Annotated in this window: 57 protein-coding genes and 1 riboswitch (1 of these 58 running past the window's edge); of the genes, 7 read left to right on the top strand and 50 right to left on the bottom strand. The window is 45.8% G+C overall.

All coding sequences use genetic code 11. The features are described from left to right. The 13 genes from ACJ28U_RS12110 to ACJ28U_RS12050 all read right to left on the bottom strand — a co-directional run. Positions 1-2,230, bottom strand: the 5' portion of a protein-coding gene (locus ACJ28U_RS12110; protein WP_407619445.1) for an ATP-binding protein. Its footprint begins 95 nt before the window's first position; only the first 2,230 of its 2,325 coding nucleotides appear in the window; the start codon lies at positions 2,228-2,230; the stop codon falls past the left edge of the window. Beyond that, on the bottom strand, positions 2,220-3,413 hold the full coding sequence (locus tag ACJ28U_RS12105; protein ID WP_407619444.1) for an exonuclease SbcCD subunit D: 1,194 nt from the start codon (positions 3,411-3,413) through the stop codon (positions 2,220-2,222). The genes ACJ28U_RS12110 and ACJ28U_RS12105 overlap by 11 nt, the downstream gene beginning before the upstream one ends. A 134-nt stretch (positions 3,414-3,547) precedes the next feature. After that, entirely contained in the window at positions 3,548-3,892 is a 345-nt protein-coding gene (locus tag ACJ28U_RS12100; RefSeq protein WP_010370449.1) for a YlbF family regulator, read from the bottom strand. Between the two features lie 53 nt (positions 3,893-3,945). Further along, the gene (locus tag ACJ28U_RS12095) at positions 3,946-6,036 is read right to left on the bottom strand and encodes a transglycosylase domain-containing protein (protein ID WP_407619481.1); all 2,091 of its coding nucleotides are present in this window, start codon (positions 6,034-6,036) and stop codon (positions 3,946-3,948) included. A 5-nt stretch (positions 6,037-6,041) separates the two neighbouring features. Continuing rightward, positions 6,042-6,500, bottom strand: coding sequence for an arginine repressor (locus ACJ28U_RS12090; protein WP_063083106.1), 459 nt, complete (start codon positions 6,498-6,500; stop codon positions 6,042-6,044). A gap of 110 nt (positions 6,501-6,610) precedes the next feature. After that, complete coding sequence (locus tag ACJ28U_RS12085) at positions 6,611-7,525, bottom strand: NAD-dependent epimerase/dehydratase family protein (protein WP_407619443.1); 915 nt, start codon at positions 7,523-7,525, stop codon at positions 6,611-6,613. 130 nt (positions 7,526-7,655) lie between these two features. Beyond that, positions 7,656-9,488 (bottom strand): ABC transporter ATP-binding protein, encoded by a 1,833-nt coding sequence (locus ACJ28U_RS12080; RefSeq protein ID WP_407619442.1) that lies wholly within the window; start codon positions 9,486-9,488, stop codon positions 7,656-7,658. After that, the gene (locus tag ACJ28U_RS12075; protein WP_407619441.1) at positions 9,481-11,226 is read right to left on the bottom strand and encodes an ABC transporter ATP-binding protein; all 1,746 of its coding nucleotides are present in this window, start codon (positions 11,224-11,226) and stop codon (positions 9,481-9,483) included. The genes ACJ28U_RS12080 and ACJ28U_RS12075 overlap by 8 nt, the downstream gene beginning before the upstream one ends. Positions 11,227-11,377: 151 nt before the next feature. Further along, on the bottom strand, positions 11,378-13,063 hold the full coding sequence (argS, locus tag ACJ28U_RS12070) for an arginine--tRNA ligase (RefSeq protein ID WP_407619440.1): 1,686 nt from the start codon (positions 13,061-13,063) through the stop codon (positions 11,378-11,380). A 2-nt stretch (positions 13,064-13,065) separates the two neighbouring features. Continuing rightward, entirely contained in the window at positions 13,066-13,410 is a 345-nt protein-coding gene (locus ACJ28U_RS12065) for a hypothetical protein (protein WP_010370407.1), read from the bottom strand. Between the two features lie 117 nt (positions 13,411-13,527). Then, positions 13,528-15,054: a UDP-N-acetylmuramyl-tripeptide synthetase gene (gene murE, locus ACJ28U_RS12060; RefSeq protein ID WP_407619480.1), complete on the bottom strand. Its 1,527-nt coding sequence runs from the start codon at positions 15,052-15,054 to the stop codon at positions 13,528-13,530. Between the two features lie 28 nt (positions 15,055-15,082). Then, entirely contained in the window at positions 15,083-15,691 is a 609-nt protein-coding gene (locus ACJ28U_RS12055) for a non-canonical purine NTP pyrophosphatase (protein WP_407619439.1), read from the bottom strand. Next, on the bottom strand, positions 15,691-16,989 hold the full coding sequence (locus tag ACJ28U_RS12050; protein ID WP_407619438.1) for a bifunctional folylpolyglutamate synthase/dihydrofolate synthase: 1,299 nt from the start codon (positions 16,987-16,989) through the stop codon (positions 15,691-15,693). Before ACJ28U_RS12050 ends, ACJ28U_RS12055 begins: the two co-directional genes overlap by 1 nt. A 328-nt stretch (positions 16,990-17,317) precedes the next feature. On the opposite strand from ACJ28U_RS12050, the gene ACJ28U_RS12045 reads away from it, so the two are divergent. Genes ACJ28U_RS12045 through ACJ28U_RS12035 form a run of 3 tightly spaced genes read left to right on the top strand, consistent with a single transcriptional unit; the run spans position 17,318 to position 19,883 of the window. Beyond that, complete coding sequence (locus ACJ28U_RS12045; protein ID WP_407619437.1) at positions 17,318-18,067, top strand: metal ABC transporter ATP-binding protein; 750 nt, start codon at positions 17,318-17,320, stop codon at positions 18,065-18,067. A gap of 1 nt (position 18,068) precedes the next feature. Further along, positions 18,069-18,908, top strand: a complete 840-nt coding sequence (locus ACJ28U_RS12040) for a metal ABC transporter permease (protein WP_407619436.1) — start codon at positions 18,069-18,071, stop codon at positions 18,906-18,908. A 30-nt stretch (positions 18,909-18,938) separates the two neighbouring features. Next, positions 18,939-19,883, top strand: a complete 945-nt coding sequence (locus ACJ28U_RS12035; RefSeq protein WP_407619435.1) for a metal ABC transporter solute-binding protein, Zn/Mn family — start codon at positions 18,939-18,941, stop codon at positions 19,881-19,883. Between the two features lie 172 nt (positions 19,884-20,055). Here ACJ28U_RS12035 and ACJ28U_RS12030 read toward each other — a convergent pair whose 3' ends face one another. The 18 genes from ACJ28U_RS12030 to ACJ28U_RS11945 all read right to left on the bottom strand — a co-directional run bounded on the left by ACJ28U_RS12030 (position 20,056) and on the right by ACJ28U_RS11945 (position 38,304). After that, positions 20,056-20,499, bottom strand: a complete 444-nt coding sequence (locus tag ACJ28U_RS12030) for a hypothetical protein (RefSeq protein ID WP_407619434.1) — start codon at positions 20,497-20,499, stop codon at positions 20,056-20,058. A gap of 51 nt (positions 20,500-20,550) precedes the next feature. Beyond that, positions 20,551-21,507, bottom strand: a complete 957-nt coding sequence (locus ACJ28U_RS12025; RefSeq protein WP_407619433.1) for a diacylglycerol kinase — start codon at positions 21,505-21,507, stop codon at positions 20,551-20,553. Between the two features lie 101 nt (positions 21,508-21,608). Then, a complete protein-coding gene (gene gatB, locus ACJ28U_RS12020; RefSeq protein ID WP_407619432.1) occupies positions 21,609-23,054 on the bottom strand; it encodes an Asp-tRNA(Asn)/Glu-tRNA(Gln) amidotransferase subunit GatB in 1,446 nt (481 codons plus the stop codon). Continuing rightward, complete coding sequence (gatA, locus tag ACJ28U_RS12015; RefSeq protein ID WP_407619431.1) at positions 23,054-24,511, bottom strand: Asp-tRNA(Asn)/Glu-tRNA(Gln) amidotransferase subunit GatA; 1,458 nt, start codon at positions 24,509-24,511, stop codon at positions 23,054-23,056. The genes gatB and gatA overlap by 1 nt, the downstream gene beginning before the upstream one ends. Then, positions 24,511-24,822 carry an Asp-tRNA(Asn)/Glu-tRNA(Gln) amidotransferase subunit GatC gene (gene gatC, locus ACJ28U_RS12010; protein WP_407619430.1) on the bottom strand — a complete coding sequence of 104 codons (312 nt, stop codon included), beginning with the start codon at positions 24,820-24,822 and terminating at the stop codon, positions 24,511-24,513. Before gatC ends, gatA begins: the two co-directional genes overlap by 1 nt. Before the next feature lie 53 nt (positions 24,823-24,875). Then, a complete protein-coding gene (locus ACJ28U_RS12005; RefSeq protein ID WP_010370374.1) occupies positions 24,876-26,276 on the bottom strand; it encodes an RsmF rRNA methyltransferase first C-terminal domain-containing protein in 1,401 nt (466 codons plus the stop codon). A gap of 104 nt (positions 26,277-26,380) precedes the next feature. After that, positions 26,381-27,211: a Cof-type HAD-IIB family hydrolase gene (locus ACJ28U_RS12000; protein ID WP_010370371.1), complete on the bottom strand. Its 831-nt coding sequence runs from the start codon at positions 27,209-27,211 to the stop codon at positions 26,381-26,383. 74 nt (positions 27,212-27,285) lie between these two features. Then, entirely contained in the window at positions 27,286-29,661 is a 2,376-nt protein-coding gene (locus tag ACJ28U_RS11995) for a Xaa-Pro dipeptidyl-peptidase (protein WP_407619429.1), read from the bottom strand. 111 nt (positions 29,662-29,772) lie between these two features. Continuing rightward, positions 29,773-30,585 (bottom strand): DUF4097 family beta strand repeat-containing protein, encoded by an 813-nt coding sequence (locus ACJ28U_RS11990; protein WP_407619428.1) that lies wholly within the window; start codon positions 30,583-30,585, stop codon positions 29,773-29,775. Positions 30,586-30,589: 4 nt separating this feature from the next. Then, positions 30,590-31,210: a DUF1700 domain-containing protein gene (locus ACJ28U_RS11985; RefSeq protein ID WP_407619427.1), complete on the bottom strand. Its 621-nt coding sequence runs from the start codon at positions 31,208-31,210 to the stop codon at positions 30,590-30,592. 5 nt (positions 31,211-31,215) lie between these two features. Then, entirely contained in the window at positions 31,216-31,524 is a 309-nt protein-coding gene (locus tag ACJ28U_RS11980) for a PadR family transcriptional regulator (protein WP_407619426.1), read from the bottom strand. Between the two features lie 158 nt (positions 31,525-31,682). Continuing rightward, entirely contained in the window at positions 31,683-32,273 is a 591-nt protein-coding gene (locus ACJ28U_RS11975; protein WP_407619425.1) for a hypothetical protein, read from the bottom strand. A gap of 129 nt (positions 32,274-32,402) precedes the next feature. Beyond that, a complete protein-coding gene (locus ACJ28U_RS11970) occupies positions 32,403-33,791 on the bottom strand; it encodes an Nramp family divalent metal transporter (protein ID WP_010370351.1) in 1,389 nt (462 codons plus the stop codon). 317 nt (positions 33,792-34,108) lie between these two features. Further along, a complete protein-coding gene (locus tag ACJ28U_RS11965) occupies positions 34,109-34,594 on the bottom strand; it encodes a universal stress protein (protein WP_407619424.1) in 486 nt (161 codons plus the stop codon). Between the two features lie 112 nt (positions 34,595-34,706). Next, positions 34,707-35,219, bottom strand: a complete 513-nt coding sequence (locus tag ACJ28U_RS11960; RefSeq protein WP_407619423.1) for a DUF1456 family protein — start codon at positions 35,217-35,219, stop codon at positions 34,707-34,709. A gap of 55 nt (positions 35,220-35,274) precedes the next feature. Next, a complete protein-coding gene (gene rbsK / locus ACJ28U_RS11955; protein WP_407619422.1) occupies positions 35,275-36,195 on the bottom strand; it encodes a ribokinase in 921 nt (306 codons plus the stop codon). 83 nt (positions 36,196-36,278) lie between these two features. Further along, entirely contained in the window at positions 36,279-37,271 is a 993-nt protein-coding gene (locus tag ACJ28U_RS11950) for an aldo/keto reductase (protein ID WP_195318127.1), read from the bottom strand. 58 nt (positions 37,272-37,329) lie between these two features. Further along, complete coding sequence (locus ACJ28U_RS11945; protein ID WP_010370339.1) at positions 37,330-38,304, bottom strand: ribose-phosphate pyrophosphokinase; 975 nt, start codon at positions 38,302-38,304, stop codon at positions 37,330-37,332. Positions 38,305-38,427: 123 nt separating this feature from the next. After that, a riboswitch (TPP riboswitch) is annotated at positions 38,428-38,516 on the top strand. Positions 38,517-38,623: 107 nt separating this feature from the next. On the opposite strand from ACJ28U_RS11945, the gene ACJ28U_RS11940 reads away from it, so the two are divergent. From ACJ28U_RS11940 to ACJ28U_RS11930, 3 genes are read left to right on the top strand one after another with little or no spacing between them, the layout of a single operon-like run. Continuing rightward, positions 38,624-39,190, top strand: coding sequence for an ECF transporter S component (locus ACJ28U_RS11940; RefSeq protein WP_108730204.1), 567 nt, complete (start codon positions 38,624-38,626; stop codon positions 39,188-39,190). Position 39,191: 1 nt separating this feature from the next. Continuing rightward, positions 39,192-40,604: an ABC transporter ATP-binding protein gene (locus ACJ28U_RS11935; protein ID WP_407619421.1), complete on the top strand. Its 1,413-nt coding sequence runs from the start codon at positions 39,192-39,194 to the stop codon at positions 40,602-40,604. After that, positions 40,597-41,265 carry an energy-coupling factor transporter transmembrane component T family protein gene (locus ACJ28U_RS11930; RefSeq protein ID WP_407619420.1) on the top strand — a complete coding sequence of 223 codons (669 nt, stop codon included), beginning with the start codon at positions 40,597-40,599 and terminating at the stop codon, positions 41,263-41,265. The genes ACJ28U_RS11935 and ACJ28U_RS11930 overlap by 8 nt, the downstream gene beginning before the upstream one ends. A 60-nt stretch (positions 41,266-41,325) precedes the next feature. On the opposite strand, the gene ACJ28U_RS11925 is transcribed toward ACJ28U_RS11930, so the two are convergent. The 12 genes from ACJ28U_RS11925 to ACJ28U_RS11870 form a co-directional block, all read right to left on the bottom strand. After that, positions 41,326-42,030, bottom strand: a complete 705-nt coding sequence (locus ACJ28U_RS11925) for a hypothetical protein (RefSeq protein ID WP_407619419.1) — start codon at positions 42,028-42,030, stop codon at positions 41,326-41,328. A 2-nt stretch (positions 42,031-42,032) separates the two neighbouring features. Then, entirely contained in the window at positions 42,033-42,752 is a 720-nt protein-coding gene (gene aroD / locus ACJ28U_RS11920; RefSeq protein WP_407619418.1) for a type I 3-dehydroquinate dehydratase, read from the bottom strand. Positions 42,753-42,755: 3 nt separating this feature from the next. Continuing rightward, on the bottom strand, positions 42,756-43,259 hold the full coding sequence (locus tag ACJ28U_RS11915) for a shikimate kinase (RefSeq protein WP_216811974.1): 504 nt from the start codon (positions 43,257-43,259) through the stop codon (positions 42,756-42,758). Continuing rightward, complete coding sequence (aroA, locus tag ACJ28U_RS11910) at positions 43,256-44,554, bottom strand: 3-phosphoshikimate 1-carboxyvinyltransferase (protein ID WP_099087855.1); 1,299 nt, start codon at positions 44,552-44,554, stop codon at positions 43,256-43,258. The genes ACJ28U_RS11915 and aroA overlap by 4 nt, the downstream gene beginning before the upstream one ends. Positions 44,555-44,590: 36 nt before the next feature. Beyond that, the gene (aroC, locus tag ACJ28U_RS11905) at positions 44,591-45,769 is read right to left on the bottom strand and encodes a chorismate synthase (protein WP_407619417.1); all 1,179 of its coding nucleotides are present in this window, start codon (positions 45,767-45,769) and stop codon (positions 44,591-44,593) included. A gap of 5 nt (positions 45,770-45,774) precedes the next feature. After that, a complete protein-coding gene (gene aroB / locus ACJ28U_RS11900) occupies positions 45,775-46,836 on the bottom strand; it encodes a 3-dehydroquinate synthase (RefSeq protein WP_407619416.1) in 1,062 nt (353 codons plus the stop codon). Next, complete coding sequence (gene aroF, locus ACJ28U_RS11895; RefSeq protein WP_407619415.1) at positions 46,833-47,825, bottom strand: 3-deoxy-7-phosphoheptulonate synthase; 993 nt, start codon at positions 47,823-47,825, stop codon at positions 46,833-46,835. Before aroF ends, aroB begins: the two co-directional genes overlap by 4 nt. Positions 47,826-47,839: 14 nt before the next feature. Next, a complete protein-coding gene (gene aroE / locus ACJ28U_RS11890; protein WP_407619414.1) occupies positions 47,840-48,646 on the bottom strand; it encodes a shikimate dehydrogenase in 807 nt (268 codons plus the stop codon). Positions 48,647-48,766: 120 nt separating this feature from the next. Then, positions 48,767-49,447: a VIT family protein gene (locus ACJ28U_RS11885; protein WP_407619413.1), complete on the bottom strand. Its 681-nt coding sequence runs from the start codon at positions 49,445-49,447 to the stop codon at positions 48,767-48,769. A 13-nt stretch (positions 49,448-49,460) separates the two neighbouring features. Beyond that, the gene (locus ACJ28U_RS11880) at positions 49,461-50,141 is read right to left on the bottom strand and encodes a VIT family protein (protein ID WP_259712246.1); all 681 of its coding nucleotides are present in this window, start codon (positions 50,139-50,141) and stop codon (positions 49,461-49,463) included. 188 nt (positions 50,142-50,329) lie between these two features. After that, the gene (locus ACJ28U_RS11875) at positions 50,330-50,950 is read right to left on the bottom strand and encodes an ECF transporter S component (RefSeq protein ID WP_407619412.1); all 621 of its coding nucleotides are present in this window, start codon (positions 50,948-50,950) and stop codon (positions 50,330-50,332) included. A 137-nt stretch (positions 50,951-51,087) separates the two neighbouring features. Next, on the bottom strand, positions 51,088-52,272 hold the full coding sequence (locus ACJ28U_RS11870) for an aminotransferase class I/II-fold pyridoxal phosphate-dependent enzyme (RefSeq protein WP_407619411.1): 1,185 nt from the start codon (positions 52,270-52,272) through the stop codon (positions 51,088-51,090). A gap of 124 nt (positions 52,273-52,396) precedes the next feature. On the opposite strand from ACJ28U_RS11870, the gene ACJ28U_RS11865 reads away from it, so the two are divergent. Then, a complete protein-coding gene (locus ACJ28U_RS11865; RefSeq protein WP_407619410.1) occupies positions 52,397-53,125 on the top strand; it encodes a M15 family metallopeptidase in 729 nt (242 codons plus the stop codon). 122 nt (positions 53,126-53,247) lie between these two features. Here the strand turns inward: ACJ28U_RS11865 and ACJ28U_RS11860 are convergent, their stop codons facing one another. The 7 genes from ACJ28U_RS11860 to ACJ28U_RS11830 all read right to left on the bottom strand — a co-directional run bounded on the left by ACJ28U_RS11860 (position 53,248) and on the right by ACJ28U_RS11830 (position 57,574). Then, a complete protein-coding gene (locus ACJ28U_RS11860; RefSeq protein WP_407619409.1) occupies positions 53,248-53,625 on the bottom strand; it encodes a hypothetical protein in 378 nt (125 codons plus the stop codon). A 439-nt stretch (positions 53,626-54,064) separates the two neighbouring features. After that, positions 54,065-55,159 carry a hypothetical protein gene (locus tag ACJ28U_RS11855; protein WP_407619408.1) on the bottom strand — a complete coding sequence of 365 codons (1,095 nt, stop codon included), beginning with the start codon at positions 55,157-55,159 and terminating at the stop codon, positions 54,065-54,067. 6 nt (positions 55,160-55,165) lie between these two features. Then, complete coding sequence (locus ACJ28U_RS11850) at positions 55,166-55,597, bottom strand: Panacea domain-containing protein (protein ID WP_407619407.1); 432 nt, start codon at positions 55,595-55,597, stop codon at positions 55,166-55,168. Between the two features lie 157 nt (positions 55,598-55,754). Then, a complete protein-coding gene (locus tag ACJ28U_RS11845; RefSeq protein WP_407619406.1) occupies positions 55,755-56,774 on the bottom strand; it encodes a GH25 family lysozyme in 1,020 nt (339 codons plus the stop codon). Between the two features lies 1 nt (position 56,775). Continuing rightward, a complete protein-coding gene (locus tag ACJ28U_RS11840; protein ID WP_407619405.1) occupies positions 56,776-57,096 on the bottom strand; it encodes a hypothetical protein in 321 nt (106 codons plus the stop codon). Further along, positions 57,083-57,313, bottom strand: coding sequence for a hypothetical protein (locus tag ACJ28U_RS11835; protein ID WP_407619404.1), 231 nt, complete (start codon positions 57,311-57,313; stop codon positions 57,083-57,085). The genes ACJ28U_RS11840 and ACJ28U_RS11835 overlap by 14 nt, the downstream gene beginning before the upstream one ends. A 12-nt stretch (positions 57,314-57,325) precedes the next feature. Further along, positions 57,326-57,574 carry a hypothetical protein gene (locus tag ACJ28U_RS11830; protein WP_407619403.1) on the bottom strand — a complete coding sequence of 83 codons (249 nt, stop codon included), beginning with the start codon at positions 57,572-57,574 and terminating at the stop codon, positions 57,326-57,328. Between the last annotated feature and the right edge of the window lie 97 nt (positions 57,575-57,671).

Raw genomic sequence — 57,671 nt, 5'->3', positions numbered from 1 at the left:
TTTCAGCTAGTACCTGCAACATGGTTTCCTGTCGCGGTGTATCAAAGTCTACAAATGCATCATCAATCATAATTGGCAAGGCTAACGTAGATGTAACTACCTTAACGAACGCCAAGCGCATCGCGACATAAACTTGTTCAGCCGTTCCCTTTGACAATTGCGTCACGGTAAACATCACCCCATCTTGGCGTGTTACTTTAATTAAAGTCTTCGTCTGTGAAATTTGCGTGTAGTTCCCTTGCGTTAAGCGTGCTAATAACGCACTTGCTGACGACAATAACTGCGGTAGTCGATCACCAATCGCTAAGTTAAACACCCGGTTCACCCACTCACTCGCTAAACGATTCGTGAAGTACGTTTGCAACTCAGCAATCACGGCGGCCTCTTGGTTTGCTAACGCTTGTTGTTGGGCTTCGATTGTCGTATCAGTTGCCAATCGCCGGCGTTGCACGTCTAAACGAGCAAGCTGTTGTTGCGCGTCCGCTAATTCCGTCTGCAACCGCATCGCCAATGCTGATGGTGCAACGTCGTCAACTGATTCACTCGCCGCTGCCAAAACAGTTAAATCCGCATCCCCCAGTTGTTCACGCAACAAATCTGCCTCATGCTGCTTGGCAATAATCGTCTGTTGCTCTTGACGACGAGCTTGCAAAGCAGCAGCGCCAGCCACATCAAGGGCTTGGTAAATTTCTAATAGACGTTGTTGATACTGTGCCCGAGTAACTGCCTGCTGACCCGCTGTTGTCATTTGGGCTTGTTCATCCGCTAACCGTTGGCGATATTCAGATTCCGTCAAATGATACCCCAACCAATTCAAGCGTTCTTCCGCCCGTTGCATGTCTGGCATCACCGTTTGTTGCATCGTCATCAATTCTTGAATACGCGCAATCAAACCATGGAGCCTTTGGACGTCCGGTTGCGCTGTAATTATTTGTTCGTTAGTCATGCCCTCGTAGCCCGCTGGCAAGATAACATCCGGTGCCACCCGCTTCGGCATCACCCGGTAAAGCACGTGGCCAGCGCCGGCCAATAGGACAAACAAGACAATTCCCGCTAACAATTGCCCCGCAATCGCCAAGCCAATCAGCAATATAACGCCAAAGGCTAACGCCCCAATGCCCGCCCGACGATATTGGGCCGCAACAGCCGTTCCCGTGCCAGTCTGCAAAGCTTTTACTTGAAACGGTGTTAATTCAGCTGGCACAGCTTGCCAACGATGTGTCTGCAACAGCGAATCGCGTTCATCTTGGAATTGCGCTTGTTGCGTCGCTGCTTGTCGTTGCTGTTGCTGCAACGTTGCAAATTCATCAAGCGCGACACGGGTTTGATTAAGTTGCTCTTGGGTAACTGTTGTGGTCGTTGGCACATCCGGCATAACCCGCAATTGCGCTTCGAGACGGTCAGCCTCATCCGCCAACGCCGTATCCAACGGTTCGTCCGCATGTGCTAGTTGTTGTTGTAATTGCTGCCACCGTTGATACACCGGCACTAGCTGCTGACGCGCAGCCTGTTCAGAGGCATCAGCCGTCAACCGACTTTGTCGCTCAGTTAAGGTGGCAACTTGTTGCCGAGCTGCTTCATAGGCGGATTCTAAGTTGTTGACGGACGGACGATTTGCAATTGTTGCTTGCAAATCTGCTCGCTGATTAGCCAACGCCGTTAACGACTCATTGATTGGTCGGTGTGCCGTCTTAGTGGCGCCAAATTCATTCGTAGCCTCTTTATCCCAATGGTTAGCCAACGCGAGCCATTGTTCTGACCCAGGCGTTGCTAGTGTACGCAGGTGTTCCGCAAACTCGTCTGGACGCAAAGCAAAAATTTGGGCCAAGGCTTCTTGATCAAAACTAAAGACCGCTAAGTATAAGTCACGATCAACAGGTCCCAGCAATTCCGCTAACGTCTGTTCCGCATCCGCAAATTGTTGTCCCGTCGCAACCGTTCGTAACGTTACCGTCGTCTGCGTCCGTCCCAATCGTGTCAATTCGTAATCCGTTCCCGCTACGTCGAACGTGATGGTACCACCATAAGGGCCCTGTTCAAGGGGTTCATACGTGTTAATGCGGCGACCCTTAGCCTGTGGGAAACCAAACAGCATCCCCAATAAGAACTGATGTAACGTCGTCTTACCGGATTCATTCAATCCTTGAATAATTTGCAACTGTGTCACAAAATCGAACGTCTGATCGCGCCACTGGCCGAAACCGATAATGTGTGCTTGCTTAATCTCCATCAGTCGCAACCCCCATTTCAGTTAAACGTAATTTTTCGATGACGGCTTGCTTTAGTTCCGCCAACATCGCTGGCGTCAAAAACGCCTGCAATACTGCCGCATCCTGCACTTGTTTTAAACCAAGCTGTTGCAACATATCATAGTTAAATACGTCATCAGCCGTCTGCCCCCAGTACTGTTGGTCAACAGCCGGTAATGACACTTCCTCGTTGGCTGCCACAAGTTTAATGTTATAGACAAAGAAATTATCGGTTGGCGATGATGCAGCGGTTAACTGGGCTAACAACTGATTGTTCATGATCAACGACAACAGCGCACTATCCTCGCTTGTCACTGATAATTCAACCAATTGAAAATCATCATCATTCTGCAGCGTTTGTCGAATATGCTGGATTGCCATCGGTGCATCTGGTGCTAAATGGACATTAGCTGTTTGCCAAACCACTGGGGCCACTGGCGTAAACGTCGGCACCAATTCGCCTTGCTCCGACGTTACCAAATAATAGCCTTTGGGACCCGATTCGTTTTTATTTAAGCCTTGAATACTACCGGAATAACCGATGAATGGCTTGTCTTGCAATGTTTGCCGCACGTGAATGTGACCAAGGGCCCAGTAGTCATAGTGCTTAACTTGCATGTCACTTAACGTAAACGGTGCATAGTCACCCTGGCCATCTTCACCAAGTGCCCCGTGATACAGACCAATGTGATAATCCACATCAGCCTGCTTTACTGGGTAAAGACGGGCACGGTTATCGTTAATATGCCGTTGCGTATACGAAAAACCCGTGATGGCCACACGTTCTTGCGCTTTCGTCACTAAAGTTGCAGTTGTTGTTTCAGCTGGGAAAACTGTTACATTATCTGGCCAGGTAGGCAAACTTTGCCAATTAGCCACAAAGTCGTGGTTACCAAACCCGAGATAGACGGGAATTCCCGCTGATTGTAGCGTTTCGAACGCCTGCCGCAATGTCAATTGAGCCCGTGCGTCAGGTGTCGTTGTATCAAACAAATCACCTGGCAATAATACAAAATCAACCATTTCAGCAATCGCATCGTCAACCAATCGTTGTAATGCTGTTTCAGTCGCTTGCTGCAATGTTCCCTTCAGCCAAGCTGGAACCTGCGTTAAACCCGTAAATGGATTGCCAAGGTGCAAATCACCAGCATGTATAAACTTCATTGTTCCACGATCCTTTTCACGTTATATGTTATTTCATTATCCCATGTTAGGTATATCCTAACAAGCATCTATCAGTAGTTTGTGGACAGAAAAAGAGCAGTTGTCATAAGTGAACAACTGCTCTTTTTAAAGATTTAGTCTTGACCGTACAATTCAGCGATTGGCTTCGTGATGATATTGTTAATTTCCATCAACAATTGGTTAACGGCTTGTTCTGCTTCCATCATCGTCTTCAACGCATCGTGCTTGTCCATCTCACCAGCAATTTCTTGCCAGGCAGCAACTTGCTCAGGCGCAGGCTCTTGACCAGCTTGCATTGATTGGTTAATTTCCATTTGTGCTTGTTGGAAGCGTTGGAAAACCGCCTTTGCTTCGGCGTTACCGTTCAAAGCTTCAACCGCATCGCGCAAAGTCTTGTATTGTGCTGTTTCGCGCAAGTCAGCGGCAACAGCGTTTACGTTATCGTAAATGTTAATCATATTAAGTAAATATCCAATCTTTTATTGTTAGTTCTATTATCGCATACTGTGCTTTAATTGCCCAGAATGTTCCGGATGCCTGACCAAGCTGCCTTTGCCCCATCCTTCACATTATTCCAAGCCTTCTCAGCACCTTGCTTCACTTCATCCCCGATACCATTAATCGTATTGGATACCCCATCAGAACTATTTGAGGCACCGTCATCGGCTGCCGAAATCTTTTGACGCACACTCTTCACATCAAATTGGGTTTGCTCAGTATTCGGAATGACTTGCTCCAGTGTCGTCTTCATCAACGGACCAGCCGTTGCCGACAAGTAAGCTGGAATTGATTCACCATTTGCATTCGAATCATAACCCGTCCAAGTCGTCACAACAACATCCGGCGTGTAAGCAATTGCCCATGAATCAGTCGCATTCATCGCTGTTGAACCATCACCAGTCACCTCAGTTGTCCCCGTCTTACCAGCAACATCGTAACCGTATGGATCAGCTGACTTACCGGTACCATTGGTGTATGTACCAAACATCATCGACGTCATTTCATTAGCAACCTTCTTTGACCAGAGACGGGTATGCTTTTGCTTGGCTTGGACAATCACCTTGCCAGAAGCATCAACAATCTTCGTAATGAAGTGTGCCTGACTCATTTCACCACCATTAGCGAAACTGGTATACGCCTGCGTCATTTGCAAAGGAGTAACCCCCTTCTTCACACCACCAATAGCCAAGGCTAGGTTCTTATCTGACTTGGTCAATGGCAAACCAGCCTTCAAGCCGGCATTATAACCAACCGATACACCCAGTTGGTCTAGTAACCAAACGGCAGGAATGTTATAAGAATTTTCCAAAGCCACGTACATTGGTACATCCGCGCTGGTGTAGTTGTTGTAATTCGAAGGCGAATAGCCGTTCGTTCCAAAACTCATCTGCTCATTCTTTAACTCAGAATCATAAGAGAAACCACGTGACAACGATGGCGCATAATCTACAATCGGCTTAATCGTCGAACCTGGCGAGCGATACATCTGGGTAGCACGGTTCAAATCACGGAAGTTGTGTTCACCACGTCCCCCAACGACCGCGCGTACGCCACCGGTTTTCGCATCCATGACAACTGAAGCCGCTTGCGAATCACCACCAACAGGATTCAAACTCTCGTCTTCATAATCATCTTGTAAGTTAGTTTGGTCCGTCTGATCCAACGTGGTATAAATTTTATACCCATCATTCAGGATGTCATCTTCCTTCAAGTCATACTTGCTAATCGCTTCATTAATCACGGCATCAAAGAAGTACGGATAATTATAGTTTGAATTATTAACATCATGATCCGATGCACCGATTTCATAAGACGCATACGTATCGGCTTGTGCTTGGGTCAGCTTTTTATCATTAACCAAATTTTGTAACACTTGATTACGGCGGTTAATCGCGTTCTTGGGATACGTCAGTGGGTCGTACCCATTTGGTGATTGTAACATGCCGGCCAACATAGCACCTTGGTTCACAGACAACTGCGAGGCATCCACACCGAAATACTTTTCAGCCGCATCTTCCACACCCCACACACCATGTCCGAAGTACGCGTTATTCAAGTACATCGCCAAAATATCATGCTTTGAGTATTCCTTTTCAACTTGTACGGCTAAAAATAATTCGCGGATTTTACGGGTAATGGTTTGATTTTGCGTCAAAAAAGCATTCTTAACCAACTGCTGGGTCAACGTCGATCCACCAGCCGAGGCATTAATCCCGCGAATGCGGTACCAAATTGTCGTTAACGCACCACGTGCCATCCCCGTCACCGAAAAGCCGGGCTCGTGATAAAAATTACGATCTTCCGTAGCCAGAACCGCATTCACCACGTTTGACGAAATATTATCAAACTGTACATAGGTTCCCTTTTGACCAGCAATCGAGCCCGCTTTTTTATCATCCACATCATAAATTTCAGTTGATGATTGTAATCGCGCCTTTAAGTCTGAGACATCTGTTGTTTTAGCTTCAAATGTCCCTACCGCACTAATCACAAAAATCAATGCCAAAAAGGCCACGATTAGCCATCTAGTTAGCTGGAATCGTGTCCAAAATGGGCCGATTTTTCGATTAATCCAGGCTAACGCACTTTTTATTCGTTCCATCATATTTATTGCATCCAATTATTAAAATCTGCTGCTAATTTTTCGGCAGCTGCGACTGACGGGCTCGTCACGTAAATCGTGTTGTGGCCCGCTAATGTCGCAACGACTTCAGGAATGTTCGCGTCATCAATAATCGCGGCTAGTCGATTGCCATTCCCCTGCGTCGTCTTGACAATCGTCATAAATTCAACGCGAGTAATTGAAACCGCCGTTTCGGCAAACACCTCCTGAACATGGGCGGTGTCCACAACCGGCGCGTCTGACATTACTTGATAGCGTGGCCGTCCAGTGGCGTCAGCCCGCCGAACAATGCGCATTTCTTTAATATCTCGTGAAACAGTTGCTTGTGTCACATCAATACCAGCATTTTGCAGATGGTGCATTAGCCCTTCTTGTGAATCAACGACCTCACGCGCCAAAATATCTAAAATCAACGCTTGTCGTTCTTGCTTTTTTAAAGCCATGGTTTTTAGTCCTCTTTTTTTGCATATATAATTTTATTATACAGGCTTTTGGGCCATTTGCCTTAAATTACACCAAGCAAAAAGTCTGTGCAATCGACACAGACCGGCGTTTAATGCAAGATTGTCTGAACACCTGTGGTAAAACTAGTCACGTGAAAATCAGGAAACCGTTGCATGAATTTATCGGTAATAAACACATTGTCAAACTGGTACCGAACCAAAATTTCTAATTGTTCGGCCCGCCTACGATTCGTGGTTGATTCATTTTGAAACACTGTCAACGGTATCACATCATAAGGAATTGGCCGCCCGACGACTTTTTCAGCTAATGCCAGTAATGTTTGGTAACTAATCCCTGGGGTTACCGGCAAATGCCATGTTTGGCCGTAAGTGTCTGGGGTATTCCCGAGCAACGCCAATGCGCGGCTCGCATCCGGTGTCCAAATAAAAGTTCGTAAAGTCGTATCACTAACCGGAATCTGTGGACGTTCACCTGCTTTAATCCGGTCAAACACCATCCCGTTGGTAATGCCCTGGGTCCGATCAGGCCCATAAAATTCCGGTGCGCGACCAATAACCGCTTGCAACCCCTCGTTCGCCATCGCCTCTAAAAGCCGGGTTGCCATTTTTGCCCTGATGACTGATTTGCGACCAACCGGTAAAAATGGACTCGTTTCTGTTTGTGGTGTTGCATCTTTTTGATACATGTAAGTGTTATCAAAGAATGCCAACTTGGCATTTGCTTTAATGGCCGCTTGAATGACATTTTCCGTTATTTGTAAAAATTGCGCTTCCCAAACGGTAGTATCCATCGGCAAGCCAACTGTGAAATACACCACATCACTGCCCTGAATCGCCCGGAACGCTTGGTCAGCATCTGTTAAATCTGCAACAATGACTTGATCAGTGTCGTGAATTTTTCGCGGATGCCGACCGACCAATCGGAGTTCCTTTGTATAATTTTGATACAACTCATTGGCCAATTCGTAACCGATTTGCCCGTTGCTACCTAATATTGTTTGCATCGTTAATTACCGCCTTCCCTGTCCGAAATATAACACACTTCAGTGACTCACTTGAAAAACCAGAAGAAAACTTAATTTTTGCCAATAAAAAAACACTAATCTACATCGCTGTTGATTAGTGTTTTGGGTGTTAACCGACTTTCGTAAATTGCGAGTTATACAGTTTCGCATACTCACCGCCAGCCGCCAAAAGCTCGTCGTGACGGCCGCGTTCCACAATATTACCTTTTTCCATGACCAAAATTTGGTCCGCATAACGAATCGTTGACAAGCGGTGCGCCACTACGAAACTTGTTCGACCCGCCAACAATTTGGCCATGGCATCCTGAATCATGCGCTCAGTTCGTGTATCGACAGAACTCGTGGCTTCATCCAAAATTAAGATTTCGGGATCCGCAATAAAGGCACGCGCAATCGTTAACAATTGTCGTTGTCCTTGCGAAATATTCGTGGCATCTTGATTTAGGATTGTGTCGTACCCTGCTGGTAGTGTGCGAATAAATTCATCTGCATGGGCCATTTTCGCAGCTGCGATGACTTCATCGTCCGTCGCTTCAAGGCGTCCGTAACGCAAATTGTCCATAATACTGCCTTCAAAGAGCCAAGTCTCTTGGAGTACCATTGCGAAATGCTGGCGCAAGTCTTCACGTGTCATACCGCGCGTATCAGCACCACGCAACCGAATCACCCCGCTGGTCGTGTCATAAAAGCGTTCCAACAAGTTAATCATCGTTGACTTACCGGCTCCAGTTGGACCAACAATCGCAATCATCTGTCCCGGCTTAACTGACATACTGTAGTCGGTCATCAATGGTTGGTCAGACTGATAACTAAAGGCAACGTGTTCAAACGTCACGATGTCATCAGTGGTAATTGGAGCAACCGGTGTTAATTCTGTCATTTCTGGTTCATCCAGTACCTGAAAGATACGTTCGGCTGACGCAACTGTTGCTTGAATTGTATTTGTTAAATTAGCAATTTGTGTAATCGGCTGACTAAATTGATTTGTGTATTGCAACATAGCCTGCACATCACCTAAGCTAACTGAACCACTGGCAACTTTAATGCCGCCAATCACCGCCATGGCTAAATAATCCAAATTATTAACAAACCGCATCGATGGAAAAATAACGGTCGATACAAATTGCGCTTTCCAAGCGGCCTTGTAATAGTCGTCATTTTGCGCATCAAACTTCATAATCATTGGTTGCTCTTGGTTAAATGTTTTCACCACAGTGTGACCAGCAAACGTTTCCTCAACTTGGTCATTCAGTAACCCCAAGGCCGCCTGTTGTCGGGCAAAATAGCGTTGTGAGCGTGGCGCGATAATCCGAACAATTAACAAAGACAATGGCACCGTTAAGAATGCCACTAACGATAATTGCCAGCTAATTGTTAGCATGAAATAGATAACGCCAGCAAACGTCAGCACGGAATTGACCAATTGAATGAGCGATTGGTTCAACGTTCCTTGGATATTGTCCATATCGTTAACCATACGGGACATAATATCCCCGTTTTGATGCGAATCATAATAAGAAACTGGCAGGCGCGCCATTTTCTCCTTGAAATCCTTACGTAACTGGTAAACCGTTCCTTGGGCAACCCGTGTCATGATGTACTGCTGGATCACCGAGAAAACCGCGGCAATTAAATAGAAGGCCGAAACAAGCATTAAAATTTGCACGACTTTATCCATCTCAATATGCAAGCCCGTGTGCTGACGCATCGACTTGGTGACATCATCAAAAATGACCGTTGTTGCTTCGCCTAAAACTTTAGGTGCTCGTACTGATAAAACCACGGAAACGGCCGTGATAACTAACGAAACAATGACGCCTGCCCGATAATTACCGAGATAGGCAAACAGTCGGCCGATGGTTTGCCAGAAATGAACCGGCTTTTCAACCGGTTGATTCATGCCCCCACCGCGGCCACGACCGCCACTTTGAAAACTACGCATTGACGCCCACCTCCTTCAAATCTGCATCCGACAACTGACTTCGCATAACTTCTTGGTAGGCAGGGCACGTTTGCGCAAGTTCTGCGTGTCGGCCAGCGCCAACCATTTTACCGTTGTCCAACACAACAATCACATCGGCATTCATGACTGTTGCAATACGTTGGGCGACGATAATCTTAATAGCCGGTTGCAAACGTGGCGAATCATTAATTGCCCCCCGCACCCGACTATCCGTCTCAAAATCCAAAGCAGAAAACGAATCATCAAAGACATACACTTGTGCCTCTTTGATAAGCGTTCGCGCAATTGCGAGTCGTTGGCGCTGACCACCTGAAAAGTTCGCGCCGTCTTGTTGGACAACCATATCCAAACCACCACCAGCTTCAATAAAATCCGTCGCCTGTGCAATCCGAAGAGCCTCCCACATCTGATCATCCGTTGCCAATGGTAATCCAAATTGCAAATTTGATCGAATGGTGCCGGCAAACAAAACCGCCTTTTGCTGCGTAATTGAAATTGCAGCATGTAAGTCTATCTGAGACAACTGGCGAATGTCCACACCATTCAACGTAATGGTACCGGATGTCGCATCAAGCAATCTTGGTATCAAATTCAGAATTGTTGACTTACCTGAACCCGTGCCACCAATCACCGCCATGGTTTGGCCAGAGGAAACCTTCGCTGTCAAACCAGACAGTGCTGGCTTCTCAGCTCCCGGAAAGCAATACAGGACATTATCAAATGCCAACTCAGGCGCCGTTGCGGGCAACTTTTGTGGTGTGGCAACATCCACAATTGTATCTTCAGTATCCAAAACCTCATTAATACGATCAGCTGAGGCTTGCGCCCGTGGTACCATCACAATCACCATTGATAACTGCATAAAGCTCATCAAAATTTGTGTGGCATACGTCAAGAACGCGACCAAATTTCCCATTGGCATTAAGTTAGCACCAATCAGCTTGGCCCCTAACCACACAATACCCACGTTCGTAAATGACAAAATAATTGTCATTACCGGCATCATCATCGCAACCGTCGTAAACACAACCCGAGCTGTATGCGTTAAATCACGGTTAGCCGTGTCAAATTTCTCACGTTCAAACTCATCGCGACCAAACGCCCGAATCACGCGCACCCCAGTCAAGCCCTGTTGGAACACTAAATTAATTCGATCAACCTTTGTTTGCATTGTCTTAAAACGCGGTACAGCAATTTTAACAATCACAAAGACCGCGATTGCCAAGATTGGCAGTGAAAAAGCGAAGACCGTTGTGAGACGCGTATTTAAACGCAACGCCATAATCATGGCCCCGATGAATAGGAACGGCGACATCAACATCATACGCAATGCGGTCTGAAACACATTCTGCAGTTGCGTCACATCATTCGTCGTACGCGTAATCAGCGTGGCATCCCCAAATTTTGACACATTACTAGCGTCCATGTAGGTCACTTTTTTAAACAAGCTACTTCGTAATTTCGACCCTAACTTCTGACTTTGGGTGGCTGCAAAAAACACATTCAACACGGCACCCGTCCAACCAAGAATGGCGATAATCAACATTACCCCACCCATTTGCCAAATATATCCAATGTTTTGTTTTGCAATGCCCTTATTAATGATGTCGGAGGTAATCGTCGGCAGTGATAAATCTGCTGACACTTGAACAATCAAGAATATAACTGCTAACAAGACAGGTATTGGCTCAAGATACTTTTTCCCAATTCGTATCATTTGCGATGGCCTCTTTTTCGTTATAGTTAAGCCTTATTAAACCACATATCTGCTAATATGATTAGAATTTTTTGTTGTCCTTGTGTTATTCATGGATAAATAAAAAGCACTAACCAAACTATCGGTTAGTGCTTTAATCATGATTTCTAAATTACATTTCCTTAGGCGCCTTAACACCCAACAAACGTAGTGATTCTGTCAAAACTTGTGACACAGCTGTTACCAATGCCAAACGGGCGTTCAATTGCTCGTCTTCTGCCAAAATCTTTGAGTTTGCGTAGTACTTGTTGAACGTGCGAGACAAGTTCAATGCGTACTTGGCAATAACTGATGGTTCGCGATCACGCCATGCGCGACGAACAACATCACCAAAGTCAGCCAACAACTTCTCAGTTTCCCAAACGTTCTCATCATCGATAACCAAGTTAGACATATCTAGCTCTGGGTTACCAGCCTTGCGCAAAATTGATTGTGCACGGGCGTTTGCGTATTGTACGTATGGACCAGTATCACCTTCGAAGCGAACCACTTCTTCCAACTTAAAGTCGAAGTTTCCGATACGCTCATTCATCAAGTCGTGGAAGACAACGGCACCCGTTCCAACTTCATGCGCAACCAATTCCTTGTTACCCAAAGTTGGGTTCTTTTCGTTGATTTGTTGCAAAGCCAACTCAACAGAGTCCTGCAACACATCCTTCAACAAGATGATACGACCTGAACGCGTTGACAACTTCTTACCATCAACCGTAATCAAACCAAATGGAATGTGTTCAACATCGTCTGACCACTCGTAGCCCATTTCCTTCAAAACGGCCTTCAATTGCATGAAGTGTTCACGTTGTTCGCCACCAACCACGTACAATGACTTGACGAAGTTGTAGTTCTTCTTACGGAAAATAGCCGCCGCCAAATCACGTGTCATGTACAATGTGGCACCGTCAGTACGTTGAATCATTGCAACGTTCAAGTTGTACTTTTCCAAGTCAACCACTTGGGCACCTTGCGATTCGACCAACAAACCCTTTTCCTTCAACGTGTCGATAACGCCATCCATCTTATCGTTATAGAAAGCTTCACCGTTAAATGAATCAAACTCGATGTCCAACGTCTCATAAAGCTCCATGAATTCCTTCAATGACTCTTCACGGAACCATGACCACAATTGACGCGCTTCTTCGTCACCATCTTCAAGCTTCTTAAACCATGCACGACCTTCATCGTCCAAGGCTGGATTTTCCTTTGCTTCTTCGTGGAAACGCACATAGTACTTAACCAGCGTGTTGATTGGATCAGCCTTAACTTCAGCTTCTGAACCCCAACGCTTGTAAGCTGACATCAACTTACCAAATTGTGTTCCCCAGTCACCCAAGTGGTTAATCTTGATTGGTTGGTAACCATTGGCCTTTGAAATTTCAGCCAATGAATTTCCAATAACCGTTGAACGCAAGTGACCCATTGACATTGGCTTAGCAATGTTAGGTGATGACATATCAATTGTCACGTGCCCTGCTTCACCATCCGTGTTGTGACCAAATTCTTGGTCCATCAAAACACTTTGCAAAACATCCGTTCCAAATGTCAATTGGTTCAAGAAGAAGTTAACATATGGGCCCGCAGCCTGAACGGCCTTGAAATTAGTTGCGTCAATTGCCTCCGCTACTGTCGCAGCAATTTGGTTGGGCGCCATGTGACGTTCCTTAGCCAACAAGAAAGTTGGAAAGGCGAAATCACCCATCGTTGAATCCTTTGGCACTTCAATCTTTGACAAAATTGTCGCTTCATCTAGTTCTGGCACAACCGCCGCAACGGCTTGGGCCACTTGATTCTTGTAGTCCATTGTTATTCCTCTTCTTCGTCCTCTTCCTCAGCATCATCGTCTTCCAACTTGATGTCTTCTGGAATTTCTTCTTCGTCCTCTTCCTCTTCGTCACTCTTACGTGGCGCAGGGTTGTCAGTCTTCACCAAAATCTTAGTTTCTGACATACGAACGACAGCACGGTGATTGTATTCGTTAACCGTTGCCGTATCTTCTGGGTCGTTCTCCGTAATCAAGACCAACAATGAGTGCTCGTAAATCTTTTCCACGATACCCTTAAAGTCGTGTTCGAAGTTAGCAAACTTCTTACCTTCAACGAAGTCGCCCAAGTCGAACTCTGACGTGTTTTCTGCAGGTTCCTTAGCCATGGCACTATCCCCTTTTAATTCTCTGCACATTTAATGCATTTATTTATTAATAGTAACACAAAAAATCGCCGTAACAACGGCAATTCTGTTTATTATAGCAAAAATTTGCTTCAAAAACTAGGCTTCCAATTCGGAAACGACGCGTTGGGCAACTGCCCAGTCGTTTTCATACGGTGTATCAACACCGCCAATCTTTTGATACTCATCCAATCCCTTCGCTGCCAAAACGACAACATCATTGGGACCAGCTGCCTTAATGGCCTCAGTAATCGCAATCGTGCGGTCCATTTCACGGTTAATCACCACGTGATCATTGGTAATTGCCGCTTGAATTTCATCAGCAATGGCGTTTGGGTCCTCGAATTGCGGATCATCACTCGTTAAGTAAACAACATCCGCACCCTCGCTGACCGCTTGCCCAATGCCTGGCCGACGCGAAACACCCTTGTTTCCAGGTGCACCAACCACAATCGTTAATTTTTCGACGGTCTCATTCGTGCGGACAAAATTAAGCAAAGCCGCGATTGAGGCATAGTTGTGTGCATAGTCAACGTAAATTGTCCCGTGGTTTTGGGTCGTTAACACTTGCATACGACCAGGGATTTTAACAACTTCGAGTCCTTCATGCATTGCTTCTGTGTCAGCACCAACCAGTCGCGTCGCAATCATAGCAGCCACAGCATTTCCCTGGTTAAAATCACCCGGCATATCCAAATGATAGTCACCTGCAATGCCGAGGCGTGCAGCTTGCTGACCGGCTTCACGTACAGCGAAGGTGCTACCCTGCAAGTCCGCTTCGACAGTATCGTAATAGACATCTGCCTTGGGTGAATCTTCATCCTCACGGCCATATAGCCAAATGCCATCACGTGGTACCGCTAACTCCGCATGCTCAATCAACTCACTGAAATGATCTGAATCAGCGTTCAGAATGATTTGCTCTGAGTGATCAAACAGCATCATTTTGTGTTCCAAATAATCTTCAAACGTTGGGTGCTCATTTTCCCCGACGTGATCGGGACTGATGTTCAAGAAAATGCCGACGTTAAAGCGCAGTCCGTACACTCGTTCCATCTTATAGGCCTGCGATGAGACTTCCATCACCATGTGCGTCATCCCATTTGTGACGGCTTCTGCCATCCAACGGAACAAATCCAGTGATTCTGGTGTCGTCAAATGCGCGCGATAATGGAACTTCGGGTTGGCGCCTGTGATAACTTGTAACGTCGATGACAAAGCTACCTTGTCGTCAGTGGCCACTCGGAGCATTTCATATGCCATATAAGTGGCCGACGTCTTTCCTTTGGTACCCGTGATACCAATCAACGCCAATTTATTTTGTGGATAATCATAGAAGGCCATACTCAAAACACTCATCGCTGCTGGCACGTCATCAACCACCCAAGTTGGCAATCCAGTGTCGTGCGTGAACGACGTAGGTGCAACAATGGCCTTAACCCCTTTTGCAATCGCGTTTGTTAAATATTCAGCCTTGAAACGTCCTTTAATAAACAACAACGTTTCAGGTTCTACATCATTTGAATTATAAGCTAAATGCTTGATCTCACCTTTGAATTCTGGCGTGCTGATCAATAAATCCTGATCAGCCAAAATTTCTGTAATTTGTTGTGCTGTGAGTGCCATCATTTAACTCTCCTATATCTACTTGTTCTTAATTTGCCAATTCACCAGCTGACCGTAATTGCGCCAACATATCAATGGCAGCACGACCCCGGTGAGCGTAATTGACCCGGTCCGGCATGTCAATTTCAGCCAATGTCTGACCGGTTTCCGTAACCATGAGTTCGTCTAGTCCATTGCGACCGCCACGTGGCGCCGTTGCTAACGTGACGCCACCGCGCGCCTGGCTAAAATAGTGCTGGCCGGTTGGTGTAATCACGACAAAATCTGCTTGCAAATACGCCGTACGATCCGCGCCGTCTGGTAATTGTGCCAACACATAAGCATTAATTTCCGCATCCCCACGTAGCTGATGGGCTTGGAATTCACGCATGGTTGTGACACCAAAATGATCCGGAATGGCTGGAATAAACATCGCTGAATCGTCCGCCAAAATGTATTCATCGGGTAACAACGCATGAATGGTTGCCGCTTTAACTTGCGCATTTTCCGCCATGTCATCCGTGGTTTCTGCTGGAAAAGCAATCTGATCATGTAACTCACGATAATTGATAGCTGTTACCCCTAACGTTTGCAAGTAATCTACCATTTCAGCGGTTTTATGTGAATTATTCGACGCAATTACGAGTCGTGTCAGCATTACATCTCCTCCGTTTCAATCGCGCGCAAGGTATAAAATGACCCCGTGACAACAATCAACGCTTCTGATGATTCACGCACCCGACGGGCCAATGTAATCGCCGCACTCGGGTCATCCGCGATTTCCACATCGACGTTGCTCATCATCACAATCTTAGCTGCCAGTTCGTCCGCAGACATCGCACGATCTGAATCCGGCGTCACCGCAATGACTGTATCAACGTGTGGTAACAATTCCTCCAGCATGTCATGGTATTGCTTACCTTGTAATAACCCTAAGACCACAACTGGCTTAAATGGTAAATGCCAAGAACGAATGGCTGCCACCAAACTGATAATGCCATCTGGGTTGTGGGCCCCGTCGAACAAAATATTACGCTTTTCATCAAATTCCATCCGGCCTTTAATTTTGACGTGTGCCAAAGCTTCAGCGACTGCTACGTCTTCAATCGTATAACCACGTTCCTTTAAGGCCGTCACAATTTGCAAAACTGTACTCAAATTATTAGCCTGATAGGCACCAGTTAATGACAGTTTCAGTCCTTCAAATTGATCGGCATTTAGCTCCAAACCGCGTGGTGATGACTTAACAATCGTAATTGCCGGCTTGGGATGCGTGTTCCATTTCGCACCAACAGCAATCGCTTTTTCTTTCAACAAGCGATACACTTCGATATCCTGACCAGGATAATTCACGATGGTTGCACCTGCTTTAATCGCGCCGGCTTTATCAGCCGCGATTTCAAGTAGATCATTTCCCAACAAACCGATGTGATCGTACGAAATCTTCGTAAATGCAACAACCAATGGGTTATCAACTACATTCGTGGCATCGCGTAAGCCACCCACACCGGCCTCTAAAATCACAAAATCCATTTCAGTGCGGGCGAAGTGCTCCAACGCAATCAATGTCCACCATTCAAACTTGGTCAACGTATCCTCATCACCACCGTGCGCTTTAATCTCTTCTAAGACATGTTGATAGCTTTTAACGAAGGCTTCTTCACTAATCATCTCACCATTCGTTGTAATCGCTTCGCGATCATTCAAAATTGCCGGCGTTGAAAAGTGCCCAACCCGGTAACCAGCCGTCTCTAAAATACTAGCCAGCATCACCCCGGTTGAACCTTTACCATTGGTACCGACGATATGAATAACTTTTAATTGTCGCTCAGGATTACCCATCCACCGCAAAATTTCTTGCAACATGCCGACACGATTACCGTGTTCATCAGGTCTTACTCGCCAAGCACCACCCATTTTTGATGTAATTTGTCGATAAGTTTCAGCCGCACCCATGATTTACCTGTCCTTATAATAATGAAGAAGTCGTGATCGAGTGACCATTCACCCGTTCCGTGTTGGCATTCGATATAATATGGCCAACAAAACTGTTTTTCTAACGGTTAATTTTACCATAGATAGGCAGTATCGGAACGCTTGGACTTATCATTTACCAGCTAATTAACCAATTTCAATTGTATTGTTCGGTTATATAAAACATGACGGTTTTTTCATATATAAAATATTAACTTTTTCGTTTGTCAACCCGGACAAAAACTGGTAGATTGTTAAGCGTCATTCTTTTTTACTTTTGAAAAGTAAGTATATATGAAGGGATTTGCATATGTTAACCATCTCAAATCTGACTGTCGGGTACGAATATGGCCCGATTTTTACAGATTTATCCATTTCATTTAACGATAACGAATTGATTGGGATTATTGGTCCAAATGGGGCCGGTAAATCAACATTAATTAAATCAATCTTGGGTATTATTCAGCCAAGTGCTGGTGATATCACATTAAACGCCGTGCCTGTTACCAATCGTCTTCGTCGCGACAAGTTTGCTTATGTACCGCAACGTAGCGATTTGGATTTAGACTTCCCTGTCAACGTCTTCGATTTAGTGATGATGGGCGTTTTATCCCAAATATCACGTTGGCATAGTGTCGGTAAAGCTGAAGAAGCAATGGTACAACAGGCACTTGAACGCATGGACATTGCCCATTTGGCAAATCGTTCTTTAAATGAACTGTCAGGTGGCCAACGTCAACGCGCACTAGTTGCCCGAGCATTAGTGCAAGATGCCGATATTTACTTGCTCGATGAGCCGTTTGTCGGTATCGATGTGGCCTCTGAAGCTCAAATTATGGACGCCTTGCGCGAACTTCGCGATGCCGGCAAGACCATCATCATTGTCCACCACGATTTGAGTAAGGTCGCCAACTATTTCGATTCAGTTGTCCTACTCAATCATGGCGTTCTAAAGCAAGGTACGCCTGACCAGGTAATGGACGCAACCAGTTTGTCGCAAGCCTACGGTGATCATTTGATCATCATGGATCGTCACAATCACATTGTGCAAGGAGGCTAAAATGACAGCACTATTGAATTTTTTCCACGCTTTCGGACAATACACTTTTTTGCAGAACGCTTTGCTCGCTGGTGTTATCGTTGGTTTGGTTTCCGGCGTGATTGGCGCGTTTAGTATTTTGCAAGGTACGGCCCTAATCGGCGATGCCATGTCACACGCGGTTTTGCCAGGTATCGCCATCGCGGCGTTACTCGGTATTCCCTACTACTGGGGCGCTGGAGTGTTTGGCTTGTTAGCCGCCCTCATCATCAACTTTATCGCGGAACATACCCCGTTAAAGACTGATGCGGCGATTGGCCTCACGTTTAGTAGCTTCTTTGCATTAGGCACAATTATTATGACGGCAGGTCACTCAACCACTAAGTTGACTGATATTTTATTTGGAAATATCCTCGCCGTTTCTGGTGGTGACCTCATTTCAAGCCTTGTGATTGGCTTAATCGTTATCTTAGCTGTTGCCATTTTCTACCGTGAGCTATACCTCACGACTTTTGATCGATCATATGCCCAAGCGCAAGGTATTCGAGCAAATCTGTTCCGAAACCTATTGGTCGTCATGATTACATTGGTTATCATTGTGGCATTACGCGCCGTCGGGGTCATTTTGGTAACGGCCCTGCTCATCACACCAGCAGCAAGCGCCCGCTTATTAGTTAAGCGGTTCCAACCAATGATTTGGTTATCTGCGACATTTGGTGTGTTGAGTGCTTTTGTTGGTCTGTTTCTCAGTTACACGTTCGACTGGCCATCTGGTCCAGCCATCGTTGTAACTGGTGCGGTTATTTTTATTTTATCGTTTATTGCTCATACAGGTTTGCGATTGCAAAATCGCCACGCCTAGTCTTTTTTAAACAATTAGGAGTTTAGTTTTATGAAGCGCATTATTGGGATTATTGTTGCCCTTGTTGTAGTCGTTGCGGTTGCATTTGGTTTGATGCACCGCAACGATCAGTCAGATGGTCGCGCAGCTGATGGCCGTTTGAACGTTGTCTCAGCATTCTCAATTATCAATCAAATTTCTGAAGAAGTTGGTGGTAAGTACGTTAACGCCCACACGATTACTGCTATCGGTGCTGACCAACACGATTATGACCCTACTCCAACCGATGTGAAGCGTACGCAAGATGCGGCTATCGTTTTCGCAAATGGCTTGAACTTGGAAAAGGGTGGTTCTGGTTGGTTTGATAAGTTGATGAAGACCACCGACAAGCATGCCGGTAAGGAAATCTTCAACGTGACGGACGGCATTAAGACGATTAAGTTAACAACAGCTGGCGTGGCTGGTCAAGATAACCCTCACGCTTGGAATGGTGTGCTAGAAGGTAAGACTTACGCAGCTAACATTGCTAAGGTCCTTGAAAAGAAGGATCCTGCCCACAAGGCTTATTATGCTAAGCGCGCAACAGCTTATGAAGCAAAGTTGCAAAAGTTGTATGACAAGTGGCACGCTAAGTTTGCCGCTTTGCCTGCTGACGATAAGAAGTTGGTTACGCAAGAAGGTGCAATGGCCTACTTCGCCCGCGACTTTGGTTTGAAGCCATACTTCATCTGGGAAATCGATACAGAATCAAACGGTACCCCTTCACAAATCCGCACGTTGGTTGAAGCTTTGCAAGGCGAAAAGGTTCGCGCAACCTTCGTTGAGCAAGGTGAATCAGACAAGCCAATGCAAACAGTTATCTCACAAATCAACTCACACATTGCTGGTGAATTGTGGACGGACTCTGTTTCAAAGAAGTCTGGCGTTGTCCCAACGTACTATGATTTGTTGAATCACAACGCACAAACAATCTATGATGGTTTGACGTCAAAGTAATGCATTACAAAAGCACCCGCTTAGGTTTTAGGCCTAAACGGGTGCTTTTTACGTCTCTAAAAAAAACGCCGTCCCTGGTGCAGGACGACGTCTAAGATTACGCTGTACCTTTATAATAGTCTAAATTCGTGAAAAAACAACTATTTGCGTGCGATGAAACCATGCCTCGCCATCAGTTTATATCACGTCGTGTGATGACATTATGACTTAACAATGTTTTCAATATTAAATCATATGCCTGGTTTTGCTGCATATCACGTAGCGTCGCCGCCAAATCACGGTCACGCGTCGTTAAATCTGGGCTAAGTAGCAACGACTCAAGATATTCCGCTGCGATCGAGGCTTGTTCATCGCGCTTCGCCATAAACACGGGTCGCATCTCTTCAGGATCAATATAAAATGATACTGATGTCAGTCCCTCGCCGCGACGACCATCTGGTTGTGACACATCAACATGCAAGCTCTGTCGCTGCGTGGCATCAGTTGGCAAAGCATCTAATTGCGCCAATGCAATTGCCATATCCCATGCTCGCTTAGTATGGTGGGCTAATTGTTGGTAGAAAGCGTGCTTTGTATTCGCCGGCTGTGCGACGGGTGTTTTCTTTTTTCCAAACATATCCATTCCTCACAAAAGAGCCCACCAGAACACATCTGGCAGGCTCTTTTTTTATTTGTGCTCATTCAATAAAATTGGGGCCTTAATCAAGTTATCACTTGGCATATCATCAACATTCGCAACCATTGCGATGTGTGCGTGATAGTTCTTAAAGACGACCGGTGCATCCCCACCGTACTCACCGTCCAAATTAATCATAATCTTGGCATTTTCATCTAACGGTGTAATTTCAACAGTTTCTGATTTTACATACAGCAAGTTTGGGTCATCGACGTGCTTGCCAGTTAGCACTTCTGAAATTAAGCCCAGAATCTCAGCGAACTTCGTGGTCTTAACCACCAACAACGTAAACTTACCATCATCCAACTTAGCATATGGCACAATTTGTTCGAAACCGCCAACTGAATTAGTTAAAGCCAGGAAAAACATTGATGAAGTGCCTTCAAATTCACCATCATCATACTTAACGCGTAGATTCATTGGTGCCACACGGGTCAACATTTCAGCACCCTTCACAACATAGGCAAGGTACCCATACATTGACTTGAGCTTTGATGGTACTGAATACGTCAATTCAGACAATGAACCGCCAGCTGCGATGTTGATGAAATACGTGTCATTGGCACGTCCGACATCCATCTTAGCAGCTTTGCCCTTTAGGATAACCTTTGCAGCAGCCAACGGGTCCTCACGTGGAATACGCAAGGCACGTGCATAGTCATTGGTTGTACCAGCCGGAATAATCGCCAACATTGGTCGCTTATCCAATGGCGCAATGCCGTTAACAACTTCATTGATTGTACCGTCACCACCGGCCGCAATCAGCAAATCAAACCCATCCTCCGCAGCTCGACGCGCCTCATTTAACGCCGAATTAGGCTCCGGCGTTGTAGCAAACGCACTGGTTTCGTAACCAGCTTGTTCATAAACATTTAAAATATCAACCAAATCACGACGAATCGCCTCACGCCCAGAGGTTGGGTTATAAATGATACGTGCACGCTTCATAGCTGTGTTTCTCCTCTTAGAAATAATTATATGTACTGCTCGGTATAGTTTCCTACACCGAGCCTAAAGTTAGCTTTACAACAGCTTGTTGTTTACGCTATTTATTCAGGCTTACGAGCTTGCAACCCAGCCATCAACAATTCGTTAACAACATTTGGATTTGCGTTACCCTTAGTTTCCTTCATGATCTTACCAACCAAGAAGCCAACCGCACGGTCCTTACCATTGTGGAAGTCAATAATTGATTGCTCATTGTCATCCAAAATACCGTCAATAATTGGCGTCAAAACAGCCGGATCAGACAACTGCTTCAAACCATTGGCCTCAACATATTCGACAGGGTCTTCACCTTGCGTAATGGCTGCAAAGACCTTCTTAGCCATCTTCGTTGAAATCGTACCGTCATCAATCAACTTAATCATGCCGGCCAAGTGTGCTGGCGTCAAAGCAGTCTCTTCCAAATCAACTTGCTTCTCGTTCAAGTACGCGTTAACATCACCCATCAAGTAGTTAGCTGAACGCTTTGGATCGGCCCCTTCTGCAACAGTTGCATCGAAGAAGTTTGCCATCGCCAACGTTTGCGTCAAAACTTCTGAGTCATAGACTTCCAAACCAAGTTCATCAACATAGCGTGCCTTACGTTCCGTTGCAGATTCTGGCAACTTCGCACGGACTTCTTCAACCCATTCGTCAGTCACGTGGACTGGTGTCAAATCTGGCTCTGGGAAGTAACGGTAATCATCGGCCGTTTCCTTCTCACGCATCAAAACCGTCTCCCCGGTTGCTTCATCAAAGCGACGTGTTTGTTGCTTAATTGTGCCACCAGCCATGTAAATCTTAGCATGACGATCTTCTTCAAACGCCAATGCCTTACGCACATAGTTGAATGAGTTCAAATTCTTCAATTCGACCTTTGTACCGTATTCCTTAGAACCGACTGGGCGAATTGAGATGTTGGCGTCGACACGCATTGACCCTTCTTGCATCTTAACGTCTGAGATACCCGTAAACTGGATGGCTTGACGCAAAGCTTCAAGGTAGGCGTAGGCCTCGTCTGGTGATGAAATGTCAGGGGCCCCAACGATTTCGATCAATGGTGTGCCTTGACGGTTCAAGTCAACATATGAGTACCCATCCGTCCCGTGGGTGTTCTTACCAGCATCTTCTTCAACGTGCAGTTCAGTAATACCCACACGCTTCTTCTCACCCTCAAACTCGATCTCCAACCAACCATTACGGCCGATTGGGTCTTGTTGCTGTGTAATTTGGTACGCCTTGGGGTTATCTGGATAGAAGTAATTCTTACGGTCCCAGTGCAAGTCACGTGTAACCTCAGCATTCAAAGCCAAAGCGGCCATCATACCGTATTCCAACGCACCCTTGTTCGCTTGTGGCAAAACACCAGGGTAACCCCAATCAATGACATTTGTATTTGCGTTAGGCTCAGCACCATATTGTACAGGTGATGGTGACATTGCCTTTGAGTTTGTCTTCAACTCAACGTGGACTTCAAGACCAATCGTCGTTTCAAAATTCGGCACAGCCATTACTTGTTACCCCCCGGTACTTGTTCGAACAAACGTGTTGCTTGCTCATAAGCGTAGGCAGCACGGTAAATTGTCTCTTCTTGGAAGCGGTTTGCAATAAATTGCATGCCAACTGGCAAACCGTTAACAAAACCAGCTGGTACTGACATTCCTGGCAAACCAGCCATGTTAACTGGAATTGTCAAAACGTCATTCATGTAAGTGACTTCAGGATCATCCTCATTGGCCCCAAAGTTGTAAGCAACGTTTGGCGTCGTTGGCGCAATAATCAAATCATACTTTGCAAACACATTTTGGAAGTCTTCGTTCATCAACGTACGCACTTGCGCAGCCTTCTTAAAGAAAGCGTCGTAAGTACCAGCTGACAATGAATACGTTCCCAACATGATACGACGCTTCACTTCGTCACCGAAACCTTGTGAACGCGTTTGGACGTACAAGTCATCCAAGTTCTTTACACCTTCTGGACGGAAGCCGTAGCGAATACCATCAAAACGTTGCAAGTTTGATGATGCTTCAGCTGAACCCAAAATGTAGTAAGCCGCCACGCCATACTTTGTGTGTGGCAATGACACTTCTTCTACTTCTGCACCGAGCTCTTGCAACTTAGCAATACCAGCCTTGATTGTGGCCTTAACCTCGGCATTGATACCAGCCCCGAAGTATTCCGTTGGCACCGCAATCTTCAAGCCCTTGATGTCACCCGTCAAGTTCGCTGTGAAATCAGGCACCGCAATATCTGATGATGTTTGATCCTTCTCATCTTGACCAGCCATCGCTGCCAAAACGCGAGCGTTGTCCTTAACCGTGCGGGTGAAGACCCCTACTTGGTCCAATGATGACGCAAAGGCGATAACACCCCAACGTGATACACGACCGTAAGTTGGCTTCATACCAACGATACCGTTAAAGGCCGCTGGTTGACGGATTGAACCACCCGTGTCAGTTCCCAATGCAAATGGCACTTGACCAGCTGCAACAGCAACGGCAGATCCACCTGATGAACCACCAGGCACCTTTGTTTGGTCCCAAGCGTTCTTCGTCTTGCGGTAATATGACGTTTCGCTGGTTGAACCCATGGCAAATTCGTCCATGTTCAACTTACCAACGCCAACAGCACCGTTAGCGCGCAACTTTTCAATTACCGTTGCATCGTAAATCGGCTTAAAGTTTTGCAAAATCTTTGAAGCAGCAGTTGTTGTGACACCCTTAGTTACCAAGTTGTCCTTGATACCATATGGAATACCTGACAAGATGTTGTCTGGGTCAATGCCGGCTTCATCAATTGCCTTAGCTTCTGCCAAAGCTTCATCCTTCATCACTGTGATAAAGGCTTCATACGTATCGTCAGTTGCCGCAATGTTTGATAACGTTGCTTCCGCCAACTCAACGGCTGTGATTTCCTTGTTCACGAGTTGTTCGTGCAAGGTTTCCAAATCTGTGTGCAAGAAATCCATTAGCCCTCTGCTCCTTCATCAAGAATAGCTGGCACCTTAATCAAGGTATCCTTGTGTTCTGGTGCGTTTGCCAACAATTCTGCTGACTGGTGGGCGTTTACAGCCACATCTTCACGCAACACTGTCCGCATTTCAGTAACTGAATACGTTGGTGCAACACCTTCCGTATCAACTTCTGACAATGTTGTGACCACTTCAAAAATTTTCTCCAAGTGATCCGTGAACATGTCAGCTTCTGCGTCTGTCAAAGTCAACTTTGCCAAGTTGGCAACGTGTTCAACTTCTTCACGTGTAATTTGCTCGTTTGCCATGTGCATTCCTTTCAACGCTGTAATAATTCTATCTTACCAAAGAATAACGCGGTTTAGTACATATCGTCAGACAATTCGTTCTTCTCTTCGCGAACTTGGAAACGTAACCCCTTTGGATAGAAGTTTTTCATTTGACCATCAACCAGCTTACCAAAGCCGGTACCGTTTCCACCAATTTCTAGCAAGTACCAGCCATTTTTGTACTGCTCACGATCACGAATCATAAATGTATCACCGTGAACATACTTGGCCCATTCCTCATCAGTCACTTCGTAGCGACGAGTGAATTGATCCGGGTGCAATGCTAACGCCAATGCCAAACTTGGCTCAAAGCGCTTCTTTTTCAGTGTTCCTAAGTGGACTCCCACCCGCATCACTTGTAGGCCGGTCAAATCAGGCGTTCCTTCTGGGGCCGCGTAGACTTGATCACCGAACGCAATCAACAACGCTGGGTCGTAATCCGGTAAGAAATCAGTTCGGAAATCTTGCCAAAGTGCTCGTTGGTCCTTCGTCAAGTTTGACTTCGCCAACTTAGGTTCCTTAGCAACATAGTCATCTTCCGTTTGATTTGAAACCAGCTTGGCCATGAAGTGTCCTTCACCATCTGAGTGGTGTGGGAACAAACGGGCCGTCTTCTTCAAATCAGGGTTTCCGTCAGCCCATTCTGGCTTACCATCATCCATGCCTTCATATTTATCTGCATCGACAATTTCCAAGTCAGGACGTTCACTGATTAGCCAAGCAATAATGCGCTCGTCTTCTTCAGGGGCGAACGTGCAAGTTGAGTAGACCAATTGGCCACCTGGCTTCAACATCTTAACTGCTTCTTCCAAAATTTCGCGTTGACGGGTGGCGTTCTCTTCTGGGTAGTGTTCATGCCAGTACTTAATCGCAGCCGGGTCTTTGCGGAACATCCCCTCACCTGAACATGGTGCATCCAATACAATCTTATCGAAGTATTGTGGGAACTTCGGTGACAATTCTTGTGGTGAATGGTTCGTCACAATCGCGTTTTGCACCCCAAATCGTTCAACATTTTCACTCAAGATGGCTGCTCGCTTACGGAAGATTTCGTTAGACACTAACAAACCCTTTTGCTCCATAAACGACGCCAAGTGGGTTGTTTTACCACCTGGTGCAGCCGCTAAGTCCAACACGCGTTCACCAGGCTTAGGCCGGGCTAATTCGCCAACCAACTGCGCAGACGGTTCTTGTGAGTAAATGACACCCGTTGTGTGGTCAACGGAGTGGCCTTTCACGGCCCCATAGTTGCCCCATTTCCCCCATGGTACTTTGCCGTCGGACTCAGTGTCATACAAGTCCATGTTGGCCTTCAAGGGGTTCTGGCGAAATGCCTTTACGACAGGCTTATCAAATGATTCGATAAATGCATCTGCCTCATCGCCTAATAGTTGGCGGTATTTTTCTTCAAATCCTTCTGGTAACTCCGCCATCACAGCGCTCCTTTTATTATGTATTCAAACTCTATTTTACACGTTTTTACTGCGCAAAAAAAGCACTGCTCTTGCACAGTGCTTTCACATTTGTTAAGTGATTTTTAAAGGGACAATTTTAGTAACTTTTCAAGGTAACGTGCCAGCCCATCTTCTTCGTTGGTATAGTCCGTCATATCATCCGCGATGGCCTTTAATTCTGGATTCCCATTCTTCATCACAACGCCATGTGTGGCATAGCCGATCATCTCGAAATCATTCATTTCGTCACCGAACGCATAAATATCATCGCGCTTAATATCATAGGCTTTGCGCAAAACATCCAAGCCTGTGTCCTTTGAAACCCCGGCTGGTGCCACTTCCAGCACTGGTGACTCACCACCCCATGTCTTGACATTAACCCGATCAGCCCCGTAACGGTCCGTCACGAAATGTTGAATTTGTGATTGATGCAAGGCATTTTCGGCGTGAATCAGAATAGCATTAACATCCGTCTGTAGATTCAAGCGGTCTAACATTTTGCGGCCTGTTTCATCTTGTGGGAAGAAAATAGCATCTTCCGTCCCGCGCTGCGGACCATTACCGTTTGCCCAAACATCATTCTTGCTTTCGGCTACCACCGTATCAATCCCCATCATCTGCGCATTTTCCAATAAATCAAACGCAATTTCACGGTCGATATTAAATGAATACTCATGATCCCAGTGTTGATAAGGCTTGTGCCCCAATGACCCGTTAAAATTAATCATCGGTGATTGCAATCCCAACGTGTCATAGATGTCCATTGACAAACGCACTGGTCGTCCGGTCACAATCGAAACAATGTGACCTTCACGTTGCGCAGCTTGTAAAGTACGACGCGTGCGGTCAGATACCTTGCCTGCGTCATTTAGTGTTGTTTTATCCAAATCTATGCCGATTAGCTTACGATCCATCGTCTGCCACCCCTCGTTCTAAACTCAATTGTTACCATGGTAGCATAAAGTGGCAATGACGCGGAAAAATAATCCTATTTTTGTGTGTTGTCCTGGAATGGCACAATTAACTGGCTTTGTTCGACATCGATGGTGTAACGAATATCTTGATTACCGCGCACCGTCATTTCAAAGTCAGTGCCATAAATAATCACACCAAGCTGATGACCAGCCGGCAATCGATAACGGGTTGGTTGCAGGGTGAGCGCCACGTCAACGAATTCGTCCGGCACAAGGTCATCCACACGCCATGGTGCAGTTCGGTTCTGAAGGTTCATGTGACCGATACTGATCATCTTTTCAGTCGTTGGCTGCGCCAATTGAAATTCTACTAACGGGGTCGGCTGCCAGCCAGTACCACGATCAATCAGTACGCCCTGTGGTTGTGGTGTCGCTGCCAGGCGACGGGCTTCACCATAATCAACCAGCATGGCGCTCACTAAGCCAACATCTGCCGATGACTTAACCCGTAATTGCAATGTGACTTCACCATCAATGACCACATCCTGTTCAAAGGCAGGTTGCACAAAGACCGCTCGATTCACATCCAGTTTATCATTCTCACGTTGCAACATTTGTTGGCGCCAAGCATTGAAATCCTGCTTATACGCGGCAAAGTCATCCGCGATTTGCCAGTCTTCATACTGAACGTACGCCGTCTCAGCAGTTAATGGCAATGGTGTCGGCGTCGTCGCCCCCCACTCATGCCCGGTCTCCCAAGTCTCGGCTTGATCATTTGCTTGCCAAGTAACATCTGGTAACTGGCTAGCTGCTTGATTTTGGACACCGTAGAGCTTATAACTCAACCACAAATTCATTTGATCCGCAAAATCAAGCGAGCGGTTATTGTTAATGTAAATATGTTGTCCTTGGTGAAGATACAACTTCTTAACCACTGGCAATTTTTGTAGGCTTTGCCATAAACGGAATACCTGGCGTGGTTTAACATTCCAATCATTCAAACCATGCACCATCACAATATCAGCCTGAATGTTTGACACATTGTTCAAGTAATTACGCGCATCCCAATACGTATTGTAATCACCAGTGGTGCGGTCCATATGCTCAGCCGTTGCATGCTGGAAGCCATGCCATTGCATCTTAGTCCGGTGCCAATCCGCACTATCCAACATGCGCGAATACACTAATTCCGCCAAGACATCCATATCCTCACCAGGGAAACCACCAGGCGCAATGACCAAACCGTTATCACGGTAGTATTGATACCAATCTGAGATCGCCGCTTCAGAAATCACTGTTTCTAAACCACGCACCCCGGTCGTTGCCATTGCGGTCGCCAGTGTCCCCAAGTAAGACTTACCCGTCATTGCCACTTTACCATTTGACCAGGTTGCTTTAATAGTTTGACCACTGTGCTTATCGATGAAAGCCAACCGGTCACCTGCCAGCCACTCAACAACGGCCTGCATGCTAGCCACCTGTTCTGGCGACCCTGTATCCTGCATCCCGTCCGAATGACGCGTCCCGACTCCAGCTGAATAGACAACCGCAAAGCCACGTGCCAAGAAATAATTGTTTAAATCAACATGCGATGTGCCAGTAAACGATTCTGTCGTTTCAGTCACCTCGCCCGCAATTTCGTGAGCTTCTGGCAAGGCTTCTTGTTCAGGCTCATATTTAATCTCTTCATACGTCAACGTGTTGGGTGTTTTGCGTAACAGTGCGACGTCCACATTGTGAACCAGCGCATCATTCGCTTCATTATTTAACCCTTGGTAATAAGGTGACGCGGTGAAGAGCGTTGGCACCTTCACGCCAGTATCTGGTCGAATTACCTCGGCGCGCACCAAATCTCGGACACCATCGCCATCAGTGTCAACGTCCGTCTCAACGTACACCACTTCACGAATTAACGCGCTCGTATCAAACGTGGCCATTGCCTTACCATTGAAAAACAATGGCACGTTGTTCTTCATAAAATACCCACGACTGGCTAGGTCATCAATAAATTGCAGCCCATTGCGTGTGTGCGTCACCAATAATTGGTACCAAGCCGTCAAAACATCATCCGCATCCCAACGTCCTGCTTTATGATAGAGTGGCAAATTAATGGTTGTCACGGCTTCAGCCACGTTATCGAACGTATAATCAACATCCTCAACAAAACCCAACAATTGCAAAGCAACGGCGTTAAATACATCTTCCGTCACTGGCGCACCACTATTTAAATACCCAGCCAAATCCTCACGAGTGTTAATGGCAATATCGCGGAACTTCACACTACCGTCCTGCACTTCTGGAAAAGCAATCCGTAATAACTCCCGCCAAACCGCCGTCGCATTTTTCGCGTGCGCGACCTGAACTGGTTCATCATAAAAACCAATTGTCGCGAGTTCTTTTAATTGTGTTTCAAACGGTGTGTCGACCACCGCAAATTGATTAATTTTCATTGCTGTCACCCCTTTAATAGTCTGATTATACCAAAGATTAAAAAATTATTAGAGCATTAACGTGAAAAACACGGCGCCTCGTTCTGAGTTGCCGTGTTTTGTTAGTCTGCATTATTTTTTTAATTGAATCATGCCATTAGTTGTCTGCACGTGAAGCGCTTTATTTTGATCGCCTGTTTGGTAATCCTTAGCACCAGCCGGCAAGTCAAACCCTTGGGCTGTCAAATAACCGCTCTCCGTTTTAATGGCCATCCCAGGTGCAGTCACCCCTTGCAAAACAACTTGGCCGTTTTCCGCCGTAACATCGCTCGTTTCCGTTAAGGCCGTATTGTTTAGCTTTACCTGACCATTATCAGTTGTGATATGCGCCGACTTCAGGGTCACATTCTGCAGACGCGTTGCCCCGTTTTCTGATTCACTTTTCACTGTGTCGCCGGTAACGTTCTCCAAACGAATCCCACCATTATCATTGCGCAAAAGTGATTGCGTCACAGCCAAGCCTTTCACTGCTATGCCGCCATTTTCACTCGTCAAATCCAATTTATCCAGTTTCACCCCATCGGGCACCGTAATCGTGACAGCCGGATCATAACTCATCGTCGTCATCACATTATCCTGGTCCGTGGCGTGGACAGTCAACACGCCATCACGTAATTGTGTACTCATGTTTGCATCAATGGTTGTCATCTTGACGCGCCACTCTGTCCCGCGCTTGATTTCAACATAGTTATTATCATTCGTCACGCGAAGCTGTTTAATATCGTGACCTGTAAAAGTTTTGTTGATATGCTTAATTTTGACCACCTTGGGACCATCATGCCAAGCAACATTCAAATTGGCACCGCTCATGTAGCTACCCGCCATCATCACGCCACCAATCGCCATCCCAACACCACCAATAATCAACGTGTGCTTTAACTTCATCACTTTACCCCTCCGTTACTGGTGTGTGCTTCTTTGACAAGAAACGTCGACCAATCCACTTCAAAAATGTCACAAACATCTCAAACAACGCTTTCGTCACGGCCCAAACTAGCGGCGTGAAGAAAATAACTGCCGCCGTCAAAGCAATGCCTAAGCCCATGTAGAAAATGCCAGTCCCAACGGCTTGCGTGAGTACGCCGATACCAAGTACAAACATGAACAAACCACCAGCTAGCGCCCCAACGATTCCCATATAGATACCAGCTAAAATCATCAGAAAAATAGCTAACACGCTCATAATACCAACCACTACGACGATGGCCAGTGGAATCAAAATTGGTGAGGCAAATAGACCGAGGACGATCAACACAATCATCATTGTCAAATTCTTGGTACGCTTACCTGCTGGCGCATCCTGCGCAACATCGTTATCTGACTCGATAAAATATTCCACTTTTAACGTCCGGGCAAATTGCTTAGGTGAACCATACTTCGCCACAATTTCATCTGTTGTCAGCCCCGCATCCATCATTTGCTCTTCATAAAACTGCAAGAGTTCGTCGCGTTCATCTGCCGGAATGCCTGACATATTTGCTTTCACTTCTGCTAAATACTCATTAACCATATCGCCTACTTCTCCTCCAATAGTGAATTAATTGCTTGGCGGAAATTGCCCCAGGCCGCCTTAATTTCTTGTAAATGTTCTTGCCCTGTTTCGGTCAGCCGATAATAACGCCGGATGCGCCCTTCAAACGGCTGATCATACGTCTCCAGGTAACCATCCTTCTTTAAGCGTCGTAGAACTGGATACATCGTTGATTCACTGACACCCAATAAATCCTGCATCGCTTTGGTAATAATATAGCCGTACGTATCTTCCTTAGCTAATAACGCTAACACAGATCCGTCCAGCAAAGCGGTTGGTACTTGAATGTTCATCACCGCATCTCCTTTGTTTTATATAACACTATTTATCGTATAGCATTATGTTATATGAGATATAATGCTATGTCAAGAATAAAGCCGCCAGCAATTCTTATTACTGACGGCTTTATTATTTTTATTTAGTTTGAATAAGACACTGGTTTCAAATTATCTTATCGCCGCTCAAGTTTAATCAGTTCCAACGTCGTCATGATGACCTGCCCCTTCCGAAGCTTCGTATTATAGGACTGCACATACATACCATCTTGCGAATCAGTCCCCATCATTTCATTAATAAAACCTTTTTTGGTGCTTACTAAATTACCAGAACCTTGTACAGCAGTAATCTTATACTTACCAGGTTTAATATCTTTACCCACCTTATACACACCCGCATGTAGGTCACCTGACTTAATCGCCTTGCGCTTGGTTACCGCTTCAAAATGAGCCGTAACCCCACTCAAAGAAATATTAACCTTTTTCTTCAAATCCAAAGTATAAGACGAGACATACATATCAGTACCCGCATCTGCATTAGGATCACCTAAAATGACATTAATATCACCTGTCGAACTTGTAAAATTCCCACTTGTCCCATTAGTTGGCGTGACAATGTATCGACCAGGTTTGATATCCGTTCCGACTGTATAATCACCTGCAGTCAAGTCAGTCGTCTTGCCGGCAGCGCTGACAACTGTCAACGTGCCAAAGACTGCCGCCCCAACAGCTAATACGATTAAAAATAATTGACGTAATTTCATCATTTCAATCCTCCCATCTGAATGTACGTTCAGTATAGGAAGCCTTTATGAAGATTTATCGTTCGGTGCTCAAAACGATAAAATCCCACAAAAAAGCACCTCAATCCGAAGACTGAAGTGCTCACTTAATGTTTATAGCCAGTTCGCAATAATTTGAACGACCAATTGAATGTTCAAACCTGTTAGCACGATAAAGACCAACCAGGCTAGAATTGTCATCCACTTCGGGTTAACGAAATCTTCCCCCATCACCTTCTTAGATGATGTAAACAAAATCAACGGTGCCATGGCAAATGGCAAGGCGATTGATAGGAACACCTGTGAGTTAATCAACAACGTATCCAACTTCGCTTCATCCCCACCATACATCAGCGTAAAGGCGATGACTGGTGCCAAGGCTAGTCCACGGGTAATCATACGACGAGCCCACATTGGAATCTTCAAACGCAGGAATCCTGCCATGACAACTTCACCAGTTAGCGTACCCGTAATCGTTGAGTTTTGTCCTGATGCTAACAAAGCGACCGCAAACAACGTTGACAAAACCGGTGATGCAATCGCACCAGCAACCGTACTATCTGACAACGCCGTGTACATTTGACCAAACGTCCCAACTGAATCACCATGACCGAAGAACAATGATGCTCCCAAAATCAACAACAATGAGTTAACAACAAAGGCCAACGTCAATTGGATGTTTGAATCCCAGGTCATGAAGCGCACCGCTTCCTTCAATTCAGCCTTGTTTTCACGGTTGATCTTACGTGTTTGTGAAACTGATGAGTGCAAGTACAAGTTGTGCGGCATCACCGTTGCACCAACAATTCCCAAGGTCATCAGCAATGGTGAATCAACACCCTTAGGTGCATGTGTGCTAACGGCTTGTAGCTGTGGCACATAACCACCTAGCATTGCCACGATATCTGGATTTGATGACACCACCAAATAACCAAAAATAAACAAGATAGTCAAAATCAATGTAATGACAATTGCTTCGATTTTACGGAAACCAAAACGCATCAATAATAATAGCAAAATAACATCAAATGCCGTTGTCAAAACAGAGGCAATCATTGACCAACCAAATAGCAAGTGCAACGCAATAGCCCCACCAATAACTTCGGCAATATCCGTTGCAATCAAAGCTAATTCAGTCATAATCCACAATACAAAGCCACCTGACTTTGATGTGCGGGCGCGAGTAGCTTGCGCCAAATCTTCGCGCTTCACCATGCCCAACTTACCAGCCATGTATTGCAACATCATCGCAATCAATGATGAGACCAACACAACTGACAAAAGCGTGTAGTGGTAGTTCGCACCACCCGCTACTGATGTCACCCAGTTACCCGGATCCATGTATCCGACCGCAACCAGTGCACCGGGCCCTGAAAAGGCCCACAATTTGCGCCAAAATGAACCGTTCGTTGGCACTTCAACTGAACCATTCACGTCGCCTAGACTTGCGTCAGCAGTTGCATCGCCAACGAAGTGCTTCTTTGTCATTTCTTCCTTAGACATGACAACCTCCTATGTACGAGAAAAAGTCGTAGTGAGGAGGGTTCCCCAGTGTACTATTCACTTTTTAGTTAATAGTGCTAAACAAATTTCATAAAGGATTTCGTCCAACTAACCCTGTTAGTTGAAGGCTTATGACTTTCGCTTAACCGGGGCTCCTCACCCGCAAGTGCTAGTATACAGGTGATATTATGCATAAGCAACCCTATTTTTTCACATCTGTCAAAAATAATTCAATAACGTGAATTATTCTAGTTTTCTTAACAAAAAATAAGCAGAGCACTCATGCTCCGCTTACAAATTCTTCATACTTTAGTTGCTTACTTGGCATCAACAGCTGTGTCACACCGCGCAATCATTGACGACACTTTGGCGTGACGGGCCACATAAACAGCTTGTGAACCAAGCGATTCCCAGAATCCCTTCTTTGAGTGGGCCCCGATAATAATCAAATCCGCCCCAATCTTAGGCGCCAAGATGTCAACTAAGACTTCACCAGCCCGTTGCCCACTATCGTAGACCACTTCAACCTGCTTCACGCCATGTGACTCCGCATACGCCTTGTAACGATCAAGATTAGCAGCCAAATTGTCTTGCATCATTTGCACCGCTGGCAAATTCAACACATCAACCGCCGACAATTCACCCAATTCCAGAATTGATGCAATGTACAACGTCGCATCGTCCTCAATTGCCTGGTGAATCGCATTGGCCAACGCCACATGTCCTTGTTGTGACTCATCGACACCAACCAAAATCTTTTGGAAATGCATTGGTTCGATATTCAAGTTCAAGTCTTCTGTCATAGTGATATCCCCCATATCTATTGTTATGGGCTCAGTATAGCAAATTGGGTCAGTATTTTCCGTGCCGAACCCTTGAAAAAAGCTGGATACCATTGGCACCCAGCTTCACAAATTATTCTGTTTTACCCGCTTCAGCGTTATCACGGAAAGTTATGGCCATTCCTGCTAATAATTTACGCATAAATTGGTCACCAACAACCAAATATTTAGAATGTCCTTTGCGACGTAGCATCGCCCCGACTTCCCCCTTGGTGACTGTAAAGCCATCGGCCGTCCAAAAATCAAGCAAGTCTTCGTTTGAATAAGTCATCGCAATCTTCAACTTTTTGATCACAACGTTATTAATATCATTATCACGTTGCATACTGTAATCAGGCTCAATTGGATTACCGTCTTCGTCCTTCTTCACACCACGTTGCGAAATAATCAGCCCATTCATAAAGACTTCTAAGTCATGCCGACTCAACTTTTCATCACGTGGTGTATCCGGTTCTTGCTTCGTCATGATGTCTTGATACTGTTCCTTAGTCATTTTCAGACCACCCAGTTCAAAAATTTTAATCATGTCAGCATTCTTAATATTAAAAATAAAGCGGATGCGACGCACAATATCGTTATTATTCATTACAAATCTCTCGTTTCGATTGAAAAAGGCTGGGACTCACCCAGCCTTTGCAAGCTTAACCACGTGAGGCATTCACTTGATCAAGCGTTGGAATTGATGGTTGTGCACCGGAACCTTGGACCGTAATAGCTGCCGCTGCATTTGCAAAGCGCACTGCATCTTCAACATTACGCATGTCGGCGTCAAGCTTCGTTGTTAGCGCACCGATAAACGTATCACCAGCCGCCGTTGTGTCAACTGCTTTAACCTTCAACGCCGGCACAAAGCCATTTTCACCATCAGCCATGTGGAAGTACGAGCCGCGTTCGCCAACCGTAATAATCACATTTTTGGCACCCATTTCTTGTAAGCGCTTGGCGGCACTTTCCATTGACAGGTCATCAGTTACTGGAATACCCGTAATAATTTCGGCTTCTGTCTCATTTGGTACTACTAAATCAGTCAGTGCCAACAATTCAGCTGGAATATCCTTGGTTGCTGGCGCGGGATTCAGCACCGTCATGACATCAGCAGCCTTGGCCGCTTTAAATGCGCTCAGTGTGGCAACCATTGGCGTCTCAAATTGGGCAATCAATACGTCTGACGCTTTAATCGTTGCATCGGCTGCAGCAACATTTGATTCATTCACTTGGCGGTTCGCACCACCGAGAATCAAAATGGTGTTGTTTGAGTCAGCCTCAAGCATAATGTATGCAGCACCTGTTGCAACACCTGATAGTTCAGCCACATGGGCTGTATCAATACCATCCGCCTGTAATGCATCTAGTAATAGTTGCCCGTTCTGGTCATCCCCGACGGCGCCAATAAAATTAACGTCCGCACCTAACCGCTTTGCTGCGACCGCTTGATTGGCACCCTTACCACCAGGCGCCGTTGAGGCATCATCCATTGCCAACGTTTCACCTTGTTGTGGCAAGTGTGGAATGTGCAAAATGGTATCCGCATTCAACGAACCCAATACAGTAATCTTCTTCATCACCAATGTGCTCCCTTATTTCTAGTCAATTTAGTATATCAAAAAAGATGGCCACTTGGAAAAGCGACCACCTTTCTTATCAACTACTTATTGTTCAAAATGGCATCGATCTTAGCCAATTCTTCCGCAGACAAGGTCATGTTGTCCGCTACCTTCACGTTGTCCAACAAGTGATCAACTGAAGATGCCCCAATCACGATTGATGGCACGCGCTTGTCACGCAGCAACCAAGCCATCGCCAATTGGGCCAACGTCTGACCACGGTCAGCAGCGACCGCATTCAAAGCGTTCAACTTCGCAACCGTTCCCTCAGGATCTTCCTTAATGAAAGCATTCGTGCGGTGCAACGGCATATCAGCTGGGAAACCATCCAAGTAGCGATCCGTCAACAAGCCCTCGGCCAATGGTCCGTATGCAATCAACCCGGCATGGTGCTTATCCAATTCGGCCAACATATCCGTCGTTTCTGCTTCACGATTGAACATGTTGTATGACATTTGGTTACCAATGAATGGCGTGTGCAACTCATCGAAAATCTTACCAATTTCAGCAACTTGTTCCGTGGTGTAGTTTGAGACACCAACATATAGCGCCTTTCCTTGGCGGACAATTAAATCGAGTGCCTCAGCCGTTTCGCGCAAATTTGTATTTGGATCCCAACGGTGTGCGTAGAAAATATCAACATAGTCCAGGTGCATGCGTTGCAATGACATATCCAACGCTGCCGTCAACGTCTTCTTACCAGAGAATTCACCCAAAGGACCTGGCCACATGTGGTAACCCGCCTTGGTGGTAATCACCAATTCGTTACGGTATGGCTTCAAATCCTTTTCGAAGACAGCTCCGAAAGTCTCTTCGGCTGAACCATCGGAAGGCCCATAATTAGAGGCGTTGTCAAATGAAAAAATACCATTATCAAACGCTTTTAACATCACTTCACGTGAGTTAGCAAGTGGCTTTTGGTCACCCAAATTACGCCACAAACCAAATGATAGCGCTGGCAAAATCAAGCCAGAATCAGCCACACGGCGGTATGGCATCACATCATAGCGATTATCAGCTGCTGCATAAACCATTGTAAATACCCCTCAATGTTCATTTTATTGCATGTTATTTCAATACCATCATAACATATTATAATTTGGCATCTGGATTATTCCGTGACTTTAGCAAGATATCCAACGGACGATTTTCATGGATGCGGACGATGGCGTCAGCCAACAATGGTGCGACTGATAGACGCGTAAACTTCGCACTCTGCTTTGCCTCTGGCATCAACAATGTATCCGTGAAGATGTAGTGGGAAATATTCTCGTCGGCTGCCAAGCGTTGGGCTGAATCACCCGATAAGACGGCGTGCGTTGCCACAACGAAAACATCGGTTGCCCCGTTTGCTCGCAAAGCGCGGGCTGTCATTTGCACACGGCGCCCCGTATCAACAATATCATCGACAATAATTGCCCGGCGACCGGCAACCTCACCCACAATCGCATCTGGCGATTCGGGCGTCGTCATCGCCACGTTGTCATTTACCACACCCCATGGGGCGTTCACCAAGTCAGCAAACTTGCGGGCACGCCCAGCACCGGTGTGATCCGGTGACACGACAACCAAGTTTTCCAACATGTTGCGACGATAGAAGTAATCGGACAACAGCGGTGCCGCTTGCAAATGATCAACCGGGATATCAAAGAACCCTTGCAATTGGTCAGCGTGCAAATCGACAGCCAAAACGCGATCGATGCCGTCCATTTCAAGTAATGAAGCCACCATCTTGGCCGTAATTGGCTCACGCGACTTAGCCTTGCGGTCTTGACGTGCGTATCCAAAGTATGGAATCACCACGTTAATATGAGCGGCTGAAGCACGTCGAAGCGCATCAACAGCAATCATAATTTCCATGAAGGCATCATTCACCTCTTCAGCAATTGGTGCCACAATATAAATGTCATCACCACGAACACTTTCCAACACACGTTCGTAGATTTCACCATCAGCAAAACGCTTGATATCAATTTGACTTAAAGGTTGATGCAACTCATCTGCCACTGCTTCAGCTAACTCATGGTTAGCTGACAGACCGAACAACTTAATTTGGCACTCCTCCACGGGTGAATTCCTCCATTTTTCATTCAATATCTATATTCTATCAAATATTCAGTATAATTTCTCTGCTTAACTCACCAGCTAGTTGCATTGTACCTGCCAAGCCCCTATACTTACTTTAACGAATCAAACAAGCTGGGGTGCCAAGTGGCTGAGATGATACCCATAGAACCTGAGCAGGATAATGCCTGCTAGGGAGCTTGGTTTGTTTACGACTTAAAGTAAGCGAACCCCAGTATTGCCAAGACGGTTGATACTGGGGTTCTTTTTATTTTCCGAAGCTTTGGGCGATTCGAATTATATGAACGGGGGTTTGCACGTTATGCAAACAGTACAAGAACACAAGCGCGGATGGGCGCTACGTGATGTTATTTTTCTAGCCATTATCGCGATTTTCTTCGGGGTTATTTATCAGGTTTGGGGCGCGTCTTATTACGCCTTAGCCGCAATTCCAGCGCTCAAGCCATTCGCTAACGATATGACAATTGGGGTGTGGCTGATGGCCGGTCCATTAGCCGGGGTACTCCTTCGCAAAGTTGGCGCAACCTTGATTGGTGAAGTGTTGGCGGCCGTCGTTGAGATGCTCCTCTTCTCAAGTTGGGGTGCTGCTACTTTACTCTACGGTTTTGTTCAAGGAATCAGTTCTGAGCTTGGTTTCACCTTAACTGGCTACAAGAACTGGGATAAAATTGGGCTGACACTGTCCGTGATTACCAGCACACTGATTACGTTTGCTTGGGACTTGTTCAACAGTGGCTACTTGGCCTATAAGCCTGGCCTATTGATCGCCTTGTTCATCATTCGTTTGATTTCAGTCGGCTTTTTCGCCGGTATCCTTGTTTACTTGATTAAAGTCCTTGTTGAAAAGTCAGGTTTATTAAAGCGTTAATATGACAACATTAGCAGTTAAAAACTTTAGCTTTGCCTACGATACGGGCCAACGAAATATTTTAAACAATATTTCGTTTTCACCCGTTGCCGGCAGTTTTAATTTATTAATTGGCCCCTCTGGTTCTGGTAAGTCAACGTTGTTAAAAGCGATGGCGGGCCTGATGCCTAAATTTGGTGGCATTGTCACCGGTGGCCAAATTTTGTTAGACGGACAAGACATTCAACCCGTGGCACCTTTTGAACGCGCCAAACGAGTGGCCATGCTATTTCAAAATCCGGATCGCCAATTTGCGATGCGGACCGCTCCTGAACAAATTGCTTTTGCACTTGAAAACATCCAATTACCGGCTGAACAAATTCAAGACCGGGTGGCCGATGTGATGACCCGCTTAAATTTGACAGCCTTTGCTGAGCAAGATTTGATGACCCTATCCGGCGGCGAAAAGCAACGCGTTGCCTTAGCCACCATTTTGGCCATGGATAGTGACATTATTCTACTCGATGAGCCATTTGCAAATGTTGACCCACAAGCACGGCAAACGTTACTGCATGATTTACAAGTTCTCCAGCAAACGCAAGGTAAGACAATTGTGATTTCAGACCACGATTTGTCGGGTTACGCTGAGCTTGTTGACAATCTCTACGTCTTGGAGGCCACAACCGGCACACTGCAGTCGGCGTCATTAACGTGCCTCACAAACCTGGCGCCAGTTGTCCCTTTCGTCGGGCAACCTAACCCGGCCGGTGACTTGGGTTGGCGCCAATTACACGTCAGCGTCGGTGAACGAACGTTACTAACAGGCACAACATTCACCGTACCCAGTCAGCAAATCGGCTTGATTTCCGGGGCAAACGGCATTGGTAAGTCCACCCTATTTAAGGCACTGACCAAACAAATTTCAGCAACCGGCACAATTACATGGGCCGAACAAGATACGCGCAAAATCAAAGCAAAAGCCTGGGCAAAACGCGTGGCTTTGATTTTCCAAACAGCCACTGACCAATTCGTGACCATGACAGTCGCGGAAGAATTGGCTTTGTCACAACGTCAGACTGCCTACCCTGATTTTTGGACGGCTGAACGCGTGGCTGATGCGGTTGCCCAACTCAATCTAACCAGCGTGATGGATCACATTGTCTATCAACTATCAGGGGGTCAGCAGAAAAAACTACAAACCTTGGTCATGCTAATCATGGGACAACCAGTGCTCCTCCTCGATGAACCCTTAGCCGGTCTCGATCAGGATTCTGTCCAGGCAGTCATGACCTTGTTACAAACGACCGTGCACGCGACCCAGCAAGCCATTTTAATGATTTCACACCAACGACAAGGTTTGGCAGACTTCATAGACTATGAACTGGTTTTTGCTGAACAGCAACTTCGTTTAATTGGAGGTTCAGCACATGCCTAAATTGAATCCAACGGTTTTACTCGTCATTATGATTGGAATTGGCTTTCAAACAGCCTTCGTTAAATCAATCACGATGAATCTAATTGTAGCTGGGGTGACGTTACTTTATTTGCTATTAGCTGGTGTTAAATGGCGGTATCTCGGGGTAATGTTCGCAATTTCACTCCCACTTGCCTTTGCGACATGGGTGTCATTTATCGCCTTCGGTACAGGGAACCCCACCCATTTGGCCTGGGTCTATGCCACTCGCTTATATGCCTACCTCTTCTTGGGCGGGGCATTAACACTAACCGTCACGGTGAAGGATTTATTGTTTAGTCTCCACCGGCATGCCCATTTATCGAGCACTTTCACGTACGGCTTATTGGCGGCCTTTAATTTGTTACCGCGTGTGCGACGACAGGTTAAAACCATTCAATACGCAGCCAGCTTACGTGGTGTCACGTATCATCTCTGGAGTCCACACTTGTATTTCAAAGCCGTGCTAAGTGCCCTGCAATGGTCGGACGACTTAGCCTTAGCAATGACGTCACACGGCTTTTCCGAGGGCTTTCCTAGGACGGATACCATTAATGATCCCCTGCCAAAGTGGCAATGGCTAGTTGCAGTCTTGTTAATTGCAGCTTATGCCGTTGGTGCTTGGGTGATACAGCCACGGTAACTTAAACTAAAAAAGACCACTAGACCGGTTCACACTCGGTCTAGTGGTCTTTTTTATGAGTTAATTTTCAAAATCAGCAATCAGCACGCGGTTACTTGCTGCATCATCATTTGGTTTAGCCGCGCCAAATGCGGCTTGCATTGTTCGCAGGTTGGCCGTTTCCACTCCGAAATAATCGCGAATCAAATCTTGCATGAACGCCATTAACGCTGTACCATCCAGCTCCGTTTCACTATGGAGCACCTTTGCCTCATTCCGGTAGACACCAGCATTGCGTAACGCATCGACCTTCACTTCCAATGCGGGCAAACCAGCAACCAAGTGATAGATGGTGTGGTTTTCATAGGTCCACTTGGTCAAATGCACCACATGGCGTAAATCCTGGAGTCCAAATGGCAACACCATATCAGCAGCGACACCAGCTAGCACAACCGGTTCGCCGGTTAATTTTTTAATGGCCGCACGCAACTCGGTGGTTGGTAACGTGAAGTGACCATTGTAATCTAAGGCTGCTTGCCCCAGCAACAGTTCCGAACGCGTCATAAATCCAATGCGATCAAACTGGGCATCACTCGCCATTGCCGTGGCTAATGCCTGTTTAAACATTTCCGGCGCGCGCCAATCAAAGCGCAAAAATGCCCGGTCTAAGCGAATATCATCCCCAACCGCATGGAATGAAATTGGGGTATAGCCCATCGTACCCGGTACACTATTCACCAGTTGTTGCCGCGCTTCTTCAAAGTATTGACTATGATAAATGGTCATTTTTAATCCTCCAGCAATGTCAATAATGTCGCTAAATCCAGTTGACCCGGTGCAGAAGCTGCCCCGAGTGTTGCAAATGTTAATTGTGAGCCATTACGACCACCAATCATGCGGGTGCGTTGCCCGAGCTCACCCATTGCCATCGTAATCAATGGTTTGCCTTCCGTGGCAAACTGCTGGGTTGTCGCAAGTAGGCGATCAACATCCCCATCATGTTGCGGCATCGTCGCGACCTTAATCACGTCCGCCGTGGTCGCATACGCCTGACCAAACACCTGGTCTAAAGTCGTTGGTGTGTCAGTAAAAAAATGTTGTGAGTTAATAATTGGTACCTGGGCAGCGTGGGCATCGGCTACCAAATCGGCTACCTGGGTAAATAATTGATGCTCGATATCAATTGCCGCGACACCGGTTTTAATGGCTAATCGGTAGACCAATTCATACAAGGCAATATCGAATGGGCGTTGGCCGCCCTCGGCCGCAGTACGCCATGTGAAAATGACGGGTTTGTCCGCATTAAATAAAATCGTTTGTACATCAGCGGCTCGCAAGTTTACCAAATCCGTTAAGTAATCTACGCGCCACTCAATCACATCGGCTCGTGACTCGTTGATTTGTTCAACTTGGCCAAGCACCGCCGAAATAGTTGTTCCGGTAACCGGCACCGCAATTAATGGGCGATCTTGTCCTGCCGTAGCTGTACCCAATGTTAATGTCGTCATATGTTAACCCTCAAATGCAATCTGAATCAGACGGGCAATGTCACGCGGGGTTTTCCCATCGGTTTGCACAGTAGTTGTTGCAGCTGCATCATACTTTGGCAACCGACTACGCCATAATGCGGCCACCTCTAGTAACGTCTTCGTGCGCAAAATTGGCCGAGTATCATCATCTGCCAGGCGTTCTAGTGTCTGACCGAACGAACCTGATAAATAGTAAACTGGCACGCCCGCTTCAGACAGTAGCTGAATATTGCCAGGTGTTTCAACAATCCCACCACCGGTCGCAATCACCCCACCTTTGTGAATGACATCTTGCAAGACGGTGTATTCCAATTCACGAAAACTCGCTTCGCCCGCCGTCGCAAAAATTTCACCAGGCGTCTGACCCGTTCGGCGAATAATTTCTTTGTCGGTATCAATTAAGGGCAACCCTAGCAATTCAGCTAGCTCACGGCCAACTGTGGTCTTACCGGCCCCCATAAACCCAATTAAAACTGCTGTTTTCATTCTGCCACAACTCTTTCTAGGTCTGCAAAAAAGCTTGGATACGAGACACTCACTGCCTCTGCCTTCGCTAACGTAACTTCACCATCGGTAATCAAGGCTGCGATTGCCAACATCATCCCAATCCGGTGATCGCCACATGAATCAACCGTAGTTGGCTCAGCAACCCGCAATGGCGTCCCACCGTGTACGACAAAGCCATCTTCTCGGGCTTCAATGTTCGCCCCTAATTTATTTAATTGGGTGGTCACCGTTGCAATCCGATCCGTTTCTTTCACGTGCAACTCCTGGGCGCCGGTTATCACCGTGTCGCCCAACGCTTGTGTCGCTGCTAATACTAGAAGCGGAATTTCATCGACCGCGGTTGGCACGTCATCCCCGTTAATGTGGATACCCTGTAATCCCTGAGTAGTCACTGTTAAGTCAGCATATGGTTCACCACCATCAGCCACCACATTAGCCATCGTAATCACCGCCCCCATGCGTTGCAATAATCGCAAAATGCCGGTGCGGGTGTCGTTGATTCCAACTTTAGTTAAAGTCAATTGACTATTCGGCACAATTAAACCAGCAATCAACCAAAAGGCGGCTGATGAAATATCACCAGGCACCTGAATCGTGGTTGCATGAAGCTTTGTCGTGGGGTTCACAATAATATCTTGCCCATCGCGAGTGATTGTCACGCCAAATTGTTGCAACATACGCTCGGTATGGTCGCGGGTCGCCAATGGTTCTGTAATCACCGTCTGCCCTTCAGCTTGCAGGCCCGCCAAAATCAAAGCACTCTTTACCTGTGCCGAGGCAACCGGCAATCGATAGTGAATCCCCTGTAATCCTTGCGTCGGCACTTTTGTTGCCGGTAAGCGCTGGTTTGTAGCCACATAACGGGCCCCCATCTTCCCTAACGGATCGATGACGCGACCCAGTGGACGAGTACTTAGACTGGCATCCCCACTATACGTAATTGGAAACGGTTGGTTGGCCAACAAGCCCATGAGCAACCGCGTCGAAGTCCCCGAATTACCCATATTCAACGCATGACTGGGCTCCTCTAAAGCTGTCAGCGGGCGTCCATGAACAATGACGTCTTGATCATGCCACTCCGCTTCGACCCCCATATCAGCCATCGCCCCCAACGTACTGCGCACATCATCTGAATCTAAAATCCCTTTAATATATGTATCACCGTCAGCAATGCTTCCCAGCATGACCGCACGGTGTGAAATACTTTTATCACCAGGCACTTCGAGACGGCCACGTACGCCTTGGACTGCAGTTTGCAATTTTCGGTCTGTCATTTTTCGTCTCGCTTTCTGTCTTTTGTGTTTGTTAACTTAAAAACGCTTAATTTCTTCACGATAAGCAGCTAGTTGTTCCTGCAAGCGCCCCATATTATCGGCATCAAACTTATCCAAAACAGCCTTTGCTAGCTCAATTGCCACCATTGCCTCAGCAATGACGGCTGCCGCGGTTACGGCAGTCGTATCCGAACGTTCAATTGACGCCCGGTGATCCTCATGGGTATCAATATCAACACTTTGCATCGCGCGGTACAAGGTTGGAATCGGCTTCACAACCCCCTTCACCACAATCATCTCACCAGTGGTCATACCACCTTCGAAACCACCCAAATTATTTGAGCCGCGGTAAAAGCCACGATCAGTATCCCAGTAAATTTCGTCCATGACTTCGCTACCGTACTTTTCGGCATTTTCAAAGCCACCACCAAACTCAACACCTTTGAACGCATTAATACCAACAATTGCGCGGGCAATTTTAGCATCAAGTTTTTCATCGGCTGACACATATGAACCAAGTCCAACTGGAACACCTGTCGCCATCACTTGCACGGTCCCACCCACCGTATTCGCGTCACGCTTCGTTTGATCAATCACTTCGCGAATCTTTGCATCCGTTTCAGCGTCTAAAGTACGGGTTGGGAAGCTTTCGGTTACTTCACGTAACTCTTGCAGGGTACGATAGTTTGTTAACACACTCGTATCTGCCCGGGCTGGTCCAACGTTCAAGACAAAGCCATGCACATCAACGCCAATTTCAGCCAATAACTTTTTGGCAACAGCCCCCACCGCAACACGCATGACCGTTTCACGCGCTGATGAGCGTTCCAAAACATTCCGCAAATCAGCTTGGTGACGGTATTTCATACCACCAACCAAATCAGCGTGCCCGGGACGTGGTCGCATCACCTTGCGCATTGTGTTTTCAGCATCAGCTGGCACGTTGGGGTCCATAATTTTGGTCCAGTGGTTGTGGTCATCATTATGGACGTTCAATGCAATTGGCGATCCTAATGTCACCTGATGACGAACACCCGCCATAATCGTCACTTTATCCGTCTCAATCACTTGACGTTGACCACGACCATAGGCGTGCTGACGACGGGCCAATTGTTCATCAATATCGGCTTGTGTCAACGTTAAACCAGCTGGAATCCCCTCAATAATGGCGACTTCTTCTGGCCCATGACTCTCACCTGCTGTCATATACCGCATAATTGCTACCTGCTTTCTACAAAGGCTGGCATATCAGCTAGGGCTTTCTGAACAATGGTCGGTTGACCAGGAACTGAAATGGCAACTAGCTGAAGCGTACCGGCCGCGTTTTTCTTATCATTTTTTAAGTGGTCATAAAAAGCCGCTTGCCCGATCAGAGGTGACGTTACTGGTAAACCAACGGCAACCAACCGGTCGCGTAGCAACGCTGTTATGCCTGATTCGGTAATGCCAGCTTTTTCAAACCGTTCTGAAATGGCGACCATGCCAATGGCAACCGCTTCACCGTGGCGCAACTCGCCATGCGCCATCAACTCAATCGCATGGCCCAACGTATGACCGAAGTTCAAATACTTCCGGACGCCACCTTCTTTTTCGTCAGCCACCACAATGTCACGCTTATACAAAACCGACTTCGTGATTAACGTCTCGGCCCGTTCACGAATCGCGGCCACCGTTTTAATATCACCGGTCAAACGCCAAAAATCGCCACCTGCCAGGGCGCTTGTTTTAACAACTTCAGCGTATCCCTCAACTAAGTCACGATCAGACAACGTTTGCAAAAAATCCGGGTCAATCAGCACCATATCCGGCTGATAGAACGACCCCATGATATTTTTAACAGTTGCCATATTAACTGCCGTTTTACCACCGACACTTGCATCAACCTGTGCGGTTAATGATGTCGCAATTTGAGCGAAGGCAATCCCGCGCATGTACAACGATGCGATAACCCCGGTTAAATCACCAACTAAACCACCGCCAAGGGCAACAATGGCATCCTGCCGGGTAAAGCCATACGCTGCCATTTTACCAACGATTTGTTCAACCATCTGCAATGACTTTGATGTCTCGCCCACCGGTATTGTTGTCGTGTGGACTGTAAAACCATGTTGTGCCAGACTAGCACTGACGTCAGCTAAATACAAGGGGCCCACGTTCTGGTCTGTCACAATCATCACCTGACGCGGTTGCCAAATTGTGGCAAGTCGTTCACCCACTTGATGACGAACGCCACTAGCAATGACCACATCATAGGCTTTCGAGGCCAGTTTTACATGAATCATCCGAACTTAACCACCTCTCGAATGGCAACTGCCTTTTTTGCTAGCTCCGCAAATTGCGATGGTGTCAACGCCTGGGCACCATCAACAAAGGCGGCCGCTGGATTGTCATGGATTTCAACCATTAATCCTTGTGCACCTGCGGCCACTGCGGCTAAGCCAACAGCCGCCACGTGGTGCGCAACGCCGGCCGCGTGAGATGGATCCGCCAACACGGGGTAGTGCGTCAATTCCTGCAACACTGGAATTGCGCTTACATCCATCGTATTACGCGTGTACTTGTTATCGAAAGTTCGGATACCACGCTCGATTAAGATAATCTGATCGTTACCACCAGCCGCAATATATTCTGCAGCGTTCAACAATTCATCAATGGTTGCACTCATACCACGCTTCAACGCAACCGGTTTGTTCTGAGCTCCCAGCGCCTTCAATAAACTAAAGTTCTGCATATTACGGGTACCAACCTGGAAGACATCCGTATATTGGCCAACAATTTCAACATCTCGTGTATCCATAATTTCCGTAATCATATCCATGCCCAGGGCATCCGCGGCCGCGCGATGCATCCGCAACCCGGCTTCTCCCAACCCTTGGAAACTATAGGGACTTGTTCGTGGTTTGTATGAACCACCACGGAGTAATGTTGCGCCAACGGTTTGCACTGCTTCACCCATAAGTTGGATATGTTCAGCCGACTCAATTGAATCTGGACCGGCCATCAAGACGAAATTATCACCACCAATTTGCGAATGGGCTGTGGTAATGACAGTATCGGCTGGGTGGAACAAACGGGAACTCTTCAAGGCGGCCGGATGTTTCGTAATCGTCTCAACAACTGCCGTTTCATCAACAAACGGCACTTCCGCCAGTGTCTTCACGGTCGCAAAGCCCACTCGATTTTCATTCAAAAAAACGTGTTCAAGCCCAGCTGCAGTAGCTGACGCTAACGTTTTTTGGGCCGTTGCCACATCTTTCATGACAAGAATCATCTTTGCTTGCCTCTCTAATCTTCTTTATTAATCGCACGTTTCATCGCTTGTACATTTGGGAGTTCGCCCCGCCATTGCTCAAAGCTCAACGCACCTTGACCGACTAACATGGCTAATCCATCATCAGCTTGGCGATTTGCGGCCCGAGCTGCTGCCACAAACGGGGTTGGTTCAGGCTTATAAATAATATCGACCACTTGTACATCGGGCTGCGTGTCATAAAATTGCTCAGTTGATAGGACCGAACGATTATCACGCATCCCCACATTCGTCGCATTCACAATCAAATCAGCATAAGGTAGATAAACATCAATTTCATCTAAATCATGCAATTCAACTTGCGCTAAATCTTGAACCTTAGCGGCTTTTTCCGCAAAATGTTCGCCCATACGATTGAACACATGCAAGGTCACTGATTTAGGTGCCGTCGCCATAATGGCGCGTGCCGCACCCCCGGTCCCAATTAAAATGACCGAGTCGACCGGATTGCGTAGTGTCCGCCAAAAGCCCATCCCATCAGTTGAATCACCAATCGTGCGACCATCTTTGACCGTGATGGTATTAACTGACTCTAAGCGGGTTGCTAATGGTGTCACTTCATCAAGATACATCATGATTTGTTGCTTAAAGGGCATAGTCACATTGAAGCCTTTCACCCCTGAGGCAACCAAACTCTTAAATGTCGCTGCCAAAGCCATTGGCGCTACTTCAAACGCTTGGTAATTGGCATCGATTCCCGCTGCCTCAAAAGCAGCATTATGCATCGCCGGCGACTTTGAATGGCGCGCCGGATACCCCAGTAGTCCGTATTGATCTGTCACTGTCTTGGCCTCCGACCTTTTGTACTAGCTTACCAAATTTCAGTAGTCTTTAATACCGTATCCGCCTACATAAAAAAGCTGAGATAAACTCAGCTTTTGCTTTAACCTATTCTACTCGTCTTAGAAGAACAAACCAATACCATAGTGGATGGCAATGGTTAGCAGGCCAATCACGACATTCCGCTTGATGGCTTTTCTAGCGAACCCATGGCCAATCTTTGCGCTTAGAAAACCCGTTAAAGCAACTGCCACAACGGTTGCGGCAATCGTCGCTTCAAACTGCCACTGAACTGGTGAAAAATACAGTGCCAACAGTGGAAATGCCCCACCCACAGCCGCGCAAATCAACGATGAAATTGCAGCCGACCACGGTCCAACATAGTGCCCTAATTGGACATCGTACTTCGTTGCTAAAATCGTCCTGAGGGGCGCCTTTTCCATCAACTCCGCCACAATCTTATCCGCAGTTGCTTCAGTGACACCACGATCTAAGTAGAATTCTCGAATATCTGCTGCGACACCGGCTGGATTAACACGTAGTCGCTGGGTCTCCCGGTCAACAACAACCTTTTCCGCATCTGCCTGCGAGCTAACCGAAGCATACTCACCTGACGCCATCGATAACGCACAAGCAAACAAATCTGCCAGGCCAGCAATTAAAATTGTGAATTGATGATTAGTGGCGGCCCCAACTGAGAATAGTACGCCAACCACCGTTAGAATCCCATCATTTGATCCTAGTACGCCGGCACGAATGGCATTCAGTCGTTCTTCCATCGTTTGATGTTCTTTTGCTTGCATACCCCAGCTCCCCCTAATGACCAATTAATGACCCAATTAAGTAGGTCACAATCATCGTAAAGATACCAGCAACCACATTCCGGACGGTTGCCCGACGTTCATTTGCGCCAGACAAGTGTGCGGCCGCGTAACCCGTAAATGCCAACGCAATTAAAACAGCCACCGCCGTTGCTGGTACGCGGACGTGTGGTGGCAACAACGTAATCGCCAACATTGGCAAGACTGAGCCTAATGGAAAGGCAATCATTGAGGCCACCGCTGCCCCAATCGCCGACACTTCATGATGGAGTGTAAAGCCATAGCGTTCGCGAACTGTTGTCCCTAGGGCATCTTTCGCCATCATTTCGCGGGTTGCCTGGGCGGCCAAATCAGTTGAAATACCTTGATTCATATACTTTTGTTGCACAAACGCAAACTCAGTCGCGTAGTCCGTCTTTAAAGCCTGGGTTTGCGTCTCTTCGGCTTTCACTTGAGCATCATTTTGTGAGTGGACAGACACGTATTCCCCCATCGCCATCGACACTGTACCCGCGAGTGCCCCTGCAAAACCAGCAATAAAAATGGCAAACGAATTCGTGGTCGCCCCGGCCACTCCGATTACAATCCCTGAAACAGACAAAATGCCATCATTTGCTCCCATGACGGCCGCACGAATTAAATTGTTTCGTTGGGCCAGTGTTTGTTTATCTGTCATCTACTCCTCTTCCCCTTGTTCAAAATGTCACTTATAAGTTTACACCAACGCGAAGAATTTGTTTGTGTGACTTAAAGTAAGGACCACGTTTAAAAGCCGCCAATCCTCCGATTTTAAATCGGGAGATTGGCGGCTTTTGCGGCTGAGACAGAGACTTCTTTCCCAGCCTCGCTAGTCAATATTTAACGTTACTGTTGGGTACGCCGATTAAATGCAGTTAGCACCGGAATTCCAATCAACGGTACTAAGATAGCACCGACAATCATTTCAAAAATGCCATTAAAACCAGCGATTGAAATAATTAACCAATTTGCCAAGCCTGAGTCAGGAATACCGGTAAATGACGTATTCATCACTTTGAACCCAATCCAGGTCAGACTCAAAACCAACGCGGTATTAATGAAAGCCGATAGCGCACCTAGGCCAACCAACCAGGCTGATTGTTGCGCAATGGGACGTTCCTTCACAAAACGCCAGTAAAGATAACCAATAATGACCCCCACTAGCATGCGCGGCGCGATGGCGGTAATTGGATTACGGAAGATTAGCGACCCGATACTAGGCACTGACGTCCAGGCATGCCACAACGAATAAGCCCCCCAGATAAAACCAAGCAGGGCCCCAGTCTTAGGCCCCAAGACCATTGCCCCAATGGCCACCGTAAAGGTAATTATCGTCACGGCTGCCCCGATTGCAAAGGCCCCTAATGGGAGCGTACCTAGCCAAGGCACAATCGACTGCAACAAGATAATGGCAATAAACAACGCCGTCAATACCAAATGACGGCTCGAAGTTTGACGTGTCTTCATGAATTTGTCCTCTATAAAATATGAAAGTAACAGAATAATTGCTTACTACAAATTATAAGTGTTCGTTTACGTAATGTCATTAACCACTCACTTTTAAAAAGCAGAACACGACGAATCGCGTTCTGCTTAAATGGTTATTATTCACCGCGACGTTCGGCAAAATATGCTGTCATACGCTTCATGGCTTCTGCCAAATCTTCATCTGAGGCTGCATACGAAATTCGCACATACTCTGGCGTGTATTCTGAGAAGGCATCCCCTGGAATAATCGCAACCTTCGCCTTTTCAGCCAAATCGACTGCAAAGTCAAAGCCACTCAACCCCATATCCGCTGGAATTTTAGCGAAAATATAGAATGCCCCCTCCGGATTCACCACTTCGAAGCCTAATTCTTGTAGTTGTGGCGTCAACCAATCACGACGACGCTTGTAGACATCCCGCATTTCATCAGCCACTTCGGCCGCATCAGTCACCGCCACCAAGGCACCATCTTGAAGTACCTTTGGCAACGAGAACGTCAACGCTCCGTGTACCTTTTGGGCTTCATCGATAAAGGCCTTTTCACCCAAGATGAACCCAATGCGATAACCTGTCATGGCATGTGACTTAGAGAGTCCCGTAATCAACACTGTTTGATCAGGAATCAAGCTGGCTAATGAAACGTGCGCTTGATCATACGTCAATTGTGAGTAAATTTCATCTGAAATCACCCACAGACGGTGCTTTTTAAAGACCGCTGCCAAGGCTCGCAATTCATCTTCTGAATACGTTACCCCAGTTGGATTTGACGGATAGTTAAACAGGATTGCCTTAACCGGCACCTTAGCTTTTTCCATCGCTTCGTCAACCTGATCCGGTGTCAACTTAAAATTAGTTGGTCGCGTATTGATTGAAACCTTCGTACCATGTGCCAAATCAAGCGAGGCAAAATATGGTGGGTACGCAGGTTCTGGTACGATAACCCCTTCGTTATCGTTTAATAGTGTTAAGAAAACCACATTAATTGCTTCTGACACACCAATTGTTACAATGATATTGTCTTCACCGCTATAGTTCAAATCGTACTTCTTGTTGAAGTACGCAACAGCGGCGTTTCGCAAATCACGTTCACCCTGTGAGTCAGCGTAATGTGAGTTATCTTCCTGGACTGACTGAATGATACGGGCCTTGATGGCGTCATCAACATTAAAGCCAGGCTCTCCAAACGTTAATCGTACCAAATCTGGAATATCGCGGACAGCAAGTTGGAAATCCAACAAGCCATCTGGCGCCAAATTAGTTACAATTGGATTAAGCGGTTGGATGAAATCTTTTTTAATCATACTAATTATTCTCACATTCTTCCCAAAGTAACTTATATTATAGCAGTAATTGGATGGAATACCAGTTGCGATTTTTGAATAAAACGTGAACATAACATGCCCTATCAATACGGAGGAACTACACATGCTAGAATTTACCGGAATTGCAATCGAACCCCCACTGCAAACATGGCACTGGGATGATATTCAGGCAACACCAATTAAAGCGGTTACTGAACCCCTTGTCTCGCTCAGTTATTTGCCAGAAAAGATGGTCATCAGCCCCCAATATTTCATTCAACAATTACCTGGTGCGAAAGCAGACTTGTTCGCCCGTGAAACCGTGCAACGCAAACTCAACGAGGCGGCCGATTTGCTCCCATACGGTTATAAATTCGTCATTTTCGACGCCTGGCGCGACATGGCTACCCAACAAGCCCTCTTTGATCAAATGCAAGCATTTGTAAAACGTGATCATCCTGATTTTGATGACCATCAGGTGACCCAGGCCGCCTTGCGGATTGTCGCATTACCATCAACAAATCCGGCCAAACCGTCACCACACAATACTGGCGGTTCAATTGATTTATCAATTGTTGATGAGAAAGGCCGACTCTTGCCAATGGGTAGTCCGTTTGACGACATCAGCGAACGGGCCCGGACGGATTATTATGAAAAAGCACCTGACAGCGACGACACCATCACGTATCGCGAAAACCGGCGCCTACTCTATCATGTGATGACACAAGCCGGCTTCACGAATTATATCGAAGAGTGGTGGCATTTTGACTACGGCAACCAAAACTGGGCCACGGTATCGAAGCGCGATTTTGCCGTTTATGGGGCAACTAAGCCTGAGTTCCCTTGGATTTAAGTTCATTTTTATCACAATGTTCGTGCACTAGCACGGCACTCACTCATAATAACTTATTAGTCTAAAAAACGGCCCCAACACGCAGTCATCACTGCACGCTGGGGCCGTTTTTCACCTCATATTTACTTCACAACAGCTGCAATGTCAGTTAACCAGGCTGACATCGTCTCAAAGACACCGTTGTCACTTTCTGTAATGCCCGTAGGCAAAACTGTTCCCATATAGTGTTGTGCCAACAATTGCGATAACACCAAACCACCGATAACATCTAGAATGTACGTGTCATTTAGCGTGCGGAACGTCAATACATTGTCCGTATTAAACGCAATGTGGAAACGCTCAACCGCAAAGGCAATTGTCTTAGCAACGTCGCCGATACCAGCGACTGTTGAACTAGCCGTATCGAATGCGTTAAGTTCTGCTTGCAACACATCCTGCCAGTTGGCCAATGGCACTTGACGGGGTTGTTCGCGTTGCAAATCTGTTAGTGATAATGACATGATTGTCACCGCCTCATTTTTGTAATGCTTTCATTATAGCGAATCACTAACTATTCGTCACTTTTGTGCATTCACATAATCAACAAAGTCTTGGAAGACGCGCAAATGTGTCTTATCACGTTCGAACATCATTTCGGGATGGTATGCAAAAAGCCTTTACAGGACTGTCTTCACGTCGTTAGTGGTGCGAAAATAGTGCGAATTTTAAATATTAACAATACAAAAAACCATCCAACCCGAAAGTTGGATGGTTTTTCAGTATTGAATAACCTAACATTAAGCCAAACCGTACTTCTTGTTGAACTTCTTAGATGTTGTTAAATCAACGTTTATAAGTTGTGGGGGTGTCCCAAAGGTGACCGAGTACATATTTCTCATTTGTATAGTAGGAGACTGTTTATTTTGTCTATTTGTGCATTAAATAACGTTTTTTAATTCATTATCCTTTTTTAAAGAAAAAACTTTTAATTTTTGTTCCATTCTTAAATATAATTGCACAAATAATAACATAAATTAATAATATAACTCCCGCCCAAAAGCCTTTATGAATCAGGTGTTTCAAATCATATGCATACAATAGACCACATAATATAACCCCTGCGGCAGCTGAATAAGTAATAAAAAAGTTACGATAATTAAATTTAAAGTTTGTTTTTACAACTTTACTAATCCCCATCATTAAACCAACTATTAATGAATAGATTAATAGAGTTGTGATTCCGGCTAACATTATATTAACCCCCACAACATTTCTAGATGTATCGAATCCTTTCTCAGTGCTGATAGTGAATATATCTTTAATTAACGTAGCTGCACCAAATAAACTAAATGATATAGAAATAAAAATACCCAAAACAGATATAAATCCACTGTACATATTGTTAATTCTGCCATCCATAGAATCGTGAAGTTTTTCTACCTGGTTGACATACACCGCATTTAAGCTCTCTATCTTTGCATCATAATTATCATTCAGTTTATCGATGTTAGACTTTGTTTCTTCGTTAAATTCTAACATCAATTTTTCTTGATAATCTTTTGAATTTTGTTCGAAATTTTTTTCTATAATTTTAGTGTTTTGTTTTAATGATTTTATCTCATCTTTTTGCTGTTCATATAACGAACCTCTCTGAGATATAGATAATTGAAAATGTTCCAAAATCTTTATCATAACACTGAGATGCTCTGGCAAATAGTAATCATTTGAAAGTTTATTAAGCGACTTATCTATTGCACTCGTTAAACGTTCTAAAAACATAGGCATTCCATCTGCTTTATCTTCATCCAACTGAAATACAATATTTGCAATCGTCGAATAAGGTACAAATTGAATATTAAATTTTTCCAAAAATTCTAATAAATTTTCATACCGTTCGTCAAACTCATCAACATTCTTATCATCTAATTCAAAAAAATCAAAGTTCAAAAAAATTTCAGGATTATCAAGAACAGCACTCACTAAATCATTTAATTTTGTCCCATATTCTTTATTTTTAACAGTATCTAGGTATTTTTTTGCTGATTCTACATTCATATTATTTTAGTTATTATTCTGTATGTTGTTTAGTTCATACGGAATATTACTTCTCCAACCTATAATGTCATTTTCATGATTTTTCCAAAATTCTTCTTCATGTGATCTTTGAACCAATCTGAATGTATTTTCCCTCAACAAATCAATTATTACATCATCCATATTGCTCAACCGATTATCAAGTGTTGTATTCTCAATAATTGGAGATGAACCAAATTTACTATACTTTTCATAAACATCTTGTACAACTGGGCCATATCTCCAAACTAAAAAAGGTTCATCGTATTCGTCTTCAATAACTTCACGAGATAATGTTCCCTCAGTCAACGCATTTTGAATAGAGAAATACATTACTTTTTGTAACTGTAAATTCGTAATTGTTAAATCATTTTCATTCGCAACGGAAATTATATGCCTTGCTAAATTCATCATAGTCATGTGATAATTTCCTCCTTTAAAATTGCTACATACAAACTATATTATACGAATAATATAATAAAAAAAGCAATGTATTCGATTTAAAGGCGAATTTCATTTTTATAAAAAGCAAAAATCCCGCCAGATTAGCCTTCATAGCTAGTCTAGCGGGATTATTTTACTTATTCAATTGTTCAACTAGCTTATTCAAGTTCTTCGGCGTGGCGTTCTTAACGTAATAAGTACCCTCTGTCCCGAAGTCCCACTTGTAACCCTTCCATGTACCTTGACCTTGAACCAGCTTACCTTCACCGTCTGACCAGTAATACAATCCCCATGAGTTCGTCCAGTTAGACTTGATCAACTTACCATTAGCAAATGACCAGTAAGACCCCATGTGCTTCTTGATGCCGTTGGCCTTGTGCTTGAATGACTTGTCTGTGTACCAGACACCCTTCTTTGACCAAACGGTAGCAGCGTCTCCAGTATCCTTCTTAATGACCGCTTGGTCAGCAGTGAAGAAGTTATCGTACAACTGATTTACATCAAACACACCCAGTGACATGCGGAATGTAGCCTTTGAGTTAAATTGCCAACCATGCTCCGTAGCATACCAGTTTTGGGTTGATGTTGGTGTAAAGGGATATGAGGCAATCCACGACTTTTCACCGTATGGCGTTACCTCAAGATGCGACCCCATTGTATAAGCAGTGGTACGGAAACCACCTTTAATTTGCACCTCATTTTCGAACGCCGTCACAACAGCTTGCATATTTGCCCCCATTGCCATTTGTGCCGGTTCTTCAACATCGGCAACCAAAACCGCTCCGACTGGCAAGCCATCAGCTTGTGCCATAGCGACGGCATAATCGGCCTCAGCAATCGCGCCATCTACCGTTGTTGCATGCAAGTAATGATAACCGTTGATATACAAGCCAGCTTCTTGTGCGGCACGAATATTTCCGGCAGCGGTCCAGTCATGGTAGGCTGTACCTTCTGAAATCTTGGTTGTAACTGCCTTAACACCGTATGCATCTCGCATATCAATGAATTCAGGTGTCGTCATCTGTCCATTGTGGTTTGACACATCGACCATGTCAAAACGTGGCGTATCTGCATGCACCGTATGATCACTAATAATTGTTGTTCCAAACAAAAAGGCCGCCCCAATTGCGACCAATTTCATTGTTTTATTCATTTTACTTCTCTGCCTCCTTCATCTTTCCAACAGCCCATTCAATTGCCTCATCAATCTGCTTAGCAGTGAACAAATGCGCTTTGTCAGCCTTAATCAAATAATCTGTAATCGACTTGATTGCTTGTGCTTTTTGGGTTTGGCCACCGTCAAAGGTCACCTCGGCCCACTTAACCACAGATTCTGTAATACCAAGCAAGTTTGTTATCCTCTTATTGCGGGTAAACCGTTCTGAAGCCCAACCAATGGCCAAAATTAAAAGCGCTGGGACAATACCTGATTGCCATAGCGCTTCTACAAGGGTTATTAAGTTATTCGTTGTCATCGTGATGTTCTCTCCAATCTTCCAGTAGCCTTATACGTGTCTCGTGGTCATCAAGCCGATGATCATAAATTTTTAAAGTTTCTTGTAAGCCATTAATCGCCTTATTCAAGTCATTCATAGACTTAACGAACGTTTTTTGAATGACAAACCACATCGCACCAGATAATGAGCCGATAACTGCTAACCAGCCTGCGATGTCATGTGGAAAAAAGTTCATAACTCTACCCCACTACTTTTCAAAGCTGGCAACAACCTTATCAGCCTCTGCAAATACGGTATCTTGAAATGCTGACCAAGCTGTCCTGAAATCAGATAAATGTTCACGATAAATGACACCATCGTTGATGTAGTAGCTCATTGATGGCACACCGTATTGGTCAATCGAACCACTCAAAGTTGCGTAGTTCGCTGTGCCACCGTCTTCTGCGGCGATTGATAACCGTTGGTCAAATTGCGTTGTCTTATCAATTTGTGCCATTACTTATTCTCCTTGTTGCCAAGCTCGTCAATGCGTGACTTCAATTGTTCGTTCTCTGATTGCAAAGTGCTCAATTGTGCCCGAAGCTGTGCATTTT

Origin of the sequence: Weissella sp. MSCH1, assembly GCF_045799135.1 — a bacterium.
GTDB lineage: Bacteria > Bacillota > Bacilli > Lactobacillales > Lactobacillaceae > Weissella.
The sequence above is the reverse complement of the archived record's forward strand: the minus strand, read 5'-3'. Positions and strand labels throughout refer to the sequence as shown.

What these genes read in the sequence shown, in the direction of transcription:
- ACJ28U_RS11950 (WP_195318127.1), bottom strand. Translation starts at nt 37,271, where the DNA reads ATGGTTTATGCAGCAGCTGATAATCGCTATGATGTGATGCCATACCGC.
- argS (WP_407619440.1), bottom strand. Translation starts at nt 13,063, where the DNA reads ATGGACTACAAGAATCAAGTGGCCCAAGCCGTTGCGGCGGTTGTGCCA.
- rbsK (WP_407619422.1), bottom strand. Translation starts at nt 36,195, where the DNA reads ATGAAGAAGATTACTGTATTGGGTTCGTTGAATGCGGATACCATTTTG.
- ACJ28U_RS11915 (WP_216811974.1), bottom strand. Translation starts at nt 43,259, where the DNA reads ATGAAAACAGCAGTTTTAATTGGGTTTATGGGGGCCGGTAAGACCACA.
- ACJ28U_RS11875 (WP_407619412.1), bottom strand. Translation starts at nt 50,950, where the DNA reads ATGAAGACACGTCAAACTTCGAGCCGTCATTTGGTATTGACGGCGTTG.
- ACJ28U_RS12105 (WP_407619444.1), bottom strand. Translation starts at nt 3,413, where the DNA reads ATGAAGTTTATACATGCTGGTGATTTGCACCTTGGCAATCCATTTACG.
- ACJ28U_RS12005 (WP_010370374.1), bottom strand. Translation starts at nt 26,276, where the DNA reads ATGGCGGAGTTACCAGAAGGATTTGAAGAAAAATACCGCCAACTATTA.
- ACJ28U_RS12085 (WP_407619443.1), bottom strand. Translation starts at nt 7,525, where the DNA reads ATGCAAACAATATTAGGTAGCAACGGGCAAATCGGTTACGAATTGGCC.
- ACJ28U_RS11880 (WP_259712246.1), bottom strand. Translation starts at nt 50,141, where the DNA reads ATGACAGATAAACAAACACTGGCCCAACGAAACAATTTAATTCGTGCG.
- ACJ28U_RS12065 (WP_010370407.1), bottom strand. Translation starts at nt 13,410, where the DNA reads ATGGCTAAGGAACCTGCAGAAAACACGTCAGAGTTCGACTTGGGCGAC.
- aroF (WP_407619415.1), bottom strand. Translation starts at nt 47,825, where the DNA reads ATGATTCTTGTCATGAAAGATGTGGCAACGGCCCAAAAAACGTTAGCG.
- ACJ28U_RS12095 (WP_407619481.1), bottom strand. Translation starts at nt 6,036, where the DNA reads ATGGAACGAATAAAAAGTGCGTTAGCCTGGATTAATCGAAAAATCGGC.
- ACJ28U_RS11850 (WP_407619407.1), bottom strand. Translation starts at nt 55,597, where the DNA reads ATGACTATGATGAATTTAGCAAGGCATATAATTTCCGTTGCGAATGAA.
- ACJ28U_RS11835 (WP_407619404.1), bottom strand. Translation starts at nt 57,313, where the DNA reads ATGAACTTTTTTCCACATGACATCGCAGGCTGGTTAGCAGTTATCGGC.
- ACJ28U_RS11885 (WP_407619413.1), bottom strand. Translation starts at nt 49,447, where the DNA reads ATGCAAGCAAAAGAACATCAAACGATGGAAGAACGACTGAATGCCATT.
- aroA (WP_099087855.1), bottom strand. Translation starts at nt 44,554, where the DNA reads ATGACAGACCGAAAATTGCAAACTGCAGTCCAAGGCGTACGTGGCCGT.
- ACJ28U_RS11830 (WP_407619403.1), bottom strand. Translation starts at nt 57,574, where the DNA reads ATGGCACAAATTGATAAGACAACGCAATTTGACCAACGGTTATCAATC.
- ACJ28U_RS11940 (WP_108730204.1), top strand. Translation starts at nt 38,624, where the DNA reads ATGCAAACAGTACAAGAACACAAGCGCGGATGGGCGCTACGTGATGTT.
- ACJ28U_RS12040 (WP_407619436.1), top strand. Translation starts at nt 18,069, where the DNA reads ATGACAGCACTATTGAATTTTTTCCACGCTTTCGGACAATACACTTTT.
- ACJ28U_RS11975 (WP_407619425.1), bottom strand. Translation starts at nt 32,273, where the DNA reads ATGATGAAATTACGTCAATTATTTTTAATCGTATTAGCTGTTGGGGCG.
- ACJ28U_RS12050 (WP_407619438.1), bottom strand. Translation starts at nt 16,989, where the DNA reads ATGGGTGCGGCTGAAACTTATCGACAAATTACATCAAAAATGGGTGGT.
- ACJ28U_RS11930 (WP_407619420.1), top strand. Translation starts at nt 40,597, where the DNA reads ATGCCTAAATTGAATCCAACGGTTTTACTCGTCATTATGATTGGAATT.
- ACJ28U_RS11960 (WP_407619423.1), bottom strand. Translation starts at nt 35,219, where the DNA reads ATGAATAATAACGATATTGTGCGTCGCATCCGCTTTATTTTTAATATT.
- ACJ28U_RS11865 (WP_407619410.1), top strand. Translation starts at nt 52,397, where the DNA reads ATGCTAGAATTTACCGGAATTGCAATCGAACCCCCACTGCAAACATGG.
- aroB (WP_407619416.1), bottom strand. Translation starts at nt 46,836, where the DNA reads ATGATTCATGTAAAACTGGCCTCGAAAGCCTATGATGTGGTCATTGCT.
- aroD (WP_407619418.1), bottom strand. Translation starts at nt 42,752, where the DNA reads ATGACGACATTAACATTGGGTACAGCTACGGCAGGACAAGATCGCCCA.
- ACJ28U_RS12080 (WP_407619442.1), bottom strand. Translation starts at nt 9,488, where the DNA reads ATGCGTAGTTTTCAAAGTGGCGGTCGTGGCCGCGGTGGGGGCATGAAT.
- ACJ28U_RS11985 (WP_407619427.1), bottom strand. Translation starts at nt 31,210, where the DNA reads ATGGTTAATGAGTATTTAGCAGAAGTGAAAGCAAATATGTCAGGCATT.
- ACJ28U_RS11855 (WP_407619408.1), bottom strand. Translation starts at nt 55,159, where the DNA reads ATGAATGTAGAATCAGCAAAAAAATACCTAGATACTGTTAAAAATAAA.
- ACJ28U_RS11995 (WP_407619429.1), bottom strand. Translation starts at nt 29,661, where the DNA reads ATGAAAATTAATCAATTTGCGGTGGTCGACACACCGTTTGAAACACAA.
- ACJ28U_RS11860 (WP_407619409.1), bottom strand. Translation starts at nt 53,625, where the DNA reads ATGTCATTATCACTAACAGATTTGCAACGCGAACAACCCCGTCAAGTG.
- ACJ28U_RS11980 (WP_407619426.1), bottom strand. Translation starts at nt 31,524, where the DNA reads ATGAACATTCAAGTACCAACCGCTTTGCTGGACGGATCTGTGTTAGCG.
- ACJ28U_RS12055 (WP_407619439.1), bottom strand. Translation starts at nt 15,691, where the DNA reads ATGCTGACACGACTCGTAATTGCGTCGAATAATTCACATAAAACCGCT.
- ACJ28U_RS11990 (WP_407619428.1), bottom strand. Translation starts at nt 30,585, where the DNA reads ATGAAGTTAAAGCACACGTTGATTATTGGTGGTGTTGGGATGGCGATT.
- ACJ28U_RS11870 (WP_407619411.1), bottom strand. Translation starts at nt 52,272, where the DNA reads ATGATTAAAAAAGATTTCATCCAACCGCTTAATCCAATTGTAACTAAT.
- gatC (WP_407619430.1), bottom strand. Translation starts at nt 24,822, where the DNA reads ATGGCAAACGAGCAAATTACACGTGAAGAAGTTGAACACGTTGCCAAC.
- ACJ28U_RS11970 (WP_010370351.1), bottom strand. Translation starts at nt 33,791, where the DNA reads ATGTCTAAGGAAGAAATGACAAAGAAGCACTTCGTTGGCGATGCAACT.
- ACJ28U_RS12045 (WP_407619437.1), top strand. Translation starts at nt 17,318, where the DNA reads ATGTTAACCATCTCAAATCTGACTGTCGGGTACGAATATGGCCCGATT.
- ACJ28U_RS12090 (WP_063083106.1), bottom strand. Translation starts at nt 6,500, where the DNA reads ATGGCTTTAAAAAAGCAAGAACGACAAGCGTTGATTTTAGATATTTTG.
- ACJ28U_RS11935 (WP_407619421.1), top strand. Translation starts at nt 39,192, where the DNA reads ATGACAACATTAGCAGTTAAAAACTTTAGCTTTGCCTACGATACGGGC.
- ACJ28U_RS11925 (WP_407619419.1), bottom strand. Translation starts at nt 42,030, where the DNA reads ATGACCATTTATCATAGTCAATACTTTGAAGAAGCGCGGCAACAACTG.
- ACJ28U_RS11845 (WP_407619406.1), bottom strand. Translation starts at nt 56,774, where the DNA reads ATGAATAAAACAATGAAATTGGTCGCAATTGGGGCGGCCTTTTTGTTT.
- murE (WP_407619480.1), bottom strand. Translation starts at nt 15,054, where the DNA reads ATGGCACTCACAGCACAACAAATTACAGAAATTTTGGCTGATCAGGAT.
- ACJ28U_RS12030 (WP_407619434.1), bottom strand. Translation starts at nt 20,499, where the DNA reads ATGTTTGGAAAAAAGAAAACACCCGTCGCACAGCCGGCGAATACAAAG.
- ACJ28U_RS12075 (WP_407619441.1), bottom strand. Translation starts at nt 11,226, where the DNA reads ATGATACGAATTGGGAAAAAGTATCTTGAGCCAATACCTGTCTTGTTA.
- ACJ28U_RS12025 (WP_407619433.1), bottom strand. Translation starts at nt 21,507, where the DNA reads ATGAAGCGTGCACGTATCATTTATAACCCAACCTCTGGGCGTGAGGCG.
- aroC (WP_407619417.1), bottom strand. Translation starts at nt 45,769, where the DNA reads ATGCGGTATATGACAGCAGGTGAGAGTCATGGGCCAGAAGAAGTCGCC.
- ACJ28U_RS12000 (WP_010370371.1), bottom strand. Translation starts at nt 27,211, where the DNA reads ATGGATCGTAAGCTAATCGGCATAGATTTGGATAAAACAACACTAAAT.
- ACJ28U_RS11840 (WP_407619405.1), bottom strand. Translation starts at nt 57,096, where the DNA reads ATGACAACGAATAACTTAATAACCCTTGTAGAAGCGCTATGGCAATCA.
- gatB (WP_407619432.1), bottom strand. Translation starts at nt 23,054, where the DNA reads ATGGCTGTGCCGAATTTTGAAACGACGATTGGTCTTGAAGTCCACGTT.
- gatA (WP_407619431.1), bottom strand. Translation starts at nt 24,511, where the DNA reads ATGGATTTCTTGCACACAGATTTGGAAACCTTGCACGAACAACTCGTG.
- ACJ28U_RS12035 (WP_407619435.1), top strand. Translation starts at nt 18,939, where the DNA reads ATGAAGCGCATTATTGGGATTATTGTTGCCCTTGTTGTAGTCGTTGCG.
- ACJ28U_RS12100 (WP_010370449.1), bottom strand. Translation starts at nt 3,892, where the DNA reads ATGATTAACATTTACGATAACGTAAACGCTGTTGCCGCTGACTTGCGC.
- ACJ28U_RS11965 (WP_407619424.1), bottom strand. Translation starts at nt 34,594, where the DNA reads ATGACAGAAGACTTGAACTTGAATATCGAACCAATGCATTTCCAAAAG.